This is a genomic window from Duganella caerulea (genome assembly GCF_040362985.1).
Classification (GTDB): domain Bacteria; phylum Pseudomonadota; class Gammaproteobacteria; order Burkholderiales; family Burkholderiaceae_D; genus Rugamonas; species Rugamonas vulcania.
Window position 1 is genome coordinate 572,294 of sequence record NZ_BPWJ01000001.1, and the last position, 57,671, is coordinate 629,964.

A 57,671-nucleotide genomic window follows, 5' to 3' on the forward strand; every position below is an offset into this window, starting at 1 on the left:
CTACGCGGCCAGGTCCACGCTGAGCGCCGCCTACCTGACCGACAAATTCAAGCTCGGACAGTGGGAAGTGCTGCTGGGCACGCGCATCGAGCGCATGGGACTCAAGGTGATGCCGGCACAAGGCGCGGTGCGCAGCGGGCACTGGCAGGCGTTCAATCCCAGCCTGCATCTCCGCTACGAGATCAGCGACAACGCCGACATCGCGCTCAGCTATCGGCGCAGCCTGCAGATGCCGGACGCGCGCGACCTCAATCCATTCACCACGTATGTGGACGCACAAAATCTCAGCCGAGGCAATTCCTACCTCAAGCCCCAGCTGTTGAACTCATGGGAAGTCAGCACCAATGCCGATGCCGGTCGCCTCAGCGGCAGCGCCGGCGCGTTCTACCGCACCAGCCGCGACACGGTAACCGACGCGCGCAGTTTTATCGACGACGTGCTGGTCACCTCAAAACAGAACGGCGGCCAGGCCCGCTCGGCCGGCGTGACGGCGTCGCTTGAATGGAAGCCGGACGAGCGCTGGCGCCTGGGCATGGATGGCGGCGCCTACCAGGTTGTGCTCACCACTCCCGACACGTTTGAAGTGGTCCGCCAGTCGGGAGTCTCGGCCTACCTGAACCTGCGCGCGGCCTACCACGCCGGGCCGGACGATCTCTCGCTCGACGCGCATACCCAGTCGGCGGGCATCACGCCGCTTGGTCGTTTCGGCGTGACCAACAATGTGAACCTCACGTGGAAGCACCAACTGAACAAGACACTGAGCTTGACCGTCAACGCGAACGATATCTTCGACGGCAGCAAACGCACCTATTCGACGGAAGCGGACACTTTCCGCAGATCCGGGTTCGATCATTTCGTGGCACGGCGCTTGTATGTCGGATTTACCAAAAAGCTGGACGGAAAATAAACCACGCCCGCACTGGAAGAAGGACGACCAGTTCAACATCGCCCAGCACATCAAATTGTAATTACCGACGGCCTGGGGCTGGTGTGGCCGCCGCCAAACTAACGACCTGTTGAACGCCCATGCCAAAGATTTCGAGTCACCGGTGACAATCCGATAGATTGCCACATGGAAACTCGTGCTAGCCTTCACTCCGATAGAAGCGTCGTATCAGCGGCGCTTCCTCCCTTTCTCTCACTATCGGGCGGACGTGACTCATGAAAAATTGGCGGGCATGCTTAATTGGACTCGGACTGCTTTGTACGCTGGATGCAAGGGCGGATTTCATACCAGTTATCGGGAATACCCATTTTAAATGGGTCGGCAACTATCAGACCGGCGCAGCGCTGTATGCCGCTTGCAGTGATCTGGTCAGTAGCTGGAAACAGAACGTGACGACATGGTGCGGCGCTACAGCGCCGGTTGAGAATCCTAATTCGTATAACTCCATTAGCGGTGGCTGGATTCAGGATCTGTCGCAGCCGCCCGGCGTCACCAAATTCTATTATTTGTCCGCTTATGCTTGCCTGAACAATGACAACGTCCGCTATTTCAGCGACACGCAGTCGTGCAGTGGCCTGACCAAGATGACCATGCCGGTGCCGTCCAGTCCCAAGGCGAATGGCGCCTCCTGTCCGGCCAATGCACAGAATCGCCAGCCATCCTGCGGCAATCCAATCGCGATTGGCACCGGCAACAAGGTTCAGGCGGAAGTCGACTATGCAGGGGCCACGCCGGGCTTGCCGCTGTCCTTGACCCGCACCTACAACGGTGGTGTCTTCACCGGCTACAGCGGCGAGTCGGGTGCCTTCGGCAGCCGCTGGTCCCATCTGGTCGACCGGAAGCTGCGCTTATTACCCAACCGTACCGAAACCAAATGCTTCAGGCGCAACAGCAATGGCCTGCAGTTTTGCGAGAGCACGCCGGTTGCCAATGCGGCGCCGGCGGTATCCGTGTCGCGGCCCGACGGCAAGGTCTACAACTTCAATCAGTCGGGCAGCCAGTGGGTGGGCGACGCGGACGTTGATGAGCGCCTGAGCGCGCAATATGCATCGGATGGCGTCACGCCGGTGGGATGGATCTATGTGACTTCGGGACAGGATACCGAAAGCTACGATGCGGCCGGACGACTGCTGTCCATCGTGAGCAAGACAGGTGCGACGCAACGCTATACCTACAGCAGTGGCAACACGAACGACACCAGTGTGGAGCGGCTGCCTGCGGACGCGCCGGCATGCGCCCACGTTCAGCCGGGCGCCGCGGTCGCGGCGGGTCTGCTGGTGTGCGTCACCGATCATTGGGGCCGACAGCTTCAGTTCGAATACGACAGCCGGGCGCGCGTCACGAAAGCCCTGGATCCCGCGGGACAGCCTTACCTGTACAGCTACGACGGCCCCACCGCCGGCTGCCTGGCCTCGGCGCCCGCCAGCCTGGCGTGCGGCGCCAACAACCTGACGCAGGTCACCTACCCTGACGGCAAAAACCGTCTGTACTATTACAATGAATCGGCGCGCATCGGCGACAGCAACGGCTGTTCGGGTGTGACGGCATCCGGCAATGGATTTGGACACCTGCTGAATACGCTGACCGGGATCACCGATGAGAACGGCGTGCGCTTCGCCACGTGGACGTATGATTGCACCGGCCGCGCGGTCGCGTCCGAGCATGCCGGCGGCGTGGAAAAGGTGACGGTCAGCTATGGCGCGCGCGCAGCCGACGGCACGCAGACGACTACCGTCACCACCTCGGTCGGGACAGCGGCGGCGCCTGCCACTATCGCCCGCAGCTATCACAGCGTGATCGTACTGGGCGTCGCCAAAAACGACTCGGTGAGTCAGCCCTGCGACGGTTGCGATGGCATGCTGGAACGGACTTACGACGTCAATGGCAATGTCCTCAGCAGCAAGGACTGGAATGGCAGTAAAACCGTCTACACCTATGACACGGCCCGTAATCTAGAACTCAGCCGCACCGAAGCCTCGGGCACCACCTACGCCCGCACCGCCACCACGGCGTGGCACGCCACGCTGCGCCTGCCGGTCAAGATCGCCACGCCGCTGCGCTTGACCACCTTGTCCTACGACGCTGCCGGCAACGTCGTGAGCAAAACGGTGCAGGCAACGACCGACGCCAATGGCGCGCAAGGGCTGGGCGCGACGCTGGCCGGCGCGGCGCGCAGCTGGTCCTACACCTACAATGAGGTCGGCCAGGTGCTGACCGCGACGGGACCGCTGAACGACACGACCAGCTTCAGCTACGACAGCGAGGGTAACCTGGCCGGCATCACCAACGCCGCCCAGCAAATGACGAGCTACAGCCAGTACGACGCCAATGGCCGGGTCGGCCGCATCACCGATCCGAACGGCCTCGCGACCGATCTCACCTACACCGCTCGCGGCTGGCTGTCCGACAGCGCTGTCGGCGGGGAAAGCACGCATTACGATTACGATGGCGTGGGCCAGGTGACCAAGGTCACGATGGCCGATGGTTCGACGCTGAGCTATACCTACGATGCCGCCCACCGCCTGACCGGCATCAGCGATAGCAGCGGCAACAGCATTGTCTACACCCTGGACCTGGCCGGCAACCGCATCGCCGAACAGACGAAGGATAGCAGCGGCACGCTGACCAGCAAGATCAGCCGCGTGTACGACCCGCTGAATCGCCTCAAACAAATTACCGGAGCCTTGCAATGAAGCGCGCACTGTTGCCATTCGTCGCGGTGCTGTGCGGCACCGCCTCGGCCCAAGTCCAGAATACGACCACCAGCTATGTGTACGACACGGTGGGCAACCTGACCCAAATCACCGATCCTCTGAACCGGATTACCAAGCAGGATTACGACCTGCTGCGGCGGCGTATCAAAGTGACCGACACTAACAGCGGTGTTACCCAGTACGGATATGATGGCCTTGACCAGTTGACACAGGTGACCGACGCCAGGAATCTGGTGACGACCTACACCATCGACGGTTTGGGACAGTTGAGCAAGACTATCAGTCCGGACACCGGAGCCACCACCAATACCTACGACGTCGCGGGCAACCTGAAGACACGTACCGACGCCAAGGGGCAGACGACCACTTATCAATATGATGTGCTCAACCGACCAACTGTCGTCAGCTACAGCGACGGCGCCAGCGCGAGCTACGTCTACGACCAGGGTGATTATGGTCTTGGACGCCTGAGCCAGGTGACCGATATCAGCGGCACCACGTCATATGTCTACGATCAGCATGGTCGTGTGGCGACGGAGACCCGCGTGATCGGCGGCCAGTCTTACAGTACCACCTACCGCTACGACAGCGCTGGTCGCCTTGCCGGGCTGACGTATCCCGGCGGGCGGACAGTAGACTACACGCGCGATGCCATGGGACGTATCAGCACCATCAACACCACGCAAGATGGCGTCACCGCGGCAGTGGTCACCCAAACGACTTATCAGCCGTTCGGACCGGTCAAGTCCATCACCTTTGGCAATGGCCAGGTCTACACGCGGACCTACGACGTGGATGGCCGCGTTGCCAGCTACACGCTCAATGGCCAGTTGCAGACGGTGAGCTACGATGCGGTGAGCCGGATCACCGGCATCAGCGATGCCGGCAATGCCGTCAACAGTCGAGCCTACGGCTACGACTTGCTTGACCGGGTAACCAGCGATCAGCGCTCCGGTCTCAGTTTGAGTTACACCTACGACGCAGTGGGCAACCGCACGCAGCAATCGATCAGCGGCGCGGTAACCAACTATACCTATGCGGCCGGCAGCAATCGCCTGACCCAGGTGGCCGGCACACAGACCAATGCGGTCGGGATGGATGCGAATGGCAGCACCACCAGCAACGGCACCAGCCAGTTCAACTACGATGCACGCGGGCGCATGGTGTCGGCCAACACCGCGATAGGTTTGGTCAGCTACAAGATCAACGCCTTGGGGCAGCGCGTACAGAAGGTCACGCCAACATCGACCACCGTGTTTCACTACGATGGTGGCGGCAAATTGATTGCCGAAACGACCGACGGTGCCACCACCGAATATATCTACTTAGGCGATGTTCCGGTCGCTGTCTTTAAGTAAGGAAGGCCGAGATGAACATCAACAAGTTTCGAAATATAGCCGCGCCCCTTCTGATGCTGGCAGTCGGGTGCGATGCATCCGCATCGAGCCTGTATTTCGTCCAGACCGACCAGCTGAACACACCACGCGCAATTACCGACCAAAGCAATGCATTGGTATGGAAATGGGACAGCGATCCCTACGGCTCGGTGCCGCCGAACGAGCAACCTGCCGGAGGCGCCTCGTTTGTCTTCAACCTTCGTTTTCCCGGCCAGGTGTTTGACCGCGAGACCTATATATACTACAACTACTACAGGGATTACGATCCGCAGACGGGCCGGTACGTTCAGAGCGATCCAATTGGCCTTCGCGGTGGAATCAACACCTATGGCTATGTTGGTGGAAATCCGCTAAGCGGCATCGACCCAAGTGGATTGGCCTGCGTTTCGGCGAACGGGAAAACCACCTGTCAATATCCGGGCGGACCAGGATTTGGCGTGCCTAGCACACAGGGCTTCCCTGCATCTCTCGGGCCGGACAATTGGTTCTATCACAACTACGATGTCTCCGTGTCCATGGGTAAGGCCGATCGTAAGTGCGTCATGGACGAGCTTCAAAAACATGCCACGCCGGGGAAATCCAATGGTTCAAGCCCTGATGGAAATTGGAATGACGCCCAGGTTGGCCCATTTCACAATCCCGTCAAGTCCTATACAACAATGGATCTCTCTACCGGAGCACCGCTAGTGGTTAACTTGACTACAAAGGGGGGCGTTTTTGCCGATGGTTATGTCGCAAGGGGGATCGTAGGGAGTAATGTTCATACTTGGGGCGAAGGTGATAGTCCATGGCAGTCCCCGTACATGACAGGGTTTGACACGCAGTTCATGGCAAACGAGTTAGTTTGGGGCAATCAGATGAGGGAGATTGTCAAGAAATGCAGCTGCGAAAAGTAGGTTCTGGCATTACTGCGATATTGGTGGTTGGAGCAATGGTGGCAGCTGCACTTTCCGCCACCGCCTTTGCGCTCCTGACGCCATTGAACGACACGGGAAGCGCCGCCACCATGTTGGGCTCTCTCCTTGTGTACCTTCCGTTTTGCCTGATTGGTGAGGTTCTTATTGGGCTGCCGATATTCTTAGCAATGCTGAAGCTAAACATGATTCGGTGGTGGATATGGCTGCCCCTTTCACTCGTGCTGGGTTTGCTTCTCGGCTTACTCATGGGTGGTGTTCCCAGTCGCGATGGCAAGACGTTCATCGCTACCCTGTCTGTTGCAGTCTTCTCCGCCGTAGCCTTCCGGCTGGTCTTGGCAATGTCGAAGGGAACGCAGCGGGAAGCTTAGAGCATTGGCAAGGCAGCGCCATAAGCTGCCATCAATGTCGTCATACCTCTGTCATATTTGGCAAGTACATTCAGCTACCACCTTGATACTGGAGCTGAATGGCATGAATACAGTCGTCCAACCCACGCGGATCAGTCCCGCCGACACCAAGAACACCCCCATCACCGCCCTCATCTTCTTCGTGCTGCTGGTGGCGGGCCTGCTGTTCAGCGCCTACAGCCTGCGCTCGGACGTCACCGAGGCCGGTCCGGTGGCCACCAGCTGGCTGCCGTATGTGCTGCTCGGCGTGGCGCTGCTGATCGCCCTCGCCTTCGAATTCGTCAACGGCTTCCACGACACCGCCAACGCCGTCGCCACCGTCATCTACACCAACTCCATGCCGGCCAACGCCGCCGTGGTGTGGTCCGGCTGCTTCAACTTCCTCGGCGTGCTCACCTCCAGCGGCGCGGTCGCCTTCGGCATCATCTCGCTGCTGCCGGTCGAACTGATACTGCAGGTCGGCTCCAGCTCCGGCTTCGCCATGGTGTTCGCGCTGCTGATCGCCGCCATCGTCTGGAACCTGGGCACCTGGGCGCTCGGCCTGCCGGCATCGTCCTCGCACACCATGATCGGCTCCATCCTCGGCGTCGGCATCGCCAACGCGATGATGCATGGCCGCGACGGCACCAGCGGCGTCGATTGGGCGCAGGCTGCCAAGGTCGGCTACTCGCTGCTGCTGTCGCCCATGGTCGGTTTCGGCTGCGCCGCCTTGCTGCTGCTGGCGCTGCGCGCCCTCGTCAAGCGCCGCGAATTGTACGAGGCACCGGCCGGCAACACGCCGCCGCCTTGGTACATCCGGGGCCTGCTGATCCTCACCTGCACCGGCGTCTCCTTCGCGCACGGTTCCAACGACGGCCAGAAAGGCATGGGGCTGATCATGCTGATCCTGGTCGGTACCGTGCCAATGGCCTATGCGCTGAACCGCGCGCTGCCCACCGACCAGGTGACGCAGTTTGTCGCCGTGGCCCAGGTCACGCAGCAGTCGCTGCAAAAATACATGCCGTCCGGCGTGGCGCCGATGGCCGATCCGCATCCCGAGCTGTCGACCTACATCCGCACCAAGACGCTTACGCCCGAGGTGGTGCCGGCGCTGTCGGTGCTGATCGGCGATATCGGCCAGGCGGTCAAGCAGCATGGCTCGCTGGCCAAGGTGCCGGCGGAGACCGTGAGCAACGTCCGCAACGATATGTACCTGGCGGCGGAAACCATGCACGTGATGGACAAGACCAAGGCCCTGCCCTTCGACCCCGACACCGCCGCCAACCTCAAGGCTTTCAAGCAGCAGCTCGACGACGCCACCAAGTTCATTCCGCTGTGGGTCAAGGTGGCGGTGGCGATCGCGCTGGGCCTCGGCACCATGGTGGGCTGGAAGCGCATCGTCGTCACCGTCGGCGAGAAGATCGGCAAATCCCACCTGACCTACGCGCAGGGCGCATCGGCCGAACTGGTGGCGATGCTGACCATCGGCGCGGCCGACATGTACGGCATGCCGGTATCGACCACGCATGTGCTGTCGTCCGGCGTGGCCGGCACGATGGCGGCCAACCGCTCCGGCCTGCAATGGTCCACCGTCCGCAACCTGGCCATGGCCTGGGTGCTGACGCTGCCGGCCGCGATCCTGTTATCGGGATCGCTGTTCTGGCTGTTCCACCACATTTTCTGAAACAAGGAAGCACCATGCGACTGAATGAAACCGATTTGATGGAACGCGTACAACGCGAACTGACCGACAGCTATGACGAAGAGCTGGAGATGGAACTGGAAGACCGCGAGATCGATCCGGTCACGCGCGAGGTGCGCGTTTCGGAGCGCAGCGAGGAAGCCAAGGAAGCCCGCCGCCAGTACTTCCGCGAGCTGTTCCGCCTGCAGGCGGAGCTGGTCAAGCTGCAGGACTGGGTGGTCCACACCGGCCACAAAGTGGTGATCCTGTTCGAAGGCCGCGACGCCGCCGGCAAGGGTGGCGTGATCAAGCGCATCGTCCAGCGTCTCAATCCACGCGTGTGCCGCGTGGCCGCGCTGCCGGCGCCGAACAACCGCGAACGCACGCAATGGTACTTCCAGCGCTACGTGTCGCACCTGCCGGCCGCCGGCGAGATCGTGCTGTTCGACCGCAGCTGGTACAACCGCGCGGGCGTCGAACGCGTGATGGGCTTCTGCTCCGACGACCAGTACGAGGAGTTCTTCCAGACCGTGCCGGAATTCGAGCGCATGCTGGCCCGCTCGGGCATCCAGCTGATCAAATACTGGTTCTCGATCTCCGACGAGGAGCAAAACGCGCGCTTCCTGGGCCGCATCCACGATCCGCTCAAGCAGTGGAAACTGAGCCCGATGGACCTGGAGTCCCGCCGCCGCTGGGAGGAATACACCAAGGCCAAGGAGATCATGCTGGAGCGGACCCACATCCCCGAGGCGCCATGGTGGGTGGTTCAAGGCGTGGACAAGAAGAAGGCGCGCCTGAACTGCATCCATCACCTGCTGGAGCAGATGCCGTACGTGGAAGTGGAGCATCCGGCGATTCAACTGCCGGAACGCGAGTACCACGACGACTACGTGCGCCGCCCGGTGCCGGCCGAGATCATCGTTCCGGAAGTGTACTGACCTGTGCTAAAGTTGGCCGATCGACTATGTTAGGAGATCGGCAAATGCAACTCGGCGCAGTTTCCATCGACTTGGCGGCGGCAGCATCGACGTGAGCCGCATCGATCACATCACCGTCACCGCGCCCACGCTGGCAGCCGGCGCGGCCTTCGTCGTCAAGGCATTGGGCGCGACGCCGCAGCCCGGCGGCGAGCATCCCCGCATGGGAACGCACAACCTGCTGCTGCGGCTGGGCGATGCGCTTTTCCTGGAAATCATCGCCCCAAATCCCGATTCGCCACCGCCTGGCCGGCCGCGCTGGTTCGCGCTCGACCAGCTTGCGCCGGATTCGCCGCCATCGCTCGGCACCTGGGTAGCGCGCACCCACGACATACGCGCGACCGCCGCCGCCAGCAGCGAAGACCTGGGGCCGATCGAGCCCATGTCGCGCGGCCAGCGCAACTGGCTGATCACGATACCGGCCGATGGCTCGGTCGCGCTGGATGGCGTCGGCCCGGCGCTGATCGAATGGGACGGCCATCCCCATCCGGCGGCCGGCCTGCAAGACCAGGGCCTGTCGTTGGCCAGGCTGGAGATCTTCCATCCCGATCCGCAGCGGGCCGCCGCGCTGTTGGCGTCCATCGGATTGGAGGACGCCGTCGCCTGCCAGCATGGCGACAGGCCGCGACTGGTCGCGCACATCAACACACCTCAAGGCATCAAGGAGTTATCGACATGAACCTTGGCAGCATCACCCCCATCCTGAGAAGCTTCAACGAAGCGCAGACGCGCGAGTTCTACGTCGACTTCCTCGGCTTCAAAGTCGACTGGGAGCACCGCTTCGAACCCGGCACGCCGCTGTACCTGCAAGTGTCGCGGGACGGCTGCATCCTTCACCTCACCGAACATTTCGGTGATTGCAGTCCGGGAGGCGCCATCCGCATCGCTACCGGCGGCCTGTATGAATACCACGCCCAATTGATCGCCAAGCAGTACAAACACGCCCGTCCCGGCATCGAAGCCATGCCTTGGGGCAGCCGCGAAATGTCGATCAAGGACCCCTCCGGCAACCGGCTGACGTTTGTCAGCACGGACGATGATGCGTAAAATCGTGCTTCCGCTGTTGCTCGCATGCGCTACGGCCCATGCTGCGGACATGCAAGCGCCTGCGCGGGACGCCAATGCGCTGACTTCGCAGGGCGGCCTGCTGGTCCAGCGAACCTTTGACAAAGGACTGAAGGAGTTCAGCTTTGAAGCGATACGCGCGCCGGCCAGCGCCAGCGCCCGCGCTACGCAGCTCGCCCAGGCGATCGCCGGCGCCGCGAAAAAGGACTTCATCGAAGCGGGCATCGAGGAATCCAGGCGGGCATTGATCGAATGCCAGAAGGAGACCTCGGCCGTGCTGGTCATGCCGTCATTGCGCAGCGACAGCCAGCAGGCCCACTGCTACAGGTTTTAACGACTCAATTAAGGAAGGCACATGGCCTGGCTCATCATCAAATACCTGCTGACTTCAGCAGTGGTCGTGGCGGTCTCCGAATTCGCCAAACGCAGCGACCGCATCGGAGGCCTGGTCGCGGCGCTGCCGCTGGTGACCCTGCTCGCGCTAATCTGGCTATACGTCGAAAAACAGCCCGAGCAGAAAATCGCCAATCACGCGTGGTACACCTTCTGGTACGTGGTGCCCACGCTGCCGATGTTCCTGGCCTTTCCGGCGCTGCTGCCACGGATCGGTTTCTGGCCGACCCTGCTGGCATGCGTCGTCATTACGATAGTCTGCTTCGGGCTGTTCGCGCTGCTGGTGCGTCGATTCGGGATCGATCTGCTGTGATCAGAAGCGGTGGCGCAAACCCACCGTGAACTGGCGATTGCCGATACCCGGTTCCTCGCTATTCCCTTCCGTGTAACCGCCGCCGTTATGGTTGCGGATCAGCGCGTACGAGGTGTAGATGTCGGTGCGCCGCGAGAACGCGTACATATAGGCCAGCGCGTACTGCTGCGCATCCTGGTTGCGCACCGTGCGGTCGTTCTTGCGGATGTAGGTCGCCACGACGGTGCTGAAGCCGAACGGCGCCGACACGCCAAGCAGCATATCGGTGCTGTCCGTGGACGCCACCGGCGCCGGCCCCTCAAAGTTGACCACCGAACTATTGAGCGTGGCGCTGTTCAAACCCTTGTCGACGCCATAGCCGAACCACGCCTTCGCCGGACCGAAATCGTAGTTCGCGCCCAGCAGCGTATTGCGCGCCGAGCCGGTGTTCTTGAGCGTCGCCGTATCGTTGTTCTTGTTGTGGTAAGCCAGGCGCACATTCAGCGGACCATTGCTATAGCCGAACGATCCACCCAATGCCCGGCTGGCCTTCTGGTCGCCGGCCACCTCGCCCGCCACATACATGGCGTCGGCGCTGAAGCCGTTGACAGTCGCCGTACGATACAGCACCGAGTTACCGGCCCGGAAGCCGGTCGCCGCCATCAGGTTGTTGGAGCGCGCAATGCCGTTGCGCAGCGGGTCGACGATGGTGTTCAGGGTCGTGAACAACGGCGTATCCTGCAAACCGATCGACACCGCGCCATACTTGCTGCCCAGGCCGACGATGCTGGTGCGGCCGAACAGCGTGTTGTTCTGCGTCGAGCTGCCCGTGTCCGCATGGATGCCGCCCTCGATCACGAAGAAGGCGTTCATGCCGCCGCCCAGGTCCTCGCTGCCGCGGAAGCCCCAGCGGCTCTGGGTCGCCATGCCGCTGGTGGCGCGGGTGGAGGTGCCGGCGATGCCGCCACGGTCCTGGGAGATACCCATGTCCATCACACCGTAGAAAGTCACATTGCTCTGCGCCAGGACAGCGCCGGAACAAGTGGTAAGGACGAGCGCACCCAGCGCATAAATGCTTTTTTTCATTTTAGTTGTCTCCAGAATTATTAGGTCGGTATCACGCCGGCTGCTTGAGGCCGCGCGGTTCGGGATCGGGTATCGGTTCGATCTTGCCGAGGACGAAGACGAAGGAGACGATGCCGATCAACAGGATCACGCCGGCCACCATGAAGGCGTTGGTGAACGAGTTGGTGGCGCCGACGATCATGCCGGTCACGATGGGAGCCGCCGCGCCCATCAGGTTGTTGGCGAAGTTCATGATGCCGCCGATGGTGCCGGCGCCGCCCTTCGGCGCGATCAGCGATGGCAGCGACCAGCCCACCGGCGCCGCCGAAGCCAGGCCGCCCAGCGCGATCGAGATCCAGAAGATGGCCCAGACCGGATCGGTGGTCTGCGTGGCGCCGAACACGGCCAGGCCCAGCGTCATGCCGCACACCAGCACGGCCTTGCGCACCAGCGATTCGTTCTTGCCACGCGAGATCAGGTGATCGATCAGCCAGCCGCCGACGAACAGGTCGGCCACGGTCGCCACCGCCCACGGTATCGCGGCAAAGCCCGCCGACTTCAGTATGCTCATGTGCATGGTCTGCACCAGGTAGCCTGGCAGCCAGGTCAGGAACAGGTAGAACGAGTAGCCGTAGGCCGCGAAGCCGATGGTCAGGCCCCAGATCTTGGATTTGCTCAGCAGGTAGCCCAGCATGTTGAGCGCGCCCGCCTCGGACGGGCCTTCCGGCGATGCGCCGCCTTCCTGGATGTAGCGCAGTTCCTGCTTGCTCAGCTTGGGATCGGCGCTTGGATCGCGGTACAGTACAAAGAACGCGATGAAATAGCTGAAGCTCAGGAGAGCGGTCAAGCCGAAGCCCCAGCGCCAGCCGAAGGTGACGATGGTCAGCGCCAGCAAAGGCACGCCGATCACGTTGGAGAACTTGGCGGCGGCGTCGAAGATGGCGGTGGCCATGCCACGCTCATTGCGCGGGAACCAGTAGCCGGTGGCCTTGGCGCTGACCGGGAAGGCCGGCGCTTCGGCGATGCCCAGCAGGATGCGCGCCGCGAAGATGCCCGCGAAGCCGCTGGAGAATGCGGTGATGGTCGCGGCCAGGCCCCACAGGAAGGCGCCCCAGCGGCCAACCTTGGTTGGGCCGAAGCGGTCCATCACCATGCCGACCGGGATTTGCAGCAGCGAGTAGGACCAGGCGAAGGCGCTGAACAGCAGGCCCAGTTCGACCGGCGTCAGGTTGAACAACTCCTTGATCTGCGGCGCGGCCACGGACAGGCCGATGCGGTCGATGTAGTTGATCAGCACGCCGACGCCCAGCAAGGCGCCTATGCCCCAACGCCGTTTCGGAATTTTTGTTGTAGTGACTGTTTTCATTTTATCTCCAGTTCGATTATGGATTGCCCGCTATTGCTGCGGCTAAGGGTGTTGCAAAATAAGGCTGACCAGCTGCTCTGGCGGCAAGGTCAGGTCCAGGCGCAGGCCGGCTTCGTCGGCCTGCAAAGGTTCAAGGTCGCGCAACTGGCTGTCGAGCAGGCTGGTTGGCATGTAATGACCGGGGCGCGATTGCATGCGGCTCTCAATCACGTCCCGCTCGCCGATCAGATGGGCAAAGCGCAGGTCCGGATCGCCCTCGCGCAGCAGGTCGCGATAGCGGCGCTTGAGGGACGAGCAGGACAACACCAGCCCCTCGCCCCGCTGCGCTGCTTCCCGGATCTTGCCCTGCAACGTCAGCAGCCAGCCGGCGCGGTCATCATCATTGAGCGGAATTCCGGCCGACATCTTGGCGACGTTTTCCGCCGGGTGAAAGCTGTCGCCCTCCAAGAACGGGTATCCGAGCGCGGCGGCCAACCGGGCGCCGATCTCACTCTTCCCGCAGCCACTCACTCCCATGACCACCCAACGATACACTGCTTTATTGTTCACACTTGCTCCTGATTTGTTAGCGCTAACATGTGATGCAGTGTAGCGGCTCATCAGTTTTTGTAAAGAATAATCAGTGGTGCAGCGCAGCAAACGTGGTTATACGGGGACGTTGGGACGATATTGCGCACCGCCCCGGATTTGGGGCTTGAAAAATCCGTACGGTAATGATAGCGCTATCAGACAATCAACCGCCCGAAGGGCGGCGGCTATCAATAGGCGGTCTGGGTGTACGGACGCGCGGCGGCGCCCTTGCCCCATGCGGAATCGGGCTTGCTGGACATCGTGAAAACCAGCTCGCCGCCGGCGGTGATCTGGTCATGGCGCAGGAAGGTCTGCGCCAGCGGCTTGCCGTTCAAGGTCACGCCGGAAACGTAGATGTTCTGCGCGCTCAGGCCCACGCTGCGGATTGTGAAGACCTTACCGTTCGGCAGATTCATCACGGCCTTGTCGACGAATGGGCGGCCGATCACATATTCATTGCTGCCCGGTGCGACGGGATAGAAACCCAGCGCAGTAAAGGCCAGCCATGCCGACATTTGTCCCAGGTCGTCGTTGCCGGAAAGGCCGGCCGGCGTGGTGTTGTACTGGGAGGCCACCACCTGCGTCAAACGCTGCTGCGTCTTCCACGGCGCGCCCGCAAAGTTGTACAGGTACGCCACATGATGCGACGGCTCGTTGCCATGCGCGTAGTGGCCGATCAGGCCGGAGATGTCCTCCATGTGCGCGTAGACCTTCTCATCGACCTTGGCGTCGAACATCATGTCTATCTTGTTCTGCAAGGCCGCATCGCCGCCCAGCATCTTGATCAGACCCGCGTTATCGTGCGGCATATACCAGGAATACTGCCACGCGCTGCCCTCGGTGTAATCGCTGCCGAAGTTGGACAGCACAGGATCGAACGGCTCGCGGAAGGTGCCGTCGGACTTCTTCGCGCGCAAGAAGCCGGTCTTGGTATCGAAGGAGTTGCGGTAGTTCTGCGCCCGCTTGTAGTAGCGCGCGGCGATATCCTTGCGGCCCATCTTCTCCGCCATACGGGCGATGGTCCAGTCGTCGAAGGCATATTCCACCGTCTTCGACGCCGCTTCCGGCTCCAGGTCGATGGGCACGTAGCCCAGCTTCATGTAGTACTGAAGCCCGCCGTACGGGCCATACTCAGCGCTGCTGGTCATCGCTTTCATGGCCTCGTCGGCGTCGAAGCCCTTCAGGCCTTTCATGTAGGCGTCCGCGATCACCGGCACCGCGTGGTAGCCGATCATGCACCAGGTCTCCAGGCCGTGGAACTGCCACACCGGCAGGATGCCGTACGGGCTGACCTTCTGCGATTCGATCAGCGACCGCACGAAGTCCACATTGCGCTGCTCCGGCTGGATCAGCGTCAGCAAGGGATGCAGCGCGCGGTAGGTGTCCCACAAAGAGAAGGTCGAGTGGAAGCGGAAGCCCTGCGCCTGATGCACCTCGTTGTCCGGCCCACGATAGCGGCCGTCGCGGTCCATGAACAGGCTGGGAGCCAGCATGCTGTGGTACAGCGCCGTGTAGACCATCTTGCGCATGTCGGGCGCCGCCTCGATCGCCACCGCGCCCAGCGCCTCGTTCCATGCGGCCGATGCCTTGGCGCGCTCGGCATCGAAGTCCCAGCCTGGCATCTCGCCCAAGTTGGCGATGGCGCCCTCCTCGCTGACGGCGGATATCGCCACCTTCACTTCAAGCTGGCCGTCGGCCGGCACGCCGAAGTCCAGCGCACCAACCAGCGCCTTGCCCTCGACCATGGCCTTGTCGCCTGGGCCGCTGCCCGGACCAGCGAAGCCTTTGTATTCAACGTCCGCCTCCATGTTGCGCAGCGCCCGCGACGTCAGCGGATGCGAGAACGCGACCGCGAAGTACAGCTGCCGGCCCGCAGCCCAGCCGCGCGTCTCGCGCATGCCGGTGATGAGCGTGTTGTCGCGCACCCGCAAACGGGACCACAGGTTCTTGGCCTTGTAATCGTAGATGCTGCTGCGCAGGTCGAGGATCACCTTCGCCGCAGCGCCCTTGGCGTAGCGGTAGCGGTGCAGGCCAACGCGCTCGCTGGCGGTCAGTTCGACATCGACTTCGTTGTCCATCAACTTGACGGCGTAGTAGCCAGGCTCCGCATGCTCGTCCTGGTGCCGGAAGCGCGACCGGTAGCCGCTGAACGGGCGCTCCGGATAGCCTGGTTCCAGCTTGGTTTCGCCGCTGTAGGGCATCAGCAGCAGGTCGCCGAGATCCGAGTGGCCGGTGCCGGAGAAGTGCGTATGCGAGAAGCCCAATATGCTGTCGTCCTCGTAGCGGTAGCCGGCGGCCCACGGGTAGCTTTGGCGGAACGGGCGCACCTGCGTGTCGGGACTCAGCTGGATCATGCCGAATGGCCGCGCCGCGCCGGGGAATGTATGGCCGTCGCCACCGGTGCCGATGAAGACATCGACGGCGGCAGCTGGAGAAGACGGCTCCGCGGCGGTGGCGGGAAGAGTCGATGCCAGCGCGAGCGCGCCGGCTGCTAACATTTTAGTCGCGAACATACGGCTTCCGGTTGTGAGGTCGATCCAACGTTATAGCGCTGGCCGCCGCACCGGTCAACAGGATGCCGTGTTGATAGGCGCTTGTTTAGCGCCGCCGCTAAACAAGCGGCTTATTTGTACCACGGACGCGTAATTTGCAGCGGCCGTACGTCCAGCCGCAGGTTGAGTATCGAATAGCCTTCCGTCGTGGCGGACGCGTAGCCGATGCTGTCCGCAAGACGGCTGAAGTGGAACTCGAACCCCAGCTCCTGCCGCGCCTCGCCCGGGCCGGCGGTGGCGATGCCGGTCGCCTCGGTCTGCGAATTGTCGATCAGCTTCTCCATCAGCACGAGCACGGCGTTGTGGCCGAGGATGTCGGATGTGTAGACCGGCGCTCTCGTTGCGGGCTTTTGCGGATCGAGCTTGCCCCCCTCGACCTTGTCGGCCGATGGCGTGAACTGGCGGCTTGTGAGGTTATAGCGGTCGCCGCGATCCAGGTAACTGACGCGCACATTCGAGATGTTGAAGTCCTTCGCGCCCGGGTCGACCGCCGCCTGCGACAGGTCCATCAGCAGCGCGCCCTGATAGCCAAGCACCTCGACATCGCGCGCCGCGTTGATCACCATCGCCGTGTTTTCGTCGATGCCCAGTCCCAGCTTGTAGCCCTTCTTGAGCATGGCCGGCAGCATGCGGGCGAAACGTCCGCGCGCCAGCAGGTGCTGGTCGACGAAGATGTCCTTGCCGATAAAGCCAAGGCCCGGCGCCAGTTCGCGCCCGTCGTTGACGCCTTGGGCGAGTGTGCTGAACACGGACCTGGTGCTGTCGAACATGGTGCTGCTCATGATCGCCGCGCCCGCGCTGGTGCCGGCGATGACGCCGCCGCGCCGGTAGACATCCCATATCGCCTCCAGCACCGCGCTGCGGCTGCCGTCCGGACGCACCAGGGCCTGCGTGATCAGCGCCTGGTCGCCGCCGCAAAAATAGACGCCGCCGGCTTCGCGGATGGAGCGCGCCAGCGCCGCGTCCTCGGCATCGCGACGGTAATCGCGACCAGGCAGCCGCACGGCCAACGGCACCACGAAGGCAGACGCGCCATAACGATTCAGGTAAGAAGCCAGGTGGGCGCCGGACCCCTCAGGATTCGCCGCCGCCGACGGCAGCACCGCGATACGCGCGCCGACGCCGCCGGCCAATTGCACAATACGCTGCCACACCACCGCGTTATCGGACCGCAGCGCTCCACCGACAATCACCAACGAGCCTTGTGGCGCAAGGTCCGCCGCGCCAACCTGCGCGCACCAGGCCAGGGCCGCCAACAGCAAAATACAAAACCGCCTCATTCAACTTTTCCTCTTTGTTTTTTCGTTTCTATCCGAAAGACCGTAAGCATACTGACATTTGCGCCGCGTATGGTACCCAATTTTCATATGACTGTAAGTGAGAATTAATCAACAGCTTCGGAATACCCGTGACACAAATCCCTGGCTACCCCAGCGAAATTTGGTAACATAGGTGATTGCTTTTTATATCACCTTTATGCGCGAACACCTGCTTACTCCTTCGCTGTCCGCTTCGGCGCCTCCCGTCTCGCTGTACTCGATCCGATCGAGCTTCTTCGTTGCGTTTATTGGCGGGCCCGCCGCCATCATCCTGTATTCGACGCTGAATTCGTGGCGGCTGCGCCGCGCGCTGGACGTCCCGGCCTACCTCATCGCCGTGATCCTGTTCGTATTGCTGATCTACGGCACGCGCGGCGATGTGGCCTACTTCGGGTGGCTGCGGGAACAACTGGGCAGCGACGCCACCCGCTTCCTGTCGCGCGGCCTTGCGCTGGCGCTGTGCGGCATGTTCTACCTGCTGCATAAAAAACAGCACCGCTCGGCCACGCTGTTCGACAGCAAAGCGCCCTCGCCGTGGATACCCGCCATCGCCAGCTCGGTGCTCGGTTACGCCGCCACCGTGGGCTTGGCCGCCCTGCTGCTCAGGAATACCGCATGAGCGATACAACCGTACTCTCTCCCCGCGACTACGCCATCCAGCTCAATGGCCTGATCGAACGCCGGCGCTACCCGCAGGCGCGCACCACGCTGTCCGAAGCGCTGCAGCAGTATCCCGAGGACAGCCAGCTGCTGTTCGCCTCCGCCCACATCGACTACCTGACCGACGACAAGGAGGCCGCGCGCCAGACGCTGCATGCCATCCTTGCGCGGGAGCCGCTGCACTACGGCGCCCGCTCCCTGTTGATCAATGTGCTCGAAGACAGCGAGGAACTGGAACGGGCCGAGCTTCTCATCATCGAACTTCTGCGCGAATATCCCGAAGAAGCCTTCCAGTACGCCCGCTACGCGATGCTGATGTACCGCACGCTCCATATCGACAAGGCCAAGGAACTGGCGCGCGAAGCGCTGCGGCTGGACCCGGAGGACGAACTCGCGCTGACCGCCTGCCTGATCGGCGACATCATCGACGGCCGCCGTGGCGCCGAAGCCGCAAGCCTGGCGAACCTGATGCGCGGCCACCCGGACAGCCAGACCACAGCGCGCATGCTGGTCAGCCACCTGGTGAGCCGCGGGCAATATCGCGCCGCCAAGCGCATCGCGATCGAACTGCTGCACCTTTACCCGCACTCCACCGAGATCCTGGAGCTGGTGGTCAAGCTGGAAGCGCTGAGCCACTGGAGCATGCTACCCTTATGGCCGCTGAATCGCTGGGGCTGGGGCGCGTCGGCCGCGTTCTATTTCATCACCCTGCTGGCGATGAACCTGATCCGCAAGGACGCGCCCACCATCGCCGGCATCGCCACCTGGACCATCCTCGGATATTGCGCCTATTCCTGGCTCTATCCTCCCCTCTTGACGCGTTGGCTGAAACGCCGCGCAGGACTTTAAACAGCATGGCACTGAAACGCGAAGAACTCGAATCCGCCCTCGTCACCGATCCCTTCAACCTGGGGCACCGCCTCGCCTATGCGCACCTGCTGCTCGACGGCGGCGACGCCCAGGCCGCGCTGACCCAGTTCGAGCTGGCCGAGCGCCAGCGCATCGACGCCGATACTCTCAGCGGCAAGGCCCAGGCGCTGCTGGCGCTCAAGCGCGAAGGCGAGGCGCTGGTCGCCTACGTGGCCGCGCGCCAGCACACCGGCTTTGAACCGATCGAAGCGCTGGAACACCTGGCCCAGCGCGCGCAGCCGGCATCGGCGCCGGCGCTGTCGCTGGTGCGGCCAGCGCAGAACGTCGCCGCGCTGCGTCCCCAGTCGCCGCAACAGGTCCGCTTCGCCGACGTCGGCGGCATGGAGGAGCTGAAGAAGACGCTGCGCCTGCACATCATCGAACCCTTCCTGCGCCCCGGCCTGTTCGCCAAGTTCAAGAAAAGCGGTGGCGGCGGCATCCTGCTGTACGGGCCTCCCGGCTGCGGCAAGACCATGATCGCGCGCGCCATCGCCAGCGAATGCAACGCCTCCTTCGTCTCGGTCGGCATCAGCGAGGTGCTCAACATGTGGATGGGCGAGAGCGAACGCAATCTGGCACAACTGTTTGAAAAGGCCCGCGCCCAGAAACCGTGCGTGCTGTTTTTCGACGAGCTGGATGCGCTGGCATTCTCGCGCTCCAAGGCACAGAGTGAACATAGCCGCACCATCGTCAACGAGTTCCTGTCGCAGCTGGACGGCTTTGAGCGCGACAACCGCGATGTGCTGTTCCTGGCCGCCACCAACATGCCGTGGGACGTGGACCAGGCGATGAAGCGCACCGGCCGCTTCGCCCGGCAGCTGTTCGTCCCGCCGCCGGACGAGGAAGCGCGCCGCCACATCATCGACATCAAGCTGCGCGACATCCCGGTCGAAGGCATCGACGTGCCGGCGCTGGTGGCAGCGACGCCGCACTATTCGGGCGCGGACATCGATGGCCTGATCGACCTGGCCAAGGAAAGCACGCTGCACGACATCCTGGCCGGCAATCCGGAGCGCCCCATCGGCCCGGCGGACATGGCCTACGCGCTGGACCTGATGCAGCCGTCGACCGTGGAATGGCTCAAGACCGCCCGCAACCTGGTGCGCTATTCCGGCAGCGACGACAGCTATCGGGATGTGGAAAAATACCTGAAGAAGACCAAGTTTCTGTAGCAAGCGCAGTCCGTGCGTCAACGCAGGCCATAAAGGAGATTGCCATGACACGTACACACCTGACCAAGCTGGCCTGCATGCTGGCCTTGTGCGCCTCCGGCGCCGCCTCGGGTATCGACTTCTACAACAAGGGCAACGAGCCGGGGCGCCCGTTCTCGCTGGCGGTGCGCGCGGGCGACTACGTGTTCGTCTCCGGTCAACTGGGCACCGGGCCGAATGGGCTGGTCAAGGGCTTCGACGCCCAGTCGCGGCAGGCGATGGACAATATCGCGGCCATCCTCAAGGGCTTCCACCTGACCATGGACGACGTGGTCAAGTGCACCATCATGATCGCGGACATGGCCAAGTGGGCCGACTTCAACAAGGTCTACGCCAGCTACTTCAAACCTGAACGCCTGCCGGCGCGCAGCGCGTTCGGCGCCAACGGCCTGGCGCTGGGGGGCGAGGTCGAAGTCGAATGCATGGCCTACTCGCCCCGCCGCTAGCAGAAATTGATGTAGCGCAGGCGCGCTTTTGCATTAGAATCGTCGTCTTTGCTTACCACCCTAGGGGATTCGATGGCTGATGGGAAGAATGAACTCAAACGCGGCCTGAAGAGCCGGCATATCCAGCTGATCGCGCTGGGCGGCGCCATCGGCACCGGCCTGTTCCTCGGCATTGCGCAGACCATCCAGATGGCCGGGCCGTCGGTGCTGCTCGGCTACGGCGTGGCCGGCCTGATCGCCTTCTTCATCATGCGCCAGTTGGGCGAGATGGTGGTCGACGAACCGGTCGCCGGCTCGTTCAGCTACTTCGCCGACAAGTACTGCGGCCATCTGGCCGGCTTCCTGTCGGGCTGGAATTACTGGGTCTTATACGTGCTGGTCAGCATGGCCGAGCTGTCGGCGGTCGGCATCTACGTCCAGTACTGGTGGCCCGCGATCCCGACCTGGATGTCGGCGCTGGCCTTCTTCGTCGTCATCAACGCCATCAGCCTGGCCAACGTCAAGGCCTTCGGCGAGATGGAGTTCTGGTTCGCCATCATCAAGGTGGCAGCCATCGTCGGCATGATCGTGTTCGGCGCCTACCTGCTGATCTCCGGCGACGCCGGCCCGCAGGCCACCGTGGCCAACCTGTGGCAGCACGGCGGCTTCTTCCCGAACGGGATCAGCGGCCTGGTGATGGCGATGGCCGTGATCATGTTCTCCTTCGGTGGACTGGAACTGATCGGCATCACCGCCGCCGAGGCGGACGATCCGTCGCGCACCATCCCCAAGGCCACCAACCAGGCCATCTACCGCATCCTGATTTTCTACATCGGCGCGCTGGGCATCCTGCTGTCGCTGTACCCGTGGGAGAAAGTCGTCACCGGCGGCAGCCCGTTCGTGCTGATCTTCCACGCGCTGAACAGCAACCTGGTGGCGCACGCGTTGAACGCCGTGGTGCTGACGGCCGCGCTGTCGGTGTATAACAGCGGCGTGTATTCCAACACCCGCATGCTGTACGGCCTGGCCAGGCAAGGCAACGCGCCGCGCCTGCTGTTGAAGGTGAACCAGCGCGGCGTGCCGCTGGCGGCGCTCGGCGTCTCGGCCCTGGCGACCGGCATCTGCGTGGTCGTCAACTACTTCATGCCGGGCAAGGCCTTCGGCTTCCTGATGGGCCTTGTGGTGTCGGCACTGATCATCAATTGGGGCATGATCAGCTGGATCCACCTGCGCTTCCGCGCGCAGAAGAAGGCCGACGGCCAGGCCACCGCCTTCCGCAGCCTGGGCTACCCACTGACCAACTATCTGTGCCTGGCCTTCCTGGCCGGCATCCTGGCCGTGATGTACCTGACGCCGGACCTGCAATTGTCGGTCTACCTGATCCCCGTGTGGCTGGCGGTGCTGGGCGCGGGTTACTGGATACGTCAGAAAAACGCCGTGGCCGCAACGGCCTGACGATCGCGCGCCGCCCCCGCCCGCGCGTCATATCGGCGCGTTGCGGGTGGCGGCGTGGATCTGTTCCAGCGGGACCTTGGGCGTGCGGTCCGCCGTCAGCAGCCCGTTGGTCTCCTGGAAGGTGTCGGCGAACTGCGTGTAGCAAAAGCCGCTGAACATGCTGGTCTCCGAGACCGCCTTCAACAACGCCCGGTAATGCGCCATGAACGATGGCGCGTCGGCGGCGCGCGCGTAGCCCCAAGTGGTGCGCCCGCCCGCCTGCGGGTCGTAGGCGACTCCGCCGAATTCCGTCAACACGATGGGCTGGCCGCGATGCGGAAACCCGTCCAGCGTCAGGATGCGGCCGCCCGGACGGCGCTGGTCGAACAAGGTGCGCACCGGGTCGCTGACCTCGTAGCGCTGACGCAGCCTGTCCGGATCGGCGTCGTAATCGTGGATGCCGAGGATGTCCGTGGCCGAGGCTTCCCAGCCGTCGTTGCCGATCACCGGCCGCGTCGAGTCGAGCATGCGCGTCAGGTGGTACAAGGCTTCGACCGCGTTGCGATGTGCCTGCATCGCCGTCAAATTGGGCACGCCCCACGACTCGTTGAACGCAACCCACACGATCAGGCACGGATGGCTGTAATCACGTTCGATCGCCTCGGTCCATTCCTTCAGCAACCGCGTGATGGCGCGGGCGCTGAAGGCGTAGGCCGACGGCATCTCCTCCCACACCAGCAACCCCAGGCGGTCAGCCCAGTACAGGTAGCGCGGATCCTCGATCTTCTGGTGCTTGCGCACGCCGTTGAAGCCCATGGCCTTGGCCAGTTCCACGTCGCGCCGCAGCGCGTCGTCCGAAGGCGCCGTCATCAGCGTCTCCGGCCAGTAGCCCTGGTCCAGCACCAGCCGCAGCGGATACGGGCGGCCGTTGAGCATGAAGCGGTCGCGGTTGATCGCCACCGAGCGCATCGCCGTGTAGGACCGCACGCGGTCGATCACCTGGTCGCCGCAGCACAGCGTCAGCTCGGCGTCGAGCAGCGTCGGGCTCTCCGGGCTCCACAGCAAATCGTTGCGTGAATCGTCGATGCCGGGATCGGACAGCATGATCTTGCGGTTGGCCTCCTGGCCGACCAGCAGGTAGCGGTCGGCCGCCAGCAGCGTGCCGTCGTGCGTCACCCGCACCTCCACCGACAGGTCGGCGCGCACGTCGCCGCCCACCAGCACCTCGCAGCCGATCTCGTAGCCGTCGAACACCGGCGTCCAGCGCAGCGCCGCGATGTAGGTCGCCGGCAGCGGCTCCAGCCACACGCTTTGCCAGATGCCGGTGGTGCGCGGATACCAGATCGAGTGCGGCTCCAGCTGCCAATCCTGCTTGCCGCGCGGCTTGGCCAGGTCGGCCGGATCGTCCTCGGCCTGCACCACCACGGTCTGTTCCGGCCCGTCCAGCAGCACGTCGCTGATGTCGGTCGAGAACGGCGTGTGGCCGCCCTCGTGCTCCGCCACCAGCATGCCGTTGACCCACACCCGCGCGCGATAGTCGACCGCGCCGAAATGCAGCCGCGTGCGGGGCGAGCGCGTGGCCAGCTTGAACTTGCGGCGGTACCAGCAGACCGAATGGAAGGACTGGTCCCCCAGCCCGCTGGCGGCAGCCTCCGGCGCGAACGGCACTTCGATCGTCAGCGGCCATTCGATATCGTCGGCCGCCTGGCTGTAGCGGCGTTGATCGTCATACGTGAACTCCCAGGGGCCGTTCAGCGACTGCCACGCATCGCGCACCAGTTGCGGACGCGGATATTCAAAGCGGCTCATAAAGCGCCTCCATCTGCAACATGACACGCCTATGGTAGCAAGCTTGCGGCGGCCAACGGCGTTCAATTCCATCGGGTATCGAACTGAAATTTAAACAGAACGTTGGTAGCATTGCCGGACCCATTTTCCTGAGCTTCGCCTGCAACGGCGGGGCTCGCTTCAATTTTACGTCTGGAGGCCTGCGCGATGAATTCCGCCGCACCACCGTTCGCCAGCTACTGGCAAGCCGGCTATGAAGGCGCCGACCACGTCAACCACGCCGGCGTCGCGCTGGACATGAACCGCTCCACGGACCACCTGCGGCGCGTGCGCGAAGACTACGGGCAGCTGGCCCAGTTCGGCATCCGCACCGTGCGCGAATCGGCCGGCTGGCGCCTGTGCGAGCGCGCCGGCCGCTTCGACTTCAGCACCGTGCTGCATCGCGTCGCCGCCGCGCGGGAACTGGGGCTGCAGATCAGCTGGACCTTCTTCCACTACGGCTGGCCGCCCGACGTCGACCTGTTCGGGCCGGACTTCGTGCCGCGCTTCGCCCGTTATTGCCGCGCGCTTGCGGAGTGCCTGGCGCCCAGCGCCGGCCCGGAGCCGGTCTACTCGTTGATCAACGAAATCTCGTTCACCAGCTGGGGCCTGTCGACCCACATGTTCCGCTTCGACGGCATGGACCATCCGCAAGCCGGCAGCGTGGGCAAGCGCCAGCTGGTGCGCGCGCAGATCGCCGGCTGCGACGCCGTGCGCTCCGTCACGCCGGGCGCCCGCATCCTGGCCTGCGATCCGCTGATCCACGTGATCGCGCCCGAGCACCGGCCGGACTGGGCGGCGCAGGCGGGCGGCTGGCGCGCCGCGCAATTCGAGGCGTGGGACATGCTGTGCGGCCGAATCGAGCCGGAGCTGGGCGGCGCGCCGGACTATCTCGACCTGGTCGGCGCCAACTACTACCACAGCAACCAGTGGGAAAGCGGCACCAACCTTCGCCTGTGGTGGCACCTGGGCGAAGCGCGCCGCATGCCGCTGTACCGCCTGCTGCTGGAACTGGGGCAGCGCTACGACAGGCCGCTGCTGCTGGCCGAAACCAGCCACGTCGGCAGCGGACGCGGCGCGTGGATACGCCAGATCGCCGAACAAGCGGCGCTGGCCGCGCAGCACGGCGCCGACCTGCGCGGCGTCTGCATCTATCCCGCCATCGACCGCCCGGACTGGGAGCACGCGGACCATTGGCACCGCAGCGGCCTGTGGGACCTGGACCGGGACGGACCCGATCCGCTGGCGCGCCGGCTGGTGGCGCCGTACGCCACCGCCCTGCACCAGTCCATCCAGCTGACCGATCACCTGTGTCGCACCGCCGACACCTCCGCCGATACACCACCAACAAAAAGGGAGAGCGCCATGCCGACCATCATCGTCTTCAGCCACCTGCGCTGGGATTTTGTCTACCAACGCCCGCAACAGCTGATGTCCCGGCTGGCCGAGTACTACCACATCCTGTTCGTCGAGGAGCCGGTGCGACACGAAGGCCCCAGTCACCTGCGCACATCGACGCCGGCGCCGAACGTCACGGTATGCCAGCCGCACACGCCGCTGTCGGCGCCGGGCTTCCACGACGACCAGATCCGGCTGCTGCAGCCGCTGCTGGCCGCGCAACTGCCGGCGGACGAACCGCTGATCGCGTGGTTCTACACGCCGATGGCGCTGCCGCTGCTGCAAACGCTGTCCCCCAGCCTGGTGGTGTACGACTGCATGGACGAGCTGTCCGCCTTCCGCAACCCGCCGCGCCAGCTGGCGCAGCGCGAGACGGCACTGCTGAAGATCGCCGACCTGGTGTTCACCGGTGGCCCCAGCCTGTACGAGGCCAAGCGCCAGCGGCACGACAACGTCCACTGCTTCCCCAGCAGCGTGGACGCCGTGCACTTCCAGCAGGCGCTGGACCGAGGCAACGGCCACCCGCTGCACGCTGACATCCCCCATCCGCGCCTGGGTTACTATGGCGTGATCGACGAACGTTTCGACGCCGAATTGCTGGGAGAGCTGGCCGATGCCTGGCCCGACTGGCAACTGGTGGTCGTCGGCCCGGTGATCAAGATCGACCCGGCTTCGCTGCCGCAACGGCCCAACATCCACTATCTCGGCATGCAGCCCTACCAGGCCTTGCCGCACTTCCTGGCCGGCTGGGACGTGTGCCTGCTGCCGTTCGCGCTGAACCAGTCGACCCGCTACATCAGCCCGACCAAGGTGCTGGAATACATGGCGGCCGAGCTGTCCATCGTCAGCACGGCGATTCATGATGTCGAACAGCCCTACGGCGATGTGGTCGCCATTGGCCGCGACCATGCAGGCTTCATCGCCGCCTGCGCGGCGGCACTGGCGCAGACGCCGGCGCAGCGCGCGGCCATGGCGCAACGCATGCGGGCCATCGTCGAGCAGACATCGTGGCAGGCCACCGCTGAACAAATGCGCGCGCTGCTCGCCGCAACGCCTCCGGGCGGCGCCAAGGCCGCCAACGCCAAGCCGGCCGCAGGCGCCGAAGCGGTCGCATCCGGCGGCGCCAGCGTCAATCCGCTGCGGCGGTCCGCGCGCATCGGCTGCGTGATCGTCGGCGCCGGCCCCACCGGCCTCTCCGCCGCCTACCACCTGGGCGCGGACACGGTGCTGCTGGAAAGGCATGCCACCGTTGGCGGCTGGTGCCGTTCGATCGAAGACCGGGGCTTCACCTTCGATCATGCGGGCCATATCATGTTCTCCAACGATCCCTACGTGCTCAAGCTGTACGACCAGCTCCTGGGCGACAACCAGCACTGGCAGATGCGCGAAGCCTGGATCTACAGCAAGCAGGTCTACACCCGCTATCCGTTCCAGGGCGCCTTGTACGGACTGCCGCCGGACGTGATCAAGGAATGCCTGCTCGGCGCGATCGAAGCGCGCCGCGGCACGCCGGCCGCCAACGATGCGCCGCCCCCCGAGGACTGCTGCGCCGACGGCACCACCGACGTCGCAGCAGGCGCCGCGTGCGCCGAGCCCGTGTCGGCTGAGCCGGCCAATTTCGAGGAATTTATTTACCGGGTCTGGGGCGCGGGCATCGCCCGCCACTTCGCCATTCCCTACAATCGCAAGCTGTGGACCGTGCCGCTGACCGAGATGGAGACTTCCTGGCTGGGCGGCCGCGTGCCTCAGCCGGACCTGGGCGAGATCATCGACGGCGCGCTGCGGCCGGTGCCACGGCCGATGGGACCCAATGCCCGCTTCGGCTATCCGCTGCGGGGTGGCTTCCAGGCGCTGATGACGGCCTTCCTGCCGCACATCCGCGGCAAGGTCGAGCTGGACGCCGACGTGGTCGAGCTACTGCCGCAACAACACGCGGTGGTGCTGGCCGACGGCCGCCGCCTCTGCTACGAGCAGCTGATCAGCACCATGCCGCTGCCCGAGCTGGTGCGCCTGGCCGGCAGGGCCGCGCCTGAAGCGGTGCGGCGGGCCGCCGCGCAGCTGCGCCATGTGTCGGTCCGCTGCGTCAACATCGGCGTCGATCGTCCGAACCTGACCGACAAGCACTGGATCTATTACCCGGAAGACACCATATTCCACCGCATCTTCGTGCAGGGGAACGCCAGCCCGCACTGCAACGCGCCGGGCGGCTTCGGCTTCACCTGCGAGATATCCTATTCGCCGACCAAACCGCTCCCGGTCACCGGCGACGCGCTGATCGAACGCTGCGTGGCTGATTGCATCCGCGTCGGCTTCCTCACGCCGCAAGACCGGGTGCTGGCGGCCAACCAGCTCGACCTGCCCTACGCCTACGTGGTGTACGACCACGCGCGCACGCAGAGCGTGGCGACCATCCGCGAATGGCTGGCGCAATACGACATCCTGCTGGCGGGCCGCTACAGCGAATGGGAGTACTACAACTCCGACCACGCCTTCCTGGCCGGCAAAGCCGCCGCCGAGCAAGTCAGCGCCCGTGATGGCCGGGCACTGCGCGCGGCGGAGTCCTGAGCGCCAGCGCTGAATAAAGGTGCCGAGTGGCGGTGCTGAATAGCGGCGCTGTAGAGGCGCTGAGCAACCGCGCCGGCCCCAGCGCCGGGTCAACCCCGGCTCAGGGCCTCGATGGCTTGCACCAGCCGGTCGAGCTGGCTTGGGCTGGTGAACAGTGCCGGCGTCACGCGCACGCAGCTGCCGCCCACGGGGCCGTTGCGGGAGACGGTGAAGATGCCATGTTCGTCCATCAGCCGCTTGGCCAGGCGCTGATTGTCCTCCTTGCTGGTCTTGCCGTCGAAGCGGAATGAGGTGCTGGCGCCGTGCATGGCGGGATCGTCCGGCGTCAGTATCTGCAGGCCCTTGACGCCGCGCACCCGCTCCACCCAGTAACTGCGCAGGTACTTGAGCCGCGCCGATTTATTGACCACGCCGATCTGCTCATGGAAACGGAACGCCGCCGGCACCGTCATGGTGTTGGCCGAATTGACCGTGCCCGAATGGACGCGGGAACGTATGTCGGTGGCCGCATAATCCTGGTCGGACATATGCACACCGATATCCGGCAACCGCGCCTTGCGGATGTACATGAAGCCCACACCCAGCGGCGCGCCCAGCCACTTGTGCAGGTTGAAGCCGATGAAGTCCGCCTTCAGGTCCGCCACCATGAAATCGGTCTGGCCCCATGACTGCGCCGCGTCCGCGATGACATCGATGCCGCGCTGGCGCGCCATGTCCACCAGCTCGGCGACCGGCAGCACCAGCCCGGTGCGATGGCTGATGTGGGTCAGCAGCAGCAAGCGTGTGCGCGGGTGGCGCCGCATCGCCTCCGCGTAGGCGTCCAGGATGGCCTGGCGGCTGGGCGGCTCGGGGACGCGCACCACGGCGACCTCCGCGCCGCGCCGCAGCGCCAGCTCGTTCATCGCATATTGGGTGGCGTCGTAATCCAGGTCGGCGTACATGATCGTATCGCCGGCCTTCACGTGCTTGTAGTTGACGATCAGGTTTTGCAGCGATTCGGTGGCGCCGCGCGTGATGGCGATCTCCGACACGTCGGCGCCAACCGCCGCCGCGATCCGCACCCGTATCGCATCCATGCCCGCGCCGTCGAACTGCTGACGCAGGAAGCGGGAATTGTTCGCGTTCAGGTAGTCGATATTGCGTTTGTAGTCCTCGGCCACCGGGCGCGCCATCATGCCAAAGTAGCCCTGCTCCAGATTGATGAAATCCGGCGCCGGGTCGTATTGCGCGGCCACCTTGGCCCAGTAGGCCTCGTTGCGGGGCTGCGCCTCGGCGCTGGGCGGCAGATCGGCCAGCGCCGGCGGCAAGATGAGCGAACCACCGGCAACGCCGGCGGCTGCATGAAAAAAACTGCGGCGTGTGAGCATGCGTACTCCTGTCGGCCTTTGAAGCGTTCAATATAGCACCGACAGGAGCGGTTTTCAGATGGTTTCGCTCTCGCGCACCGTCAGCGGACTGGCCAGCGCAAAGCGGGCGATATCGTCCTTGCGCATGAAAGCCACGCCGGCCTTGCTGCGGGCGTAGGTCAGGAACTCGTCCCAGATCCTCACCATCTGCGGCGTGCCGCTGATGCGGTCGTGCGCGCTGATCGACATCATGCGGCGGCGCGTTCCGGCCTCCTCGTAGAGCTGGTCGAACTCGCCCTTGATCTGCGCAAGGAAAGCCTGCGGCGAATAATTGCGGCCTTCGATCAGCAGGATATCGTTGTTCCGCAGCGTGTACGGCACGACGACGAAATCCTTGCCGTTCACCTGTTCGATAAACGGCTCGTCGCGGCTGACATCATCGATGTGGTAGATAAAGCCCAGTTCCTGCAGCAGCGACAAGGTGTTCGGACCGCGCCGCAGCCAGTTGCAGTTATAGCCGACCGTTGTTTCGCCGGTCTCCTGCCGCACCATGTCGCGGCCGGCGACCAGGAAGGCCTTTTCGTCCTTGCGGCTCATTGCGTACTGCGAGCTCCAACGCGGTCCGTGGCCCGACGCTTCATGCCCACGCTTGACGATCTCCTTCGCCAGCGCCGGATGGTGGCGCACCGCCTCGCCAATCATGTGCGAAGTGACCTTGACGCCGTGCTTGTCCCACAGGTCCAGCATGCGCGGCACGCCTTCGCGATAGCCGTAGGCGAACCAGGTGTTGGCCGCCGCATCCGACGGCACGCTGGCCGGGAAGTCGACCTTGGGGAAGGGACTATCGGCGCCCTTGGTCGGCTGGCCGCCCGCTTCGAACTGCATGGAGATCGAGATCACCAGCCGCGCACCGTTCGGCCAGAAGCCTGCGGAGTCGGGAGCGGCGGCCGTCGCCGGTGCGGAAGTCTGCGCCTGGACGCCTTGCGTCAGGCCGGCGGCCAGCAAGGCTGCGCCACCGGCGGCCTGGGTCAGGAATTGGCGGCGTTGAGGTGCCGCGCTCGAGGTTTTCTTCAATTTGAATCTCCTTATAACAAACCGCCGCCGTCGACATCGACGACTGCTCCGGTCATAAAACCGTTCTGCATCAGCATCAGGTAAGCCTGGGCCAGGTCATCGGCCTGCCCGACCCGACCAACCGGCAGGCCCGCGCCCGCGCGCTCCGCCATCGCCTTGCGCTCCGCCTCGGACATCGGTCCCCACATGCCGGTTTCCACCATTCCCGGACTGACGACATTGACGCGCACCGGCGCCAGCTCCTTCGCCAGCGTCTTGCCGATGGCCTCGACGGCGGCATTCATGCTCGCCTTGACCACCGCGCCCGGCACCGCCTTGCGCGCCAGCAGGCCGGAAGTCAGCACAATGGAACCACCGGTACGAATCAGCCGCGCACCGTGGCGAGCGACCCGCAGCTGGCCAAAGACCTTGACGTTGAAGGCCGCCTGCGCGTCCTCCACCTCCAGGTCCGACAGGCGGCTCGAGGCGATCACCGGACCAACCGTCGACACCAGATGATCGAATGCGCCGATATCGGCGAAGAAGCGCTGCACCGCCGCCTCGTCTTCCACATCCAGCTGCCGCGCCTCGATACCGGACGGCCAGTCCGCCGGCACGGTTCGGCGGCCGGCAGCGATCACGCGCGCACCGGCAGCAGCGGCCTGTCGCGCCACCGCCAGCCCGATGCCGGACAAGCCCCCTACCACCACCACTGTCTGATCTTTCATGCTTGACTCCCAAAGAATGTGCGAACCATTCCATTCTCCCGCTGAAGGCGGCGCCTGATAATTGGCCCGAACCTTGAATGACCTTCAACGCAGGATTGAAGATGCGCCGCGACCGCACGCACTGGGCTAAAATGGCGCGCATGAAATCACCGAACAACACCTCGCTGTATTGCTATCCGTGGGATGTCGCGGACGTGGACCGTTTTGTGGACCAGGCCCGCGCCCTGGGCATGAACGGCGCAACGCTGGCCGTGAGCTACCACGCCGGCAAATTCCTGCGTCCGCACGCGGCCAGTGGCCCGCGCGTCGTCTTCCCGGAGGACGGCGTGGTCTACTTCGAACCCGAGCTGGCGCGTTACGGCGAGATCAAGCCGCAAGCTCATTCCGACCCCGCGCTGCGCCAGGTGCTGCCCAAAGTGGTCGCCAACGGCGGCGTCGCGGTACACGCCTGGACGGTCCTGCTGCACAACAGCCGCCTCGGCGCGGCGCACCCCGAATACACAGCCCGAAACGCCCACGGCGACGGCTACCTGTACAGCCTTTGCCCGATGCATCAGCCGGTCTTCGACTACGCGGTCGCGCTGAGCGCCGACGTGGCCACGCGCGGCGTCGCCAGCGTGGTGATCGAAACGCCAGGCTGGCTGCCCTACGCCCACGGCTACCACCACGAATTCGCCCAGGTGCGTGGCAACCTCTGGCTCGACTCCATGCTTGGCCTATGCTTCTGCGACGCCTGCATGGCCGCCGGCAAGGCGGCGGACATCGACATGGACGGCCTGCGCAACCGCGTCCGCCAGAACATCGACAGCTATCTCGACGCCCCAATCGACGCCACGCCCAGCCAGGCCGCCGCGTGGCTGGCCGCCGACCTGCTGGAGGACGTCGACCTGGCCGCGCTGAACCGCCTGCGGCAACGGCGCGTGACGCAGCTGGTCGCCGCCATCCGCGCCGCCATGCCGGCGCAGGTGCAGCTGGCCGTGGTGGCAACCGTGCAGCGTCCGACCGCGCAAAGCTGGCTCGAAGGCACCGACCTGCGCGCGCTGGCCGGCGTGGCCGACTGGCTCGAGATTCCGTTCTACGAGACCGATGCCGCCGCGATCCGCAGCGACGCCTGGGATTGCATCCGCCGCATCGGCACGCCGGACCGCATACGCGCCATCCTGCGCCCAGGACCACCGGACCTGGCCGACGGCGCGCAACTGCCGGCGGCGCTGGAAGGCTTGCGGGACATGGGCATACGCCACGTCGGCTTCTACAACTACGGCATGCTGCGGCGCGACCGCCTGCAGGCGCTGGGCGCCGCCATCCGATCTTTCGAACAAAGGAGCCACACTTGACACGCACCGCCGCCATGCTGGAACTGGTCAATCAACTGCTGCAGCCCGGCATCAAGGGGCTGCCGATCACCGCACCGCTGCGCCAGGGCGACATCGGCGCCCGCCAGTGGAACGTGCTGAATGCCGACACCAGCTTTCCCGTCGCGCTGCTGAAGGCTTCCTCGCTGGAGCACAATCTGCGCTGGATGCACGGCTTCTGCGAGCAATACGGCGTGCAGCTGGCACCGCACGGCAAGACCACCATGAGCCCCCAGCTGTTCGACGCCCAGTTGACGAACGGCGCCTGGGGCATGACGTTGGCGACGGCGGCCCAGGCGCAGGTCGCCTACCGCTACGGCGTGCGCCGCGTTCTGCTGGCGAACCAGCTGGTGGCGCCTGCCGACATCCGGTCCATGCTGACGCTGATGCGCGACGATCCCACATTCGAATTCTTCGCCCTGGTGGATTCCAGCGCCGGCGTCGCACGCCTGTCGCAGGCGGCACAACAAGCCGGCATGAAGCGAAGCTTGCCGCTGCTGGTGGAACTGGGCCTCGCCGGCAAGCGCGCCGGCTGCCGCAGCATGGAAGACGCCCTTGCGCTGGCACGCGAAATAGCTGCCGCGCCGGGTCTGGAGCTGGCCGGCATCGAGGGCTACGAGGGCCTGCTGGTCGGCCCGGACCGAAACAAGGATCACGAAGAAGTCCGCCAGTTCGTCACCCAGCTCTCCGACCTGCTGCGCCAGGCCGATGCCGAGCAGCTGTTCAAGCGCGATGAAATCCTGCTGTCGGCGGGCGGTTCCGCGTACTTCGACTTCGTCGCCAGCAGCTTCGCGCAGGTGAAGGATTTGTCGCGCCCCGTGCTGCCGGTGCTGCGCAGCGGCTGCTACCTGACCAACGACCACGGCTTCTATCATGGCCTGATCGAACAGCTGAACGCACGCGAAGGCCTGGCGCCGGGCCAGGGCCTGCGGCCCGCGCTGGAAGTGTGGAGCATGGTGTTGTCGCGGCCTGAGCCGAGGCTGGCGATACTCGGCATGGGCAAGCGCGACGCCTCCTACGACATGGAGCTGCCGCGTGCGCTGGTCTCGCACCGTCCCGGCGCCGGCACGCCCGCCGCGCTGCCGGACGGATGCCGCATCGAGAAGATGAACGACCAGCACGCGTACCTGCGGCTGCCGGCGGACCACGCGATCGGGCTGGAGGTCGGCGACCTGATAGGCTGCGGCATCTCGCACCCCTGCACCACGTTCGACAAATGGCCGCTGATGCTGGTGGTCGACGACGACTACCGCGTACAGCGAGCGATCAACACCTTCTTCTAGGCCGCTGCGGGACGCAGGTGCTTCGCGATGGTGGTGAACATCTGCTCCACGTCCACCGGCTTGCCGATGAAATCATCCATGCCGGCGGCGATGCACTGCTCACGCTCGGACTCCATCACGCCGGCCGTCATCGCGATCACCGGCATCGTCAATCGCAGCTCGTCGCGTATCGCGCGGGTCGCGGTGTAGCCGTCCATGACCGGCATCTGCACGTCCATCAGCACCAGGTCGCATTGCAGGCCGCCGCGCAGCAGCGCGAGGGAATGCTCGCCGTTTTCCGCTACCGTCACCACGGCCTCCACCTGTTCCAGTATGCCTTTCGCCACTTGCTGGTTGATCGGATTGTCCTCCACCAGCAGTATGCGCGCGCCGCGCAGCGCCTGCTGGTCGTCGGCGACCGGCCCGGTGGCGGCATCGTTGTCGCTGTGCGCCAGCGCGGTCTGCACCGCATCGTGCAGACTGGACGAGGTGACCGGCTTGGTGAGGAATACCGGCGCGCTGACGCCATCCGTGTCCTGAACCAGCTTGCTGCGGCCGTAGGCATTGACCATGCAGATCACCGGCTTGCCAAATTCCTCCCGCACCGCACGTATGACCTCCGGGCCATCCATGCCCGGCATCTGCCAGTCGACCAGCGCCGCATCGTAGGCGTGACCGACGCGTATCAACGCCAGCGCTTCCGGCCCAGAAGCCGCGACGTCGCAAGTCCAGTCCCAAGCCTGGATCGCCTTGGACAGGAAGGAGCGGCTGGTCGGATTGTCGTCCACCACCAGCAGATGCCTGCGCTGGCCGGGCTGCGCGCCCTCGCCTTCGCCGGTCCGCTTCAACGGCAGTGTGAAGGAGAAGGCGCTGCCCTCCCCGGCCGTGCTACTGACTTCAATGGAGCCGCCCAGCAGCTCGATCAAGTCCTTGGAAATGGTCAGTCCCAGGCCGGTGCCGCCGAAACGGCGCGTGGTGGACAGGTCGGCCTGCGTGAACGGCGAGAACAAGCGCCCCAGCTGCTCGCCGCTCATGCCGATGCCGGTGTCGCGCACCGTGAAGCGCAGCGTGCCTTCGTCGTCCCCGCGTTCCACCAGCAGCGACACTTCGCCGTGCTCGGTAAACTTGATCGCGTTGCCGGTCAGGTTGACCAGGATCTGCTGGAGCCGCAGCGCATCGCCGATCAGCGCGCGCGGCACGTCCGGCTCCACGCCCACGCACAGCTCCAGGTTGCGATCGCCGACCGAAACACTCATGATGCTGGCCACCGAATGCAGCACCTCGTCCAGTTGGAAGCGCACCGGATGCACTTCGATTTTCCCCGCTCCGATCTTGGAAAAATCGAGGATGTCGTTCAGGATGCCGAGCAACGTTTGGCCGGATCCCCGTATCATCTCCAGATAGCGCGCCTGCTCCGGCGACAGACCCGTGGTGCTGAGCAGGTGCGCCATGCCCAGCACCGCATTCATCGGCGTGCGCAGTTCGTGGCTCATGTTCGCCACAAAGACATCCTTGGCCGCGCTGGCGACCTGCACTTGCTCCATCGCCAGCCGCAGATCCTTCTCCGCCCGCTTGCGCTCCGTGACGTCGCGCACAATGCCGACAAACAGATGATGGCCCTCCACGAACAAGGCCCGTATCGACAGCTCCAGCACGAACGTCGTGCCATCCTTGCGCAACCCAAGCAGTTCGACGCTGTTCCTGCCCACCACCGTGGGCGCTCCCCCGGAGAGATAGCGCGCCATGCCCGCCTGGTGCGCGCCACGCAAGGACTCGGGCATCATGCTTGTGATGTTGGCGCCTATCGCTTCCTCGGGCGTGTAGCCGAAAATGCCGCAGGCCGCGCGGTTGAACGATTCGATGACGCCGTCCCCGTTGATGGTGACGATGCCGTCGCCGACGTTGTCCATCACGGTGCGGGTGCGCAGCTCCTTGTCGATGGCCTCCCGCTGCGCCGACTGCAGCTGCAAGGTACGCTCTTCGATCACGCTTTCAAGCCGATGCCGGTACTGCTGGAGTTCGGACTCCACCGACCGCAAGGTGCGGATGGCGTCGTCGGCTTCGCGGAACGCCGGCCGCACCTGATCCAGTCGCATATCTTCGTTCTTGCCCAGCGCACTGGCCGCGTAAGCCAATGCACTCACCGAACCGTCGATGCGGCGCGCCAGGTACCATGCGGCCGCAACGCCCAAGCCGAGCAACGCGGCCAGGAACAGCACGATCCAGCGGATCGACGCGACCATCTCCGACAGCACTTCGCTGCGCGGCACGCCGATCGACACCGCCCAGCCGGACGCCTTGGAATGGCTGTACATCGAATACACCGGCGTGCCGTCCAACGTCACCGACTCGATGGCCGCTTCGCCGCCGCCCGCCATGCTGGCCACAAGCGCCGGGGAACCGGGCTGGCCGACAAATTTATCCGGGTCGCGCGTGCGCGCCACGATCACGCCGCGCGAATCGAAAATTCCTGCCACCCGGCCGACGGGCAGGCGCTGCTCCTTCAGTATCATGCCCAGGCGCTCGGGCACGAAGGCGACCGACAGGCAGTAGATCACCTTACCCTCCCGGACCACCGGCACGTGCACCGCGACCAGCGGCCGCTTGAGAACGCCGCCGATGAACACGTCGGAGATCACGGTCCGGCCGGTATCGAACACCTTTCTGATGCGCTCAAGGCTGGCGGGATCCGGCGTGCTCGGGCCGAACGGACGCACCGTGTTGAGCAACTGGACCGAGTCGCGGTCGCTCAGGACGAAGTTAAATCCGGGGAATTCGGGACGCAGCGCCTTGCTGGCTTGGGCGTGGAATGCGGCGAGGTCGCCGTTGTCGAGGCTGGGCGAATTGGCCAGCGCCAGCGCCACGGTCATGCCGGTGTTGAGATCGCGGTCGACCGCCTGGATCAGCGCTCGCGCGGTGATCAGCGATTCCTGCTGGATCTGCGTGCGCTCGCGCTCGTAGAAGTGATGGGCCAGCAGCCCGATGCCCACCACCGCCGGCAAAGCGCACGCCCAGACCAGCGTGTAGATTTGCGAGCGGAGCGATGGCAAGGGACTGTGGGCTGCAGGCTTCATTCTCGACGTCGGTGGCTGACACGAGAACGACTCTAGCACAGATGAGCCTAGGCAACTATAGCTTGGCGCCCAGGCTGAGGACGGCCGCGATATTGCGGGCGGCACTGCGCACATTTTGCGCCGCCTCGGCCAGCGCCTGCTCGACCGTGCAGGGCCGGCTGACCGCGCCGAACACGGCCTGTATGCCGTGCTGGTGCACGACGGCCGCCCCCGGCGCCAGGCTGCCGGCGATGGCGATCACCGGCTTGCCGTGCCGCTGGGCCACGCGGGCCACGCCGATCGGCGTCTTGCCGTGGATGGACTGGCTGTCGATGCGGCCTTCGCCGGTGATGACCAGGTCGGCGTCGGCCACGGCCGCGTCCAGGCCGACCGCCGCCGTCACGATCTCGCTGCCGGGCCGCAGGCGCCCGCCCAGGAACACCAGCATCGCCGCGCCGATGCCGCCGCCCGCGCCGGCGCCCGGCACGTCGGCCACCTGATGGCCCAGTTCGCGGGCGATGACGTCCGCGTAATGGCGCAGGTTGGCGTCCAGTTGCTCGACCATCGCCGGGGTCGCCCCCTTTTGCGGGCCGAAGATGTGCGAGGCGCCCTGCGGCCCCACCAGCGGATTGCTGACATCGCAGGCGATATCGAACACGCTGTCCTTGATGCGCGCGTCCAATCCGGACAGGTCGATATGCCGCAGGCGGTCCAGCGCGCCGCCGCCCGGCGGCAGCTCGGTGCCGGCCTCGTCCAGCAGGCGTCCGCCCAGCGCCTGCACCATGCCGGCGCCGCCGTCGTTGGTGGCGCTGCCGCCCACGCCCAGCACGAAGCGGCGGGCGCCGGCGTCGAGTGCATCGCGGATCAGCTCGCCTGTGCCACGGCTGCTGGTGCGCAGCGGATCGCGCTGCGCCGCCGGTACCAGCTCCAGGCCGCTGGCGGCGGCCATTTCGATCACGGCCGTGGCGCCGTCGCCCATCAGGCCGTAGAACGCGTCCACCGGCTCGCCCAGCGGACCGGACACCTTCAACGCCACGCGGCGGCCGCCGCTGGCGTCGATCATGGCCTGCACCGTGCCTTCGCCGCCGTCGGCCACCGGCAATTTGACGTACTGCGCGTCGGGAAAGAACTCGCGGAAGCCGGCCTCGATCTCGTTGGCGACCGCCATCGCGGTCAGGCTCTCCTTGAACGAATCGGGCGCAATGACTATTTTCATCGAGTTACTCTATCAACGGTTGACCAGTTTGGCGGGGACACGCAGCACCAGTATCGCACCAAGCAGCAGCACGCTGGACAAAATATACAGCGCCGTGTCGGTGCTCTGGGTCGCGTCCTTGATCCAGCCGACCAGGAAGGGGCTGACGAAGCCGGCGATCTGGCCCAGCGAATTGATCAGCGCCAGGCCGCCAGCCGCCGCCGCGCTGCCAAGGAAGGCGGCCGGCAGCGACCAGAACATCGCCAGCGCGGCCAGCGCGCCCATGGTCGCCATGCTCAGGCCCACTATCACGATCACGGGATTGCTGGAGAAGTTGGCCGCCAGCATCAGGCCTGTCAGGCCCATAAGCATTGGCAGCGACACGTGCAGCCGGCGTTCGCGGCGCTGGTCCGCCGAGCGGCCGGCCCACACCATGAAGAAGGCGGCGCACAAGTAGGGAATCGCGCTCAGCCAGCCGACCGTCACCGCGCTCTGGTAGCCCAGCGACTTGATGATGGACGGCAGCCAGAAGTTAATCGCATACACGCCCATCTGGATGCAGAAATAGATCACGCCCAGCATCCACACATTGCCATTACGGACCACGGACGAGAAGGTCTGGCCGGCGTCGCTATTGGCCTGGCGCTGCTGCTCGTCGCCCGCCAGCGCCGCTTGCATGGCGGCTTTTTCATCCGCGCTGAGCCACTTGGCCTGGGCGATGCCGTCGTTCAGGTAAAAATACACGGCCACACCCAGGATCACGGTCGGCAAGCCTTGCAGCAGGAACAGCCACTGCCAGCCGGCCATGCCGGCCTGTCCGGCCGAGAAATGCTGCAACATCCAGCCCGACAGCGGGCCACCGACCAGGCCGGAGATCGGGATCGCCGACATGAACAGGGCCATCACCTGTCCGCGCTTCTGCGCCGGGAACCAGTGCGTAAAGTACAGCACCATGCCCGGGAAGAAGCCGGCCTCGGCCACGCCGGTGAAGAAGCGCAGCACGTAGAAAGAGGCCGGATCGTGCACGAACAGCATGCAGGCTGACAGGCCGCCCCATGCCACCATCATGGTCGCGATCCAGCGGCGGGCGCCGATCTTGTGGAGTATCAGGTTGCTCGGCACGCCGCTGAGCACGTAGCCGATGAAGAAGATGCCCGCGCCTAATCCGTAAACAGTATTGCTCAAATGGAGGGCGTCCAGCATCTCCAGCTTGGCGAAGCCGACGTTGACGCGGTCCAGGTAGTTGAAGAAATAGCAGATGAAGATGAACGGTATCAGGTGCCAGCTGGCCTTCTTGTAGGCGCCGTCCAGGACGGACGCCGCCGGCCACGGGGTGGCGGTGGTGGTGTTCATGTGGGTCTCCTTGGTTTTTATAGGTGGTCTGTGCAGACGATTATCTGGAATCCATCCCGGAAAAACATCGGCCAAATGCACCATAATTCAGCTGGATCCAGGCACGTTATTGGGCAGTTGCACAATAAATGCTCGTTCCATCCGGGGATTTACCCGGATTCCTTGTTATTTGGCACAATGACGGCAAGGAGAAACGCCCATGTACATACTGAGCACCGAGCTGGCCCAGGACATCGTCAGCCGGACGATGAAGATCATCCCGTACAACGTCAACGTGATGGACGCCAACGGCACCATCCTCGCCAGCGGCAACCCGACGCGCATCGGCGAGTTGCACGCCGGCGCCATGCTGGCCCTGGCCAAGCGGCTGACGGTGGAGATCGACAGTGCCAGCGCCCGCAACATGCACGGCGCCCAGCCCGGCATCAACCTGCCGCTGACGGTCAACGGCCAGGTCTGCGGGGCCGTGGGCCTGAGCGGCGTGCCCGCCCAGGTGCGCCAGTTCGGCGAACTGGTGCGCTTGACGGCGGAGATGATCCTGGAACAAGCCCACCTGGCCGGCGAGCTGCAGCGCGACTCACGCTACCGCGAAGCCTTCGTGCTCAACCTGATCCGCTACGAAGCGGCCATGGAGGCTGACTTGGCAGCGTGGGCGCGCCGGCTGGGCGTCAACTTCGAGCGCAGCCATCTGGTGTTTCTGCTGGAGCTGGACGACAAGACGGCCAGCACCGACCAGGCCCTCAGCGAGCTACAGCGCCTGCAACTGCGCATGCTGGCCCGCCAGCCGTCCGCGCTCACCGCGTCGGCCAGCGCCCATCAGCTGGTGCTGCTGGACTTCCACGACGCCCCGTCCGCGCACGATGCCCATTGGCCGCAGCGCCAGTTGCAGGCGCTGGCCGCCATCCTGCGCGAGGAATGCCAACAGCCGCACACGCTGACGATGGGCATCGCCCAGTCCGGCATGGCCGGCGTGGCGGTTTCCTATCAAAGCGCGTTGACGGCGGTGCGCATCGGCCGCGCCCGTCATCCGCGACGGTCGCGCTTCAGCTATTACGAGCAAACCCTGCCGGTGCTGCTGTCGGGTCTGGGCTCGGGCTGGGAGGCGGAGCAGCTGCGCCTGCCCTTCGCCCGGCTGAAGGCGCAGGATAAAAGCAAGGAACTGCTGCAACGCACGCTCAATGTGTGGTTTGAACACGACGGTCATCCGGCGGCCACCGCCGAGGCCCTCCACATCCACCGCAACACGCTGGATTACCGGCTGCGGCGCATCGGCGAGATCACCGGCCTGGACCTCGGCAAACTGGAGGATAGGCTGCTGCTGTATATCTCTTCGTTATTAACTACTTAACTCTCTCGGCAGAGCCGGAAAGTTACTGTATTATTTGCCGTCGCCCGAGCGCCCACAAGGCACAGGCTCGGGTACGGAGATAATCACAATAAAACTGGAGCCATTTTGAGCCTATTTCGCACTAAGAACCTGGACGATATGATCGCCAACAGCCGCAAACCCGGCGGCCTGGCGAAAGTACTCGGTCCCTTCGACCTCATTCTCATGGGCATCGGCGCCATTGTCGGCACCGGTATTTTCGTACTCACGGGCACCGGCGCCGTCACGGCCGGCCCAGCGCTGACGCTGTCCTTCGTAGTCGCCGCCATCGCCTGCGGCTTCGCCGCGCTCTGCTACGCCGAATTCGCCTCCACCGTGCCGGTGGCCGGCTCCATCTACACCTACACCTACGCCACCCTGGGCGAACTGGCCGCCTGGATGATAGGCTGGGACTTGCTGCTGGAATACGGCCTGGCCACCTCGGCCGTGTCGGTCGGCTGGTCCGGCTACTTCCAATCGCTGATCTCCGGCTTCGGCATCCACCTGCCGGTCGAGCTTACGGCCGCGCCCGGCGCGATCCCCGGCGTGCACACGCTGATCAACCTGCCTGCGCTGTGCATCATGCTGGTCCTGACCGCGATGCTGAGCTGGGGCGTGCGTGAATCGGCCCGTCTGAACAACATCATGGTCGCCATCAAGGTCGGCGTGGTGCTGCTGTTCATCGTCGTCGGCGCCCGCCACGTCGAGCCCGCCAACTGGAAACCGTTTATGCCGTTTGGCTACAACGGCATGCTGAGCGCCGCCGCGCTGGTGTTCTTCGCCTTCATCGGTTTCGACGCGGTGACCTCGGCCGCCGAGGAAGTCAAGCGTCCCGAGCGCGACCTGCCGATCGGCATCATCGGCTCGCTGGCGGCTTGTACCGTGCTGTACGTGGTGGTCTCGGCCATCATGACCGGCATCGTGCCCTACCAACAGTACCTGGGCATCGACCATCCGGTGTCGCTGGCGCTGAAACACGCCGGTGAAAACTGGTTCGCCGGCTTCGTCGACCTGGGCGCTATCTTGGGCATGACCACCGTGATCCTGGTGATGGCCTATGGCCAGACCCGCATCATCTTCGCCATGTCGCGCGACGGCCTGTTGCCGAAGCGCCTATCGACCGTGCATCCGCGCTTCCACACGCCGTTCTTCGCCACCTGGCTGGTCGGCATCGTGTTCGGCCTGATCGCCGCCGTCGTGCCGCTGAACGTGCTGACCGAGCTGATTAACATCGGCACGCTGGCCGCCTTCAGCCTGGTGTCGATCGCCGTGATCATCATGCGCAAAAAGCGTCCCGACCTGAAGCGCGCGTTCCGCTGCCCGGGCGTGCCGGTGATCCCGGCGCTGGCCGTGATCTTCTGCGTCATGCTGATGACCTACCTGAGCTGGTTCACCTGGGTCGCCTTCGTGATCTGGCTGGTGGTCGGCCTGGCCATCTACTTCGGCTACGCCCGTTCGCGTTCCGCGCTGAACTAACTCCGCTGTTTACCCGGCGAGGCCCGGCCTCGCCGGCGCCTCGCCGCTCTGCTGTTGCCGCGCGCACCGTGCCCTATCCCACAGACTGAAACGCCAAACTCGCCTAGCATCTGACTCGTCACTGCGAAGGAGAGCGTGTGAACACCACTCTTTGGTTTCTGCTCGTCGGCAGCCTGATGCTGGCGCGCGGGCTGGCGGCCACCACGATCTCGAAGTCGCCCTTCACCTCCGCCATCGTCTACCTTGGCGCCGGCATCCTGATGGGGCCGACCTTGCTCAACATCTTCGGCTTCGATCCCAAGCTGCAGTCGGCCCTGCTGGAAGTGCTGACTGAGATTGCCCTGCTGATATCGCTGTTCTCCGCAGGCATCAAGATGCCGGTGCCGTTCAAGCGGGAGCGCTGGGACGCCCCGCTGCGGCTGGCCTGGCTGTCGATGTCGATCACGGTGGGGCTGGTGGCGCTGTTCGGCTACTACGTGCTCGAGCTGCCGGCGGGCGCGGCGGTGCTGCTCGGCGGCATACTGGCGCCCACCGACCCGGTGCTGGCCACCGACGTCCAGGTGCGCCACGCGGGCGACAAGGACCAGCTGCGCTTCACCCTCACCTGCGAAGCCGGCATGAACGACGGCAGCGCCTATCCCTTCGTCATGCTCGGCCTCGGCATGCTCTCGGTCACCGATACCGACACACATCACCTGCGCTGGCTGCTGGTCGACGTGCTGTGGGCGACCGCTGGCGCGGCCGTGGTCGGGATGGCGGCCGGCGCGTTGGTGGCCCGGCTGAGCTGGCGACTGCGCGGCAGCGACCCCAAGCATGAAATCATGGACGACCTGGTGGGCCTGGGCATGATCGCCGTGGTGTACTCGCTGGCGACGCTGCTCAAGGCCTCGGGATTCCTGGCCGTATTCATCGCCGCCGTCGCGCTGCGGCAGTCCGAGCTGGTGCTGGCCGGCGCCCCCAAGGACCGTCACGGCCTGATGGAGCCGGACACGGCCAAGTCCGAATCCGCCAAGAATAGCGAAACGCACGAAGCGCCACTCACCGTCAGCACCGAAGCGCTGGTATTCAAGGAACACCTGGAGCGGCTGTCCGAACTGACGCTGGTACTGCTGTTGGGCGGCATGATCTCGCTGAAAAGCATGCAGTGGGATGTCGTGTGGACGGCCTTGTTCCTGTTCGTGATCGCCCGCCCGCTGAGCGTATTCGCTGGCCTGGCCGGCAGCAACACCAGCCTGCGCATGCGCGCCATGACGGGCTGGTTCGGCGTGCGCGGCATCGGTTCCATCTACTACCTGATGTTCGCCATCGAAGCCGGCCTGCCTTCGGAACTGGCGTCCCGGCTCACGCGGATAGCCGTGTTCGTCGTCATGCTGTCGATACTTGTACACGGCTTCAGCGTCAAGCCCCTGATGGATACGGTGTGGCGCCGGCGCCGCTGATCGCGCCGCTTCGACCTGCATCAACAATGGCCGGCGCAGGATGTGGGATCGTCGTGCGACCATGTCCAACACCACCTACCTCATCGAAGACGCCAGCGACCGCATCGGCGACAGCGCCCTGCTCCAGCGCTGGCGCGAACTGCTGGCCGAGAGCGACAGCCACGGCCGCGTCTACCAAAGCCCCGAATTTTTCGACTATCTGCTCAGCACGGCAACCGAGCACGCGCCGCCGCAGTTGTTCACGGTGACCGAACGGGCAAGCGGGACGGTGGTGGGTGTGGTGCCGCTGGTATTGCGCCGCCATAGTTTTGATTTCGCTGTCGGCCGCCTGCGCATCGGCTCGTTGCGTGTTCCCAGCGTGTGCTTGCTCGGCAGCGCGCCCTTGATGCCCGCTCGACCCGAGCTATTGGATTTGCTATTTGAATTCCTGCTGGCGCATTTCCCGCGATGCCAGGCGATCTCGCTAAGCTCATTGCCCGCAGATAGCGAACTCTGGCGCAACATCAGCAACGCCCGCAGCTACAGCACACACTTGCTGAACAACTGGCGGACCTGCCACCAAATCCCCCTGCCCTCCAGCTTTGAAGCCTTCATGGCGCAGTTCAACTCCAAGCGGCGCTACAACCTCAAGCGCCAACAGCGGCAGTTGCGCGAGCATGGCGCCGGCCGCTTGGCCTTGCGCCGCATTGAACAGCCGGAGCAATTGCCACCGATGTTGGAAGCCCTGGCCACGCTCACCACGCCGGGCCACCGCGCGCAATTATGGACCCAGGAAGAAATGCGGGAGCTGGCGCTACATAGCATGCTGCTGTGCTACCAGATCGATTGCGGCGGCCAGCCCTGTGCATTGATGCTCGGCTTGCGATCAAGCGATACGCTACACCTGTTCAACATCTTCCACGACAACGCGCTCGACCATCTGTCGGTGGGAACAACGATACTGCACATGGCCATTGAAGACCTGTGCGGCCGCGGCTTTAGATGCATCGATCTTGGCTACGGCACCCCCGCCCACAGCTACCAGTCCAGCAACGCAACAGTACAACGCGGCCACGTGCTGCTGATGCGGTCCAACTCAAGAAATCGCCTGGTCTGCGCCTTGCACGACACCTTCGTCGCCGCGGTCAATATGGCCCGACGTATCATCAAATGACGTCTAGCCGGCATTTCCCGGGCGTGGATAGGGGTAGCCCGGATACTGGTTCGTTTTCGTAGTAACCAATACCTTGACGGTGTCATCGGGGTAGAAATGCACCGCAAAAAAACCTATGTCACCCTCGGAATATTCGGGTACGCGGACTACCCTTTCCCTGGGTGGCCCGGGGTTCTTCTCGTCATAACTCCAGGTGACGGTAACCGCCAGATCCTTAGTCCATCGACGAGGCAAAAGGACACAGCATACAAAACTACCGCCGCCACCGTTTGCATAAATGCTGGCGCCGCTGTAACCGTTTACTGAAAAGTCCGCGATGTGCTTATTTGTATAATTTAGCCCACACAATTCAATGCCAACATTACTACTCTCACATCCAGAAAGCAAAGCGGCGACAATTATCAATGCTGAAGAAAAAACATTCATCATTATCCAATAATTTAGAACCTTATTTTACAGGCCGTATAGCGACCTTCAGAAATGTTCACTCCGTGGATTCCGACCGGCAGCACCTCCCTTTTCGCGCACATTCCCATTGCGGGAATTCCCAGGAGTCCGACCACAAATAATTTCCTGGTGCGCCGCCAAACCCAATCAATTCTAGACTTCATATCTGTCGAGGTTTGACAAAAGGTAGCATCCGTCATCAATGTCCCCTTAATTCGCTAATTCGGCGCTCTGATTGCTGGCGAATTCTCTCCAGTTCTGATCGCAGATAATCAATATATTTGACATCTTCAGGCCCGGTAAAATTGGCGACCTCTACCGCGCGTCGGGCCGGCGTGGGCGCAACGCCACCTTCACCCTAGTCGTTGCCAACGATGACAGGACTGTCGAGATCGTTCTCGATGAACTGCAGCCGCACCTCCTGCCCCACGCGCGGCAGAAACTGGTTGCCCATGCCGCCGACGGCCGAACGCCGGGCGACGCGCACCCAGCAGCTGGAATCGCCGAACAGCTCGGCCAAGCCGTGCTGGGCCGGCGACGTGGAAGCGGCTGAAATCATGGCTGTTTTAAAGAACCGACAGGCTTAACAACGCGTGGAATGGGAAAGTCAGGGGAGCGGGGGCCGTTGCGGCTGATGACAACACGCACTTCATCATTCGGGAAAAATACCAAATAGATGTCACCCAGTCTTTCGTATTTCTCGATTTCCACCACTTTTTCCTTCACGATATGTTTATGGCCATCAGGCATATCCCATCGAACCGTCGCTTTCATACCGGGATACCACACACGAGGAATGGACGTGCAACAGATATTGGCGATTCCTTCTCCCCAACCATCCATATTCCCGCCGCCGGCTGCATCCACCGACGCCGAATAAATATAGTTACCAGTGTGATTAACGATACCAACCTGAGCAGTAGCCCTATCACTCGATTGCGCCTGCGACTGGGGCAGCGCACACCCGGAAATACCCGCTGCTATAGTAATAACGAATAGGTATGTAAATCGCTTCATTTTTGATGCATTCTTTAATTGGTTGTTGTATCAGTTGGGTTCGCTAGGATGACCAACATGCTGATTCGGGAAATCAGAAGCGCCAGGCCCATCCCGGCTGACGACAACATGCACTTCGTCATTCGGAAGAAAAACCAAGTAGATATCACCCGGCCATTCGTATTTTTCGACTTCTACAACTTTCTCCTTCACGATATGCTGATGGCCCACTGGCATATCCCAACGTACTAATACCTTCATCCCTGGATGCCACACACGTGGGATTGAAGTGCAGCAGATATTGGCGATGCCCGCCCCCCAACTTGCCATATTGCCCCCGCCGGCACCATCAACAGAGGCAGAGTAGATGTAATTGCCCGTGTGGTTAACAATGCCGACCTGAGCTGAAGCACTGTCGCTCGGTTGCGCTCGCGATTGATGAAGTGCGCATCCCGAGATAGCTAACGCCGAGGCCATCGCGAATAAGTGTATAAATCGTTTCATGTTTGTGATTTCTTCACTCAGCCTGTGGTCAGTTTGAAGCAGGGGGTACACTAGGGTTGCCCAGATGGCGAATTGGGTGTTCAGGACTGCTCGGTTCAAATGGACTAACCACGACACGGACCTCGTCGTTTGGGAAAAAGTGCATGAAAACACTGCCGGTCGTTTCGTATTTCTCGACTTCCACAATTTTCTTCTTCACAATATGCTGGTGCCCGACAGGCATGTCCCAACGCACCAACACCTTCATGCCGGGATACCACACTCGCGGGATGGAAATGCAGCAGATCTCGGCGCCCCCCACTCCCCAACTATCCATATTTCCCCCACCGGCACCGTCAACCGAGGCGGAATAAATATAATCACCGGTGTGGTTCACAATACCGACCTGAGCTGGAGCCCTGTCGCTCTGCTGCGCCCGCGATTGGTGCAACGCGCACCCTGAGATAGCTACTGCTAGCGTTAAGGTAAATAATTGTATAAATCGTTTCATCTTCGGGTGTTCATCACTCGGCCTATAGCCATCTCAATTTGAGGAAGGGACTTCGTCCGGCTTACCCAAATGACGAATTGGATATTCGGGACTACCTGGTATAACCGGGCTAACCACAACGCGGACTTCGTCGTTCGGAAAAAAATGCATGTAGATGCTGCCTGTTTCTTCGTATTTTTCCACTTCGACTATTTTTTCTTTCACTATGTGCTTATGCCCCTCGGGCATATCCCATCGAACCAAAACCTTCATACCTGAATACCATACACGTGGAATAGAAATGCAACAGATATTGGCGATGCCAATTCCCCAACTATCCATATTCCCGCCGCCGGCGCCATCTACCGTGGCCGAATCAATGTAATAGCCTGTATGGTTAACAATGCCTATCTGAGTAGTGGCCCTATCGCTCGGTTGCGCCCTCGTTTGACGAAGCGAGCACCCCGAAATAGCTAAGGCTACGAATATAGCGAATAAGTGTATAAATCGTTTCATTTTCGTGATTTCTTCGCCCGTGATCAGTTTGAGGCCGGGGGCGCTTCAGGATTGCCAAGATGGCGAATGGGATACGCGGGATTACCTGGCGCAACTCGGCTTACCACCACACGGACCTCGTCGTTCGGGAAAAAGTGCATGTAGATGCTGCCTGGCGCTTCGTACTTCTCAACTTCCACCACTTTTTCTTTGATGAAATGTTGAATACCAACCGGCATATCCCAACGCACCAAAACCTTCATGCCGGGATACCATACGCGCGGGATGGAAGTGCAGCAGATATTGGCGAAGCCTTCTCCCCAACTTTCCATATTCCCGCCGCCGGCACCGTCAACCGATGCCGAATAAATATAATTGCCGGTATGGTTAACGATACCGACCTGAGCAGTAGCTCTATCGCTCGGCTGCGCGCTCGACTGATGCAGTGCGCATCCCGAGATAGCTAACGACGAGGCCATCGCGAATAAGTGTATAAATCGTTTCATTTGTTTTTAGTCCGCCCGCCTCGCCGCTCCGTCATTCTCCACAAACTTCGCGAAGACTTGGTCGCTAAATGGCATCTTGTCGACCCGCCGGCACCGCTGACGTGGCCTCGCCCTGCCAGCTGAGCAAGGCTCCGCCGTGCCCGGGCTCTGCAAAGCGGTATCGTCATACAAGGACTGACTTGGAAATAGGCGCGGTGAAATCGCCAAAGAATTCTTCAGCTAAAGCAACATCGACCAGCGAAAATAGCCGCACCGCATCCGACAGCGACGCATCGCATCGCACAGTTGCTGGAATTCCTGCGCAAGCTGATAAGCCGTAAGTCAAGCGCCCGGCTTCGTCACGCCACCATCCTGTCCGACTCGACAAACTCAGGAAGCAACTGATCCCCCATGGCAAGTGCGAGCGGCAGATTCTCGACCCAGACATATTCCACCTCGGCGGTCTGCTCGGCGACCTTTTTCGGTGTGGTGGAGCTGGTTGGCTCCGTATCCAGTTCCTTCTCGTGGATACTCTTCCGTATGATGAAGCCTTCCAGCGGATAATAGCTGCGCCGCAGGAGATAGCCGCCGCCTTCGCGCCGGGTGGCTGTCTGCGTGGTGATCACAGGGCTGCGCATGTTGGCGGCGTCGGCGTCCGTCATGATGGGGAATGGCGTGTCGTACTTGGATTGCTCGAGCAAGTCTTTCTCTTCGTCGGTCAAGGGTTCGTGCTTTTCCTCCTTGGCTTTCGCCGCCTCGATCTTCTGGCCGAGGGCGAAGACTTTGTCCTCGAATTTATTGCGCCACCACTTTTTCTTGACATCCGCCATTAGCTTGCGTTTGTCGAACTCGGTTACCGCGCCGGCAAGATAGAAGCCCGCCAGCGAGTCATGCACGTAATCGTCGAAGAAGCGCATCACCTCCGACGGCAGTGGCTCGGGTTTATTGAAAATCTCCAGGGCCCACTCTTCCCATGAGTCTAACGGCGTATATTGCAGAGCCCGGTAGTAGTGCCACTGGTTTATCCGGGACAAATCCCTGGGCGTGTAAGGCGGTGTGTCAGCGTCGGTCCTTACGATGTTTTTGTGCTCTAGCCGCCACCGCACGGCCTCCAGATCGCCGATGAGCATCCTGTTACTGCTTCGCAAGTCTTCTTGCGCTTGTGGGCTTGAGGCCTTGAAGCTGGCTGTGCTTTCCAGCGTGGTCAAGCGCGCCGCGCGCCAACGGTAATACAGCTTCATGTGTTCCTTGATGAGATGGCCGTTGTCTCCAAGCTCATCGGTGTAAGCGTTCCAGGCGGAGGCGAGTTCAGCGCTTACCAGGAAGTCTTGTTGATCACGCTCGGGGAGTTCGCTGAATGGTCGCAACGGCACACCGGCCTGACGAGCGGCGCTGAACATATGCGCTAACGGAATCTGCGACAGCATGGCCGATTGGGCGCCGCGTCCTTTGCCGTACTCTCCCGGCGCGTAACCGCCACCGACATCGGAGTGCATGCCGGGGAAATAGACCTCAGTGAATTTGCTGCTTGTAGTCTGTAGTTGCGTGACCGGAAAATTCATGCGTTGTTCGTGCGCGGCGATATAATGCCTGCCTCCCTTCACACAGTCGGGCAAGGGCAAGAGCAACTTCTTGGCCCAGGCCCAATGGCCATCGAAAAAGACGCGCGGTATTGGCGTCGTACGCCCGGCCGAGTCCGACATGCCGACTGTGGCTACGACGTCGAACACACCGAGAAAATCAATACTGGTGGGGATACCGATCAGCTTGCCATCGCTCAGCAATTCAGAGAGATAGTGGCAAAAAGCAGTCGCCTCGGCCGCGCCGCGCGAGAAGCCGAAAACCGATATCGTGAGCGAAGGAATAGTTGGTTTAGGCTTACTCGCCAGCGCTGCGCTCAAATTTTTAAGATGAGGCTCAAACCAATCGCGGTGCGTTTTGCGAGTATGCTGCTTATTCTCTGCGTCCCATTCGGTCCGGCCTACTTCATTCTCATAGGCTTGAGCTAATCGCCCTGCTTCATCTGCCGAAAACAGAACGTTATCCTCATCGACTATTCGATAAAGTGAATTAAGTACTTGGAATAAAGCCCATATAATTCGCGCTTCCCCGCCCTTGGCAAAAGCTTTGCCCTCATCAGTTTCAGTTAATTCGCCAATATCTGGGAAGGGTGTCCCCACGCCCGCAATATAGTGTGGGAAGTAGCCGCTTTCCCCTTTTTCGCCAGGAAATGCCTCAAATAGTCTGGCCACGTTGCTGTGGCTAAATTCCTCAGGTTTTAGCTGTCTACTTAAAACCGAAGCCTGCTCTTTTGTCTTGGGATTAAGAAGCACCCCAGTGCGAGTTCCATTTCTGTCCCGATACAGATTGTTATTTGTGCCGTCAAAGAACAAGCCGACACGTGCCGGGATACAGCACGGAACATTAGTATCCTTAGAGCAATATGCCGTGGAGATCTTCGACTGTTCTTTAGACGAAGGCTTCAGAAAGGCATCCACAGGGTATGGCGCTTTGGATGGAGTGGCTGCGGTCATGGCTGGATTAGTTAGAAGAGAAATCGACGGGTTTAGCAACACGGGGAATCGGAAAGTCAGCGGCGCGGGAGCCATTCCGGCTGACGACAACACGCACTTCGTCATTCGGGAAAAAGACCATATAGATGTCACCAGGCCTATCGTACTTTTCGACTTCTACCACCTTTTCTTTAATGACGTCTTTAACGCCGATCGGCATATTCCAACGTACCAATACCTTCATGCCGGGATACCACACACGTGGAATAGAAGTGCAACATATGTTGGCGAAACCTTCCCCCCAACTAGCCATATTCCCGCCGCCAGCGCCATCCACCGAGGCCGAATAAATATAGTTACCAGTGTGATTAACGATACCGACTTGAGCATTAGCCCGATCGCTCGATTGCGCCTGTGATTGGCGCAGCGCACACCCGGAAATAGCCGCCGCTATAGCAATAGCGAATAGGTATGTAAATCGCTTCATTTTTGGTGCCTTCTTTAATTGATTGTTGTATCAGTTGGATTCGCTAGGATGACCAACATGCTGAATTGGGAAATCAGAAGCGCCAGGCCCATTCCGGCTGACGACAACATGCACTTCGTCATTCGGATGAAAAAACAAGTAGACATCACCCGGCCTTTCGTATTTTTCGACTTCTACAATTTTTTCCTTCACGATGTGCTGGTGCCCTAAAGGCATATCCCAACGTACTAATACCTTTATCCCTGGATGCCACACCTCTGGAATGGAGGTGCAGCAAATGTCGGGGCCTCCTACTCCCCAACGCGCCATATTCCCACCGCCAGCACCGTCAACCGAGGCGGAGTCAATGTAACTCCCCGTATGGTTAACAATACCGATCTGAGCGGGGACCCTCTCGCTCGCTCGCGCGCGCGACTGATGCAGTGCGCATCCGGAGATAGTTAACGCCAAGGCCAGCGCGAATAAGTGTATAAATCGTTTCATTTTTTAAGCCCAACAGCCTCACCGTTCCGTCATTCGCCAGAATTCATCAGGCAGCGCGGAGATTTCGTCGTTGTAATCCGCTCCCTGCCGGACCCGCCTCAGCAGATCGGTCATAGCTGCGTGCTGCGTAAAATCGTCGGACAGTATCAACGCCAGCGCGCTGAAGTGCTGGCGCACTGGAGCTGCATGAAGCCCGTTGGCGCTGGCAACCCGCAGGTGCCGCTCCACACGTGCATGACACTGGGCCGGACTATCCATCCTGAACAAATCCGGCTGGCTATCATACAGATTGGCCAGCACCCCGTCAGCCTCCGACTTATCCACCAACTTCGCGAAGACTTCATCGCTGAGCGGCATCTTGTCGAAGCCTGCCGGCGCTGGTGCTGTGGCCTCGCCCTGCCAGCTGAGCAAGGCTCCATCGCGACCAGGCCACCACCAACGCGCCATCGGCGCGAGCAACTGGCCGCATTCCGGCTCGGTCAGCGCTTCAAGCAGCGCCGGCAACACGCGCGTGTCGCCCCAGCGCACCGGCCACTCCACCGTATCGGGTGTCATGGCGATCAGATACGGACGTATATGCCGCACCAGCTCATCGGTGTCCAGCACGCTGGCCAGGATGCTGAGCATCGGCTTGGCGCCGCAGTCGGCAAACAGCCGGTTCAGCCACGCCAGACGCGCCTCCCCATCCTCGGGCGCAGTCAGCAGATACGGCACCGCCGTGCCCAGTCCCTGCAAGGCGGTACCCTCATACAAGGACCGCCTCGGAAACAAGCGCGGCGAACGCATCCGGAAAAACTCTTCATCGAAAGCACCATCGACCAGCGCAAACAGCCGCACCTCATCCGACGGCGACGCATCGCGTAGTTGCTGGAATTCCTGCGCGATTTGAACAGGCAGCGTGGCGAGCGGTGGATTGGTAGCGAAAAACATGACTCCTCCTCAGCCCGCGCTCGGCGCCATGAATGGACTGCCTGCGCGCAACGCCGCCAACAAACATGCCTTGCACACGCTGGTCGGCAGCGCCGGGAGGGAGTAATCCAGCTTCTCAGGCCCGGAAAAATTCTTCGTGCCGGCATGGACCGTTATCTTGCCCGGGCACTGGACGGTAATATTGCCGCCCGCGATGGTGATATTCGCCCCGCCCGCCGTGGACAGCGTAATGCTTTTGGCAGCCGCCCAGTCGACAAACGCATTGGCGCTGACCAGGTTGACCTCATCGCGCGCCTGCACCTTCAGCACATCCGCTTGCGCCTGGATATCGATCGCGTCCTTGGCGGCGATCATCTGCACGCCCAGGTTGTTCTCGCCCCGCTTGACCACTCCGCCCAGCACGCCGATGGCCTGCTGGCTGTGTACGCGCAGTTGTCCCCCGCTAACGAACTGCGTGTCCTCGCCGCTCATCAACGAGATCGTCTCGCCGTTGGACAACTGCATGGCTTGGCCGGCGGTCACGCTCAGGCCAGCTTTGCCGCTTATCGCGATCACCGGCGAACTTGCATGCGGCAACTGATCATCACCCGGCCTGGTGTTGCGTTCGCCGGCATCCGCCATGGCCGCGTCCAGGCTGGCGTTGCCCACCATGCCCGACACGGCGGTCAGCAGCGCCTTCAGCGGCGGCGACTTCTCATCAAGGAGGCTGGCGTTGGCCTTCTCCGCGCCAACGTGCGACGCCAGCGTCACCGTCTCATGCGTCTTGGCCGCATCGCTGAACGTCTGGCCCAACTGCACCGCCTGTTTCAGCAGCGCGATGCCGGCCGTGTTATCGCCCATCGGTTCACGCTCGCTGGCGTTGTGGCCAATCGCATAGCTCGACACCAGCAAGCCCCCAGCCGCGCGCACCGCGCCATAGGCATCCGTGCGCAACTCGGCGCCCTGCCCGCGCAAACTGCCGCGATAGTTGTCGGCGCTGTGGATCAGATGGCCCAGCGTCAGCTCGCTGGTCGCATGCGTCGAGCGCAATTGCACGCGTCCCTGTGCATCGGTATCATCGAACAGCAGTTGGTTGTAACCGGCCCCGCCGAACTCCTTGCTGCGCAAACCCCACTGCGCCGCCGCGTTGCCGTGGCCGGCCGTGTCGGCGGAAGCGCCGTGCCACAGGGGACTATTGCCCGCCGCCAGATTGCCCTGCGCGGACGGCGCATGATCGCTGGCCGGATTGAACAACGAAGCCTGGCTGTCGCTAGTCGCCTGTCCTGCCGGCGTCGGCGCCACGCCGCCTTCGCCCTGGCCGTTGTACAAAGCGCCAACGATGACAGGACGGTCGATATCGTTCTCGATGAACTGCACCAGCACCTCCTGCCCCACGCGCGGCAGGAACTGGCTGCCCATGCCGCCGCCTGCCGAACGCTGGGCGACCCGCACCCAGCAACTGGCATCGCCACTGTCCTGCCAGTGATAACGGATGCGCACGCGGCCCAGCACGTCACAATGCAGCTCGTCGGCGCCGGCCGGCTGGTCCGATCCATCCGCACCAATGACAATGGCGCTCTGCGTACCCGAGGCAGTTGGCCTCGGATGGTTGCGGCCATCGCTGTCCGGCAGTTGAGGACGCCAGATCACATCCGCTGCGACCGCTTCGAAACTATTGGCGTAGCCGGTCTTGCGGGCCTGCTCGATGACCAGCGCGAACTCCTCGTCGCGCTGCGGGGCCAGCTCCTCCAGCAATTCGGGAATGGGGCCGAACAGCTCGGCCAAGCCGTGCTGGGCCGGCGACGGCAGATTGTTGACGCCGACGCTGCTCACGCGCAGCACCGTGTACGCCGGCACGGCATCCCCATCGCCGGACGCCAGCGGCCCCTGCGTGACGTTGATGCGCCGGCCAGCCGCCAGCGTGCGGACGGTCGAGCGGCCGCGCCACAACTGGCTGCGGGCTTCGCGCGCCTGCATCTGCAATTCGGCGTAGTGCTGCGCCTGCCCATTGCTGGTGTAGGCATACTGGCCAGGCATGTCGAAGCTTTCCAGCGATGGCAGTTTCTTGTACTGCTGCGTGGACGGCGCGCTGGCGCCGACGGCTTTCTTGGCCTTGTAATCGTAGCTGAGCAGGGTGGTCAGCGTGGCCGAGATGGTCCGCCGCGCCTGCAATGCCTGGATGGTGTCCTGCTGCTCGCCGGCGCGCACGCCGTGGAAGCGGATGCCGCCGCCGGCCTCGCTGCTGGCGTCCTCGGGCACCGCGCCCAATTGGCTGCTGTCGGCGAACAGCACCATGCGCAAGCCGTCCTCGGTTTCCTCGAAGCGCCAGGCCAGGCCTTCCTCGGTCAGCAGGCGCAGCACGAAATCGTAGTCCGACTCGCGGTACTGGCAGCAATAACTGCGCGCCGAGACATCGGCCAGGAAGCCGTCGACCTCATCGCTCCAGCGCCAGAGCGCCAACGGCTGATAGTGTTCAAAGACCGATTCGACGATCTCGACCACCGTCTTGTCCTGCCACACGCGGCTGTTGCGAACCTGGCTCAGGCGCCACAGCCACGGCGTCAGCCGCAGGCGGAAGCGCGCCAGGCCGCCCTCGCTGCCCAGCATGGCCGCCTGCGTGATGTCGCCGCTGAAGGTGGTGCGGCTGCCGTCCGCCAGGCTCACCTCCAGGCTGGCCGGCTTGCCCAGCAGCGAGGCCAGCTCGATATGGGCGTTGGTCGACAGCGCAATGATGTCGCGCGCGCCCGTGCCCTGGACCATGTCGTCGGCGCAGAAGGCCTCCACCAGCAGGCCGCCCGAACCCAGGTCCGCGTCGTCGTCGCCCAGCTTCAGCGCGTACAGCCGCGTCGCGCTGGAGAACTGCGCCAGCGCCGCAGTGATTTGCTCAAGCAGCGCGACACTCATGAGTTCGACGCTGTCTTGGCGGCCGGGGCGGCCTTACATTCCGGCTCTTTCTTGGCATCGGCCGCGCATAGGCGGGCTCGGCACTGCTCTTCGCCGGCGGCGTTGTACTGCTTGCAGGTCTTCAGCTGGTCAGCAGGCGTGCTGGTCTTTTTGACGGGCGGACGCGTCTGCAGATGCGCCATCAACGCGGTGATCAGGGTTACGTCGTTGTCCGACTGCTTGCCCTTTTCCTTTTCCTTGGCCGGCGCTTTCTGCGCCAGCTTGGCGTTGTCCGCCTTGCGCTCAGGCTTATGCTCGGCCTTGCGTTCGGCCTTGTGGTCGGCTTTGTGCTCCGGCTTGTGCTCCGCCTTGGCGACCAGCTGCGGCTTCGCCTGCGGCCGCTCCAGCGCCTTCTTGAGCTCGTCGGTGCCGGATGCCGGCTTGGCCGGCGCGGTCAGCATTTCCTTCAGCGACGGCAGCTTGCCTTCCGCCGCCGAGTTGGCGGAAGCGGAGTCTTCCAGGATCGCGGCGGTCGATACTTCGGACTCTGTCGGAGCTGGAACCGCAGCCGCCGGCGGGGCCTGGGTGGCCGCCACGGCCAGCGGCAAGCTGTCCTCATCCGGCGTATTGCTCATCCAAACCAGCGTGCCCCCAACGATGGCCAATACGCCAGCGCCCGCCGCGCCCCACACCAGCAGGCCGGAGCGCTTGCCAGGAGGCTTGCCGGCGGCCTTGGCCGGCGCGGCCGCCGCCGGTTTGCTGTCGAGCGTGCTCAGTATGCGCTGGCGCTCCGCTTCCGCCTGCTGTTCCGAAGAAAGAAGACTGGGCCTGCCCCCTTTCGAAGGGCGATCGTCTTGACGTTGCAAAATGTACTCCTTGTTAATTTCGCATTACTTTACGCGATTCAAGAAAAACACGACGCATATTACGAACTCAACCGTGCGCACCCCGAAAATACGTCGTTTCACAGGGAGATTTCAATCGTGCGCTGGATTGTCATAACTGTAAGATATACTCAAAGCAATGCTTTAAGGATACTAATGATGCAACGTTCTGCTGGAGAGATGCTGTCGTGCTGATACTGGCAATCGCACTCTATTTCGTCCTGGCCTGCCTGATCAGCTGGATGGTGCTGTTTCCGGCCGGCCGCGAATTCGTGCTCAACGCGCTGGCGGGCGCGAGCCAGCGGCTGCAGCAGCGGGTCGGCCGCATCGCCCAGCGCCGCCAGCAGGAAGCCAGCGCCCTGGGCCGCAGCGGACGCGCCTCGGCCGGCGAAGTCGGCGCCTTCCTGCGGCAACACTATGTATTGTGCCTGGGCGGTACCGCGCTGATCTGCATTCCGCCGCTGCTGGCGCTGCTGATGAGCACCAAGAATACGCTGAGCGGCTTCGAGACCTCGACCAGGGAAGTCAACACCCAGGTCGCCGATTTGCTGCAGGGCGAGCAGCTGGTGCCGCCGCCGCCGTTGCCGCCGCTGGTGTTCGCGTCGGCCGAAGTGGCGCTGGAACGGCCGATGCTGGTCTCCGCGAGCCGCGACTGGGCCTTGATGGACGCCGCCTACGCGCAGCGGCTGCTGATGGCCTTCAAGATCATGAAGGAAAAGCACGGCTACGACATGGCGATCCTGGAAGGCTACCGCAGCCCGGAGCGCCAGAACGCGCTGGCCGCGATGGGACCGAACGTCACCAACGCGGCGGCGTTCCAGAGCTGGCACCAATACGGCCTGGCCGCCGACTGCGCCTTCCTGCGCGACGGCAAGCTGGTGATCTCCGAGAAAGATCCGTGGGCCATGCGCGGCTATCAGCTCTACGGCGAAGTGGCCGAGTCGCTGGGCCTGACGTGGGGCGGACGTTGGAAGATGATGGATTTCGGGCATACGGAACTGCGCATGCCTGGTGTGATGAGACGATAAGGTTGGGCGAACATGGCGGCATGGCTTAAAAATTTGATGACAACGATTCTGGCGTTCGGCGCCAGCTGGCTGGGTGCGGTCTGGTTCTGGCGGTCGACCAACCGCGTTCCGGCCACCGACGACCTGGTACTGTACCTGCTGGTGCTGCCGCTGGCGTTGCTGGCCGCGTTCTGGCTGGGGCGGAAAATCTACAGCGGCATCAGCGTGCCCGCCGCCGCGACGTCCACCGCCGCCGCGCAG

General features: G+C 63.1%; 49 protein-coding genes and 1 pseudogene (2 of these 50 running past the window's edge). 25 read left to right on the forward strand and 25 right to left on the reverse strand.

Annotation, left to right across the window (positions count from 1 at the left end):
* The 11 genes from ACUJB0_RS02470 to ACUJB0_RS02520 all read left to right on the forward strand — a co-directional run.
* Positions 1-907, forward strand: the end of a protein-coding gene (locus ACUJB0_RS02470; RefSeq protein ID WP_444843829.1) for a TonB-dependent receptor. Its footprint begins 1,196 nt before the window's first position; the window shows 907 of its 2,103 coding nt (coding positions 1,197-2,103); its start codon lies beyond the left edge, outside the window; the stop codon is at positions 905-907.
* Between the two features lie 545 nt (positions 908-1,452).
* The gene (locus ACUJB0_RS02475) at positions 1,453-3,639 is read left to right on the forward strand and encodes a DUF6531 domain-containing protein (RefSeq protein WP_444843830.1); all 2,187 of its coding nucleotides are present in this window, start codon (positions 1,453-1,455) and stop codon (positions 3,637-3,639) included.
* Positions 3,636-5,018, forward strand: a complete 1,383-nt coding sequence (locus ACUJB0_RS02480; protein ID WP_444843831.1) for a hypothetical protein — start codon at positions 3,636-3,638, stop codon at positions 5,016-5,018. Before ACUJB0_RS02475 ends, ACUJB0_RS02480 begins: the two co-directional genes overlap by 4 nt.
* Positions 5,019-5,029: 11 nt before the next feature.
* Positions 5,030-5,953 (forward strand): RHS repeat domain-containing protein, encoded by a 924-nt coding sequence (locus ACUJB0_RS02485; protein WP_444843832.1) that lies wholly within the window; start codon positions 5,030-5,032, stop codon positions 5,951-5,953.
* On the forward strand, positions 5,935-6,342 hold the full coding sequence (locus ACUJB0_RS02490) for a hypothetical protein (protein ID WP_444843833.1): 408 nt from the start codon (positions 5,935-5,937) through the stop codon (positions 6,340-6,342). Before ACUJB0_RS02485 ends, ACUJB0_RS02490 begins: the two co-directional genes overlap by 19 nt.
* 103 nt (positions 6,343-6,445) lie before the next feature.
* Positions 6,446-8,044: an inorganic phosphate transporter gene (locus ACUJB0_RS02495; protein ID WP_444843834.1), complete on the forward strand. Its 1,599-nt coding sequence runs from the start codon at positions 6,446-6,448 to the stop codon at positions 8,042-8,044.
* 14 nt (positions 8,045-8,058) lie between these two features.
* Complete coding sequence (gene ppk2 / locus ACUJB0_RS02500) at positions 8,059-8,979, forward strand: polyphosphate kinase 2 (RefSeq protein WP_175001265.1); 921 nt, start codon at positions 8,059-8,061, stop codon at positions 8,977-8,979.
* 91 nt (positions 8,980-9,070) lie between these two features.
* A complete protein-coding gene (locus ACUJB0_RS02505; RefSeq protein WP_444843835.1) occupies positions 9,071-9,697 on the forward strand; it encodes a VOC family protein in 627 nt (208 codons plus the stop codon).
* The gene (locus tag ACUJB0_RS02510) at positions 9,694-10,065 is read left to right on the forward strand and encodes a glyoxalase superfamily protein (protein WP_444843836.1); all 372 of its coding nucleotides are present in this window, start codon (positions 9,694-9,696) and stop codon (positions 10,063-10,065) included. Before ACUJB0_RS02505 ends, ACUJB0_RS02510 begins: the two co-directional genes overlap by 4 nt.
* Complete coding sequence (locus tag ACUJB0_RS02515; RefSeq protein ID WP_444843837.1) at positions 10,055-10,417, forward strand: hypothetical protein; 363 nt, start codon at positions 10,055-10,057, stop codon at positions 10,415-10,417. Before ACUJB0_RS02510 ends, ACUJB0_RS02515 begins: the two co-directional genes overlap by 11 nt.
* 21 nt (positions 10,418-10,438) lie before the next feature.
* Positions 10,439-10,789 carry a DUF3147 family protein gene (locus ACUJB0_RS02520; protein ID WP_444843838.1) on the forward strand — a complete coding sequence of 117 codons (351 nt, stop codon included), beginning with the start codon at positions 10,439-10,441 and terminating at the stop codon, positions 10,787-10,789.
* Here the strand turns inward: ACUJB0_RS02520 and ACUJB0_RS02525 are convergent, their stop codons facing one another.
* From ACUJB0_RS02525 to ACUJB0_RS02545, 5 genes are all read right to left on the reverse strand, one after another.
* Positions 10,790-11,854 (reverse strand): porin, encoded by a 1,065-nt coding sequence (locus ACUJB0_RS02525; RefSeq protein WP_444843839.1) that lies wholly within the window; start codon positions 11,852-11,854, stop codon positions 10,790-10,792. It lies immediately after the preceding gene.
* Between the two features lie 31 nt (positions 11,855-11,885).
* Positions 11,886-13,199: an MFS transporter gene (locus ACUJB0_RS02530; protein ID WP_444843840.1), complete on the reverse strand. Its 1,314-nt coding sequence runs from the start codon at positions 13,197-13,199 to the stop codon at positions 11,886-11,888.
* A gap of 42 nt (positions 13,200-13,241) precedes the next feature.
* Positions 13,242-13,715, reverse strand: a complete 474-nt coding sequence (locus ACUJB0_RS02535) for a gluconokinase (RefSeq protein ID WP_444844222.1) — start codon at positions 13,713-13,715, stop codon at positions 13,242-13,244.
* A 242-nt stretch (positions 13,716-13,957) separates the two neighbouring features.
* Positions 13,958-16,282 (reverse strand): GH92 family glycosyl hydrolase, encoded by a 2,325-nt coding sequence (locus ACUJB0_RS02540; RefSeq protein WP_444843841.1) that lies wholly within the window; start codon positions 16,280-16,282, stop codon positions 13,958-13,960.
* A gap of 110 nt (positions 16,283-16,392) precedes the next feature.
* Positions 16,393-17,601 carry a cyanophycinase gene (locus tag ACUJB0_RS02545; RefSeq protein WP_444843842.1) on the reverse strand — a complete coding sequence of 403 codons (1,209 nt, stop codon included), beginning with the start codon at positions 17,599-17,601 and terminating at the stop codon, positions 16,393-16,395.
* Positions 17,602-17,797: 196 nt separating this feature from the next.
* On the opposite strand from ACUJB0_RS02545, the gene ACUJB0_RS02550 reads away from it, so the two are divergent.
* From ACUJB0_RS02550 to ACUJB0_RS02570, 5 genes are all read left to right on the forward strand, one after another.
* Positions 17,798-18,259, forward strand: coding sequence for a hypothetical protein (locus tag ACUJB0_RS02550; RefSeq protein ID WP_444843843.1), 462 nt, complete (start codon positions 17,798-17,800; stop codon positions 18,257-18,259).
* Positions 18,256-19,149 (forward strand): tetratricopeptide repeat protein, encoded by an 894-nt coding sequence (locus tag ACUJB0_RS02555; RefSeq protein WP_444843844.1) that lies wholly within the window; start codon positions 18,256-18,258, stop codon positions 19,147-19,149. The genes ACUJB0_RS02550 and ACUJB0_RS02555 overlap by 4 nt, the downstream gene beginning before the upstream one ends.
* A gap of 5 nt (positions 19,150-19,154) precedes the next feature.
* Positions 19,155-20,381: an ATP-binding protein gene (locus ACUJB0_RS02560; RefSeq protein WP_161096675.1), complete on the forward strand. Its 1,227-nt coding sequence runs from the start codon at positions 19,155-19,157 to the stop codon at positions 20,379-20,381.
* Between the two features lie 44 nt (positions 20,382-20,425).
* On the forward strand, positions 20,426-20,866 hold the full coding sequence (locus ACUJB0_RS02565) for a RidA family protein (protein WP_444843845.1): 441 nt from the start codon (positions 20,426-20,428) through the stop codon (positions 20,864-20,866).
* Between the two features lie 72 nt (positions 20,867-20,938).
* A complete protein-coding gene (locus ACUJB0_RS02570) occupies positions 20,939-22,300 on the forward strand; it encodes an amino acid permease (RefSeq protein ID WP_444843846.1) in 1,362 nt (453 codons plus the stop codon).
* Positions 22,301-22,327: 27 nt separating this feature from the next.
* Here the strand turns inward: ACUJB0_RS02570 and ACUJB0_RS02575 are convergent, their stop codons facing one another.
* On the reverse strand, positions 22,328-24,088 hold the full coding sequence (locus tag ACUJB0_RS02575) for a glycoside hydrolase family 2 protein (RefSeq protein ID WP_444843847.1): 1,761 nt from the start codon (positions 24,086-24,088) through the stop codon (positions 22,328-22,330).
* 186 nt (positions 24,089-24,274) lie between these two features.
* Here ACUJB0_RS02575 and ACUJB0_RS02580 point away from each other — a divergent pair, with 186 nt between their 5' ends.
* Complete coding sequence (locus ACUJB0_RS02580; RefSeq protein ID WP_444843848.1) at positions 24,275-28,069, forward strand: NAD(P)-binding protein; 3,795 nt, start codon at positions 24,275-24,277, stop codon at positions 28,067-28,069.
* Positions 28,070-28,158: 89 nt separating this feature from the next.
* Here the strand turns inward: ACUJB0_RS02580 and ACUJB0_RS02585 are convergent, their stop codons facing one another.
* From ACUJB0_RS02585 to ACUJB0_RS02595, 3 genes are read right to left on the reverse strand one after another with little or no spacing between them, the layout of a single operon-like run.
* A complete protein-coding gene (locus tag ACUJB0_RS02585; RefSeq protein WP_444843849.1) occupies positions 28,159-29,436 on the reverse strand; it encodes an aminotransferase class V-fold PLP-dependent enzyme in 1,278 nt (425 codons plus the stop codon).
* Between the two features lie 54 nt (positions 29,437-29,490).
* A complete protein-coding gene (locus ACUJB0_RS02590) occupies positions 29,491-30,489 on the reverse strand; it encodes a polysaccharide deacetylase family protein (RefSeq protein WP_444843850.1) in 999 nt (332 codons plus the stop codon).
* A gap of 11 nt (positions 30,490-30,500) precedes the next feature.
* A complete protein-coding gene (locus tag ACUJB0_RS02595; protein ID WP_444843851.1) occupies positions 30,501-31,196 on the reverse strand; it encodes an SDR family oxidoreductase in 696 nt (231 codons plus the stop codon).
* Positions 31,197-31,273: 77 nt separating this feature from the next.
* On the opposite strand from ACUJB0_RS02595, the gene ACUJB0_RS02600 reads away from it, so the two are divergent.
* Both ACUJB0_RS02600 and ACUJB0_RS02605 read left to right on the forward strand, forming a co-directional pair.
* Positions 31,274-32,533, forward strand: a complete 1,260-nt coding sequence (locus tag ACUJB0_RS02600) for a hypothetical protein (RefSeq protein ID WP_444843852.1) — start codon at positions 31,274-31,276, stop codon at positions 32,531-32,533.
* A complete protein-coding gene (locus tag ACUJB0_RS02605; protein ID WP_444843853.1) occupies positions 32,530-33,834 on the forward strand; it encodes an amino acid deaminase in 1,305 nt (434 codons plus the stop codon). The genes ACUJB0_RS02600 and ACUJB0_RS02605 overlap by 4 nt, the downstream gene beginning before the upstream one ends.
* Here the strand turns inward: ACUJB0_RS02605 and ACUJB0_RS02610 are convergent.
* From ACUJB0_RS02610 to ACUJB0_RS02620, 3 genes are all read right to left on the reverse strand, one after another.
* Positions 33,831-36,863 carry a response regulator gene (locus tag ACUJB0_RS02610; protein WP_444843854.1) on the reverse strand — a complete coding sequence of 1,011 codons (3,033 nt, stop codon included), beginning with the start codon at positions 36,861-36,863 and terminating at the stop codon, positions 33,831-33,833. The two genes, ACUJB0_RS02605 and ACUJB0_RS02610, sit on opposite strands and share 4 nt — an antisense overlap.
* 79 nt (positions 36,864-36,942) lie before the next feature.
* Positions 36,943-38,082: a glycerate kinase gene (locus tag ACUJB0_RS02615; protein WP_444843855.1), complete on the reverse strand. Its 1,140-nt coding sequence runs from the start codon at positions 38,080-38,082 to the stop codon at positions 36,943-36,945.
* Between the two features lie 12 nt (positions 38,083-38,094).
* Entirely contained in the window at positions 38,095-39,414 is a 1,320-nt protein-coding gene (locus tag ACUJB0_RS02620; RefSeq protein WP_444843856.1) for an MFS transporter, read from the reverse strand.
* Positions 39,415-39,613: 199 nt separating this feature from the next.
* Between ACUJB0_RS02620 and ACUJB0_RS02625 the strand changes: the two genes are divergently transcribed.
* The 4 genes from ACUJB0_RS02625 (at position 39,614) to ACUJB0_RS02640 (ending at position 44,848) form a co-directional block, all read left to right on the forward strand.
* A complete protein-coding gene (locus ACUJB0_RS02625; protein WP_444843857.1) occupies positions 39,614-40,762 on the forward strand; it encodes a sugar diacid recognition domain-containing protein in 1,149 nt (382 codons plus the stop codon).
* A gap of 105 nt (positions 40,763-40,867) precedes the next feature.
* Positions 40,868-42,256, forward strand: a complete 1,389-nt coding sequence (gene bcaP / locus ACUJB0_RS02630; protein ID WP_444843858.1) for a branched-chain amino acid transporter BcaP — start codon at positions 40,868-40,870, stop codon at positions 42,254-42,256.
* 137 nt (positions 42,257-42,393) lie between these two features.
* The gene (locus tag ACUJB0_RS02635) at positions 42,394-43,695 is read left to right on the forward strand and encodes a cation:proton antiporter (RefSeq protein ID WP_444843859.1); all 1,302 of its coding nucleotides are present in this window, start codon (positions 42,394-42,396) and stop codon (positions 43,693-43,695) included.
* 61 nt (positions 43,696-43,756) lie between these two features.
* Complete coding sequence (locus ACUJB0_RS02640) at positions 43,757-44,848, forward strand: GNAT family N-acetyltransferase (RefSeq protein WP_444843860.1); 1,092 nt, start codon at positions 43,757-43,759, stop codon at positions 44,846-44,848.
* A 3-nt stretch (positions 44,849-44,851) separates the two neighbouring features.
* Here the strand turns inward: ACUJB0_RS02640 and ACUJB0_RS02645 are convergent, their stop codons facing one another.
* From ACUJB0_RS02645 to ACUJB0_RS02705, 13 genes and pseudogenes are all read right to left on the reverse strand, one after another.
* Complete coding sequence (locus ACUJB0_RS02645; RefSeq protein ID WP_444843861.1) at positions 44,852-45,277, reverse strand: DUF3304 domain-containing protein; 426 nt, start codon at positions 45,275-45,277, stop codon at positions 44,852-44,854.
* Between the two features lie 379 nt (positions 45,278-45,656).
* Positions 45,657-45,800: pseudogene (locus ACUJB0_RS02650) on the reverse strand (phage baseplate assembly protein V); the annotation flags it as partial.
* A 50-nt stretch (positions 45,801-45,850) separates the two neighbouring features.
* On the reverse strand, positions 45,851-46,312 hold the full coding sequence (locus tag ACUJB0_RS02655; RefSeq protein WP_444843862.1) for a DUF3304 domain-containing protein: 462 nt from the start codon (positions 46,310-46,312) through the stop codon (positions 45,851-45,853).
* Between the two features lie 30 nt (positions 46,313-46,342).
* Positions 46,343-46,795 carry a DUF3304 domain-containing protein gene (locus ACUJB0_RS02660; RefSeq protein ID WP_444843863.1) on the reverse strand — a complete coding sequence of 151 codons (453 nt, stop codon included), beginning with the start codon at positions 46,793-46,795 and terminating at the stop codon, positions 46,343-46,345.
* A gap of 28 nt (positions 46,796-46,823) precedes the next feature.
* Positions 46,824-47,285, reverse strand: a complete 462-nt coding sequence (locus tag ACUJB0_RS02665; RefSeq protein WP_444843864.1) for a DUF3304 domain-containing protein — start codon at positions 47,283-47,285, stop codon at positions 46,824-46,826.
* 33 nt (positions 47,286-47,318) lie between these two features.
* Entirely contained in the window at positions 47,319-47,780 is a 462-nt protein-coding gene (locus ACUJB0_RS02670) for a DUF3304 domain-containing protein (RefSeq protein ID WP_444843865.1), read from the reverse strand.
* 23 nt (positions 47,781-47,803) lie between these two features.
* A complete protein-coding gene (locus ACUJB0_RS02675) occupies positions 47,804-48,265 on the reverse strand; it encodes a DUF3304 domain-containing protein (protein WP_444843866.1) in 462 nt (153 codons plus the stop codon).
* 338 nt (positions 48,266-48,603) lie between these two features.
* The gene (locus tag ACUJB0_RS02680; protein ID WP_444843867.1) at positions 48,604-50,778 is read right to left on the reverse strand and encodes a T6SS phospholipase effector Tle1-like catalytic domain-containing protein; all 2,175 of its coding nucleotides are present in this window, start codon (positions 50,776-50,778) and stop codon (positions 48,604-48,606) included.
* A 7-nt stretch (positions 50,779-50,785) separates the two neighbouring features.
* Positions 50,786-51,244, reverse strand: a complete 459-nt coding sequence (locus tag ACUJB0_RS02685) for a DUF3304 domain-containing protein (protein WP_444843868.1) — start codon at positions 51,242-51,244, stop codon at positions 50,786-50,788.
* A gap of 30 nt (positions 51,245-51,274) precedes the next feature.
* Positions 51,275-51,727 (reverse strand): DUF3304 domain-containing protein, encoded by a 453-nt coding sequence (locus ACUJB0_RS02690; RefSeq protein ID WP_444843869.1) that lies wholly within the window; start codon positions 51,725-51,727, stop codon positions 51,275-51,277.
* Between the two features lie 18 nt (positions 51,728-51,745).
* Entirely contained in the window at positions 51,746-52,657 is a 912-nt protein-coding gene (locus ACUJB0_RS02695) for a DUF4123 domain-containing protein (RefSeq protein ID WP_444843870.1), read from the reverse strand.
* 9 nt (positions 52,658-52,666) lie between these two features.
* Positions 52,667-55,540, reverse strand: coding sequence for a type VI secretion system Vgr family protein (locus ACUJB0_RS02700; RefSeq protein WP_444843871.1), 2,874 nt, complete (start codon positions 55,538-55,540; stop codon positions 52,667-52,669).
* The gene (locus ACUJB0_RS02705; protein ID WP_444843872.1) at positions 55,537-56,385 is read right to left on the reverse strand and encodes a hypothetical protein; all 849 of its coding nucleotides are present in this window, start codon (positions 56,383-56,385) and stop codon (positions 55,537-55,539) included. The genes ACUJB0_RS02700 and ACUJB0_RS02705 overlap by 4 nt, the downstream gene beginning before the upstream one ends.
* Positions 56,386-56,591: 206 nt before the next feature.
* On the opposite strand from ACUJB0_RS02705, the gene ACUJB0_RS02710 reads away from it, so the two are divergent.
* Together ACUJB0_RS02710 and ACUJB0_RS02715 are read left to right on the forward strand one after the other, a co-directional pair.
* Positions 56,592-57,431, forward strand: a complete 840-nt coding sequence (locus ACUJB0_RS02710; protein WP_176362262.1) for a M15 family metallopeptidase — start codon at positions 56,592-56,594, stop codon at positions 57,429-57,431.
* Positions 57,432-57,467: 36 nt separating this feature from the next.
* Positions 57,468-57,671, forward strand: the 5' end (the start) of a protein-coding gene (locus tag ACUJB0_RS02715; protein WP_444843873.1) for a hypothetical protein. Its footprint extends 1,173 nt past the window's final position; the window shows 204 of its 1,377 coding nt (coding positions 1-204); it begins with the start codon at positions 57,468-57,470; its stop codon lies off the right edge, out of view.

What these genes read in the sequence shown, in the direction of transcription:
- ACUJB0_RS02480 (WP_444843831.1), top strand. Translation starts at nt 3,636, where the DNA reads ATGAAGCGCGCACTGTTGCCATTCGTCGCGGTGCTGTGCGGCACCGCC.
- ACUJB0_RS02485 (WP_444843832.1), top strand. Translation starts at nt 5,030, where the DNA reads ATGAACATCAACAAGTTTCGAAATATAGCCGCGCCCCTTCTGATGCTG.
- ACUJB0_RS02490 (WP_444843833.1), top strand. Translation starts at nt 5,935, where the DNA reads ATGCAGCTGCGAAAAGTAGGTTCTGGCATTACTGCGATATTGGTGGTT.
- ACUJB0_RS02495 (WP_444843834.1), top strand. Translation starts at nt 6,446, where the DNA reads ATGAATACAGTCGTCCAACCCACGCGGATCAGTCCCGCCGACACCAAG.
- ppk2 (WP_175001265.1), top strand. Translation starts at nt 8,059, where the DNA reads ATGCGACTGAATGAAACCGATTTGATGGAACGCGTACAACGCGAACTG.
- ACUJB0_RS02510 (WP_444843836.1), top strand. Translation starts at nt 9,694, where the DNA reads ATGAACCTTGGCAGCATCACCCCCATCCTGAGAAGCTTCAACGAAGCG.
- ACUJB0_RS02515 (WP_444843837.1), top strand. Translation starts at nt 10,055, where the DNA reads ATGATGCGTAAAATCGTGCTTCCGCTGTTGCTCGCATGCGCTACGGCC.
- ACUJB0_RS02520 (WP_444843838.1), top strand. Translation starts at nt 10,439, where the DNA reads ATGGCCTGGCTCATCATCAAATACCTGCTGACTTCAGCAGTGGTCGTG.
- ACUJB0_RS02525 (WP_444843839.1), bottom strand. Translation starts at nt 11,854, where the DNA reads ATGAAAAAAAGCATTTATGCGCTGGGTGCGCTCGTCCTTACCACTTGT.
- ACUJB0_RS02530 (WP_444843840.1), bottom strand. Translation starts at nt 13,199, where the DNA reads ATGAAAACAGTCACTACAACAAAAATTCCGAAACGGCGTTGGGGCATA.
- ACUJB0_RS02535 (WP_444844222.1), bottom strand. Translation starts at nt 13,715, where the DNA reads ATGGGAGTGAGTGGCTGCGGGAAGAGTGAGATCGGCGCCCGGTTGGCC.
- ACUJB0_RS02540 (WP_444843841.1), bottom strand. Translation starts at nt 16,282, where the DNA reads ATGTTCGCGACTAAAATGTTAGCAGCCGGCGCGCTCGCGCTGGCATCG.
- ACUJB0_RS02545 (WP_444843842.1), bottom strand. Translation starts at nt 17,601, where the DNA reads ATGAGGCGGTTTTGTATTTTGCTGTTGGCGGCCCTGGCCTGGTGCGCG.
- ACUJB0_RS02550 (WP_444843843.1), top strand. Translation starts at nt 17,798, where the DNA reads ATGCGCGAACACCTGCTTACTCCTTCGCTGTCCGCTTCGGCGCCTCCC.
- ACUJB0_RS02555 (WP_444843844.1), top strand. Translation starts at nt 18,256, where the DNA reads ATGAGCGATACAACCGTACTCTCTCCCCGCGACTACGCCATCCAGCTC.
- ACUJB0_RS02560 (WP_161096675.1), top strand. Translation starts at nt 19,155, where the DNA reads ATGGCACTGAAACGCGAAGAACTCGAATCCGCCCTCGTCACCGATCCC.
- ACUJB0_RS02565 (WP_444843845.1), top strand. Translation starts at nt 20,426, where the DNA reads ATGACACGTACACACCTGACCAAGCTGGCCTGCATGCTGGCCTTGTGC.
- ACUJB0_RS02570 (WP_444843846.1), top strand. Translation starts at nt 20,939, where the DNA reads ATGGCTGATGGGAAGAATGAACTCAAACGCGGCCTGAAGAGCCGGCAT.
- ACUJB0_RS02575 (WP_444843847.1), bottom strand. Translation starts at nt 24,088, where the DNA reads ATGAGCCGCTTTGAATATCCGCGTCCGCAACTGGTGCGCGATGCGTGG.
- ACUJB0_RS02580 (WP_444843848.1), top strand. Translation starts at nt 24,275, where the DNA reads ATGAATTCCGCCGCACCACCGTTCGCCAGCTACTGGCAAGCCGGCTAT.
- ACUJB0_RS02585 (WP_444843849.1), bottom strand. Translation starts at nt 29,436, where the DNA reads ATGCTCACACGCCGCAGTTTTTTTCATGCAGCCGCCGGCGTTGCCGGT.
- ACUJB0_RS02595 (WP_444843851.1), bottom strand. Translation starts at nt 31,196, where the DNA reads ATGAAAGATCAGACAGTGGTGGTGGTAGGGGGCTTGTCCGGCATCGGG.
- ACUJB0_RS02600 (WP_444843852.1), top strand. Translation starts at nt 31,274, where the DNA reads ATGACCTTCAACGCAGGATTGAAGATGCGCCGCGACCGCACGCACTGG.
- ACUJB0_RS02615 (WP_444843855.1), bottom strand. Translation starts at nt 38,082, where the DNA reads ATGAAAATAGTCATTGCGCCCGATTCGTTCAAGGAGAGCCTGACCGCG.
- ACUJB0_RS02620 (WP_444843856.1), bottom strand. Translation starts at nt 39,414, where the DNA reads ATGAACACCACCACCGCCACCCCGTGGCCGGCGGCGTCCGTCCTGGAC.
- ACUJB0_RS02625 (WP_444843857.1), top strand. Translation starts at nt 39,614, where the DNA reads ATGTACATACTGAGCACCGAGCTGGCCCAGGACATCGTCAGCCGGACG.
- ACUJB0_RS02640 (WP_444843860.1), top strand. Translation starts at nt 43,757, where the DNA reads ATGTCCAACACCACCTACCTCATCGAAGACGCCAGCGACCGCATCGGC.
- ACUJB0_RS02645 (WP_444843861.1), bottom strand. Translation starts at nt 45,277, where the DNA reads ATGATGAATGTTTTTTCTTCAGCATTGATAATTGTCGCCGCTTTGCTT.
- ACUJB0_RS02655 (WP_444843862.1), bottom strand. Translation starts at nt 46,312, where the DNA reads ATGAAGCGATTTACATACCTATTCGTTATTACTATAGCAGCGGGTATT.
- ACUJB0_RS02660 (WP_444843863.1), bottom strand. Translation starts at nt 46,795, where the DNA reads ATGAAACGATTTATACACTTATTCGCGATGGCCTCGGCGTTAGCTATC.
- ACUJB0_RS02665 (WP_444843864.1), bottom strand. Translation starts at nt 47,285, where the DNA reads ATGAAACGATTTATACAATTATTTACCTTAACGCTAGCAGTAGCTATC.
- ACUJB0_RS02670 (WP_444843865.1), bottom strand. Translation starts at nt 47,780, where the DNA reads ATGAAACGATTTATACACTTATTCGCTATATTCGTAGCCTTAGCTATT.
- ACUJB0_RS02675 (WP_444843866.1), bottom strand. Translation starts at nt 48,265, where the DNA reads ATGAAACGATTTATACACTTATTCGCGATGGCCTCGTCGTTAGCTATC.
- ACUJB0_RS02680 (WP_444843867.1), bottom strand. Translation starts at nt 50,778, where the DNA reads ATGACCGCAGCCACTCCATCCAAAGCGCCATACCCTGTGGATGCCTTT.
- ACUJB0_RS02685 (WP_444843868.1), bottom strand. Translation starts at nt 51,244, where the DNA reads ATGAAGCGATTTACATACCTATTCGCTATTGCTATAGCGGCGGCTATT.
- ACUJB0_RS02690 (WP_444843869.1), bottom strand. Translation starts at nt 51,727, where the DNA reads ATGAAACGATTTATACACTTATTCGCGCTGGCCTTGGCGTTAACTATC.
- ACUJB0_RS02695 (WP_444843870.1), bottom strand. Translation starts at nt 52,657, where the DNA reads ATGTTTTTCGCTACCAATCCACCGCTCGCCACGCTGCCTGTTCAAATC.
- ACUJB0_RS02700 (WP_444843871.1), bottom strand. Translation starts at nt 55,540, where the DNA reads ATGAGTGTCGCGCTGCTTGAGCAAATCACTGCGGCGCTGGCGCAGTTC.